We start from the raw sequence: 57,316 nt of genomic DNA on the forward strand, positions 1-57,316 counted from the left end.
AGGTGATCTTGGTGCCCGCCGCCGCGTCGAGTGCCTTGTAGTACGCGCAATCGGGCTTCGGCGGGGTGCCCCAGAGCGGGGACAGGATAGTGAAGGGGGCGCCGGTGCCGAGCTTGTCCGGGACCGACGTGGCGAGGGACGCGAGATCGATCTTGCTGGTGAAACCGGCGGCCGACCCGTACTTCGACGGAATGTCCGGCTTGGCGACCGTGCTGGCGACATACGTCGGGAGCAGCTTGTCCGCGGCCTTGCCCGACGTGGTGCCCTCACGCGAGCCGCTGTCCGAACCGCCGCAGGCGGCGAGCAGTGGCATACCCCCGGCCACTGCTGCGGTGGCGACCGCCGTGGAGGCGAGGAAGCTTCTCCGGCTGGGCCCGGAAGAGGCGGAAGCGGAGTTCGGCGTCATTGCGTCAACCCTTCATGGCGCACCAGGACACCCGGCGGAAGGAGCCGTCGGCTGCGGTGTCTCGAGTGGAACTTGGCTGAGCTGAAGCGGCGGTGACATCGGAGGGAATGGGGACCACACTGAGCGGGCCCTCCGCCGTCGAAGCGCTTCGATGTTGCTGCGAGGTTAAGTGAACACCTGGGGGCGCACAAGGGTCGCTTCCAAGATTCCTCGCGGGCGGGGAGGCACCGGCTGAACGGATGAGAGGGCTAGGAATCACAGTGAGAGAACGGAGAGGTTGCGTCTGGGTGTCTTGACACGCACCCCGAAGTCGAATGAGCATCGAAGCGCTTCGAAAGCGCCCGCCGCTCGATCTCCGAAGGATCACCACGTGACTGCACAGACGCCGCCCGCGCACCCTTTCCGTGATCCGCAGCTGCCGTTCGCGAAGCGCATCGACGACTTGATGGCGCGGCTGACGCTCGATGAGAAGATCTCGTTCCTGCACCAGTTCGCACCCGCCGTCGAGCGCCTCGGCATCGCCGCGTTCCGCACCGGCCAGGAGGCCCTGCACGGAGTGGCGTGGATGGGCCCCGCAACGGTGTTCCCGCAGGCCGTCGGGCTCGGCGCGACCTGGAACGAGGACCTGGTGCGCCGCGTCGGCGAGGCGGTCTCCAAGGAGGTCCGCGCGATGCGCGCCCGCGACGAACGCGTCGGTCTCAACGTCTGGGCGCCCACGGTCAACCTGCTGCGCCACCCGCTGTGGGGCCGCAACGAGGAGGGCTACTCGGAGGACCCGCGGCTGACCTCGGCGATCGCGACGGCGTACACGCGCGGTCTGCGCGGCGACCATCCGACGTACTGGCGGACCGCCCCGGTCCTCAAGCACTGGCTCGCCCACAACAACGAGACGAACCGCGACACGACCTCCTCCTCGGTCCGTCCGCGCGTGCTGCACGAGTACGACCTGCGGGCGTTCCGTGAGGCCGTTCAAGCGGGCTCGGTGGCCGGGGTGATGCCCGCCTACAACCTGGTCAACGGCCGCCCCAACCATGTCTCGCCGTATCTGCGCGAGCACCTGCGCCGCTGGAGCGACCAGGAGTTGATGGTCTGCTCGGACGCGGGCGCGCCGTCCAACCTGGTCGACTCCGAGCACTACTTCGACACGCACGAGGAGGCGACGGCCGCGGCGGTCCAGGCCGGCGTCGACAGCTTCACCGACCACGGCACGGACAGCTCGACGATCGTCGCGCGGATCAAGGGCGCGCTGGCGAAGGGGCTGCTGAACGAGGAGGACATCGACCAGGCGGTGCGCCGGCAGCTCTCGGTGCGGTTCCGGCTCGGCGAGTTCGACCCGCGCCTCGACCCGCACGCGGGCACCCGGGACTTCGACACCCCGGCCCATCGGGCGCTCGCCCTGGAGGCCGCGGAACAGGCGGTCGTGCTGCTGAAGAACGACGGCCTGCTGCCGCTCGCCGACGGTGCGCGCGTCGCGGCGGTCGGGCTGCTGGCCGACGAGAGCAAGCTCGACTGGTACAGCGGCACGCTGATCCACCGGTCCACACCGCTGGAGGGCCTGTACGAGCGCTTCGGTGCCGAGCGTGTGGACTTCGCGGAGGGTGTGGACCGGGTACGTCTGAAGACCACCGCCGGTGCCTATCTGCGGGTGCCCGCGGCCGACGCCGACGACGAGGTGCGCGGCGCCGAGGGCGCCCTGGACCCGGCGCTGCTCCAGGGCCGCACGGACCTGCCGCCGCTCACCGTCGACGAGCACGGCAGCGAACTCGCGCTGATCGACTGGGGCGAGGGCCTGCTGACCTTCCGCGCCCCCGACGGGCGGTACCTCTCGGTCGCCGACGACGGGTACGTCCGCGCCTCCGCGGACCAGCCCGGCGGCTGGGTCGTCCAGGAGACGTTCCGCCTGGAACCCCATGGCAGCGGCCACCTCCTGAAGCACGTCGGCACGGGCGGGTACGTGTCGGTCGCCGCCGACGGCGTGAAGGTTGCCGAGGACCAGAGGGAAGTCTTCGAACTGGAGGTCATCGAGCGCGGCGAGGACGCGGTCACCCGGGCGGCGGCCGGAGCGGACGTGGTGCTCGTGTTCGCGGGCAACGACCCGCACCTGAACGGCCGCGAGACCGAGGACCGTACGACGCTGCGCCTGCCCGGTCACCAGGAGCGCCTGCTGCGCGCGGCCCGCGCCGCGAACCCGCGCACCGCGCTGCTGCTGGTGTCCGCATACCCGTACGCGGTCGACTGCGCGGATCTCCCGGCCGTGCTGTGGACCGCGCACGGCGGCCAGGCGGCGGGCACCGCGCTGGCCCGGGTGCTGTCCGGCGACGTCTCCCCCGCGGGCCGGCTGCCGCAGACCTGGTACGCGGACGACGCGGACCTGCCCGATCTGCTCGACTACGACGTGATCGGCAGCCGACAGACGTATCTGTACTTCGAGGGAACGCCGCTGTTCCCGTTCGGGCACGGGCTGTCGTACGCGTCCTTCGCCTACGGCGACCTCACGGCACGGGTGGAGGACGGGCGGGTGGCGGTCTCCTTCACCGTGACCAACACGAGCACGCGGGCCGCCGACGAGGTCGCCCAGGTGTACACCCGGGCCGTCGAACCGTCGGTCCCGCGTCCGCGCCGCGAGCTGGTCGCCCACCGGCGCGTGCACCTGGCGCCCGGCGCCTCGGCCGAGCTGGCCTTCGAGGTGCCGCTCGGCGCCCTGGAGTTCTGGGACGTGTCGCACGGGCGGTGGCGGATCGAGCCCGGCCCGTACGAGATCCTGGTGGGCTCGTCGAGCGAGGACATCCGGCTGCGGACGACGATCACACCGCCCGGTGAGCCGGCCGGACCGCGCCCGGTGCGTGAACGGGGCCTGGAGGCCGCCGACTTCGACGAGCAGCGGGGCACGGTGATCGTCGACCGCACGAAGGTGTCGGGGGACGCCGTGACGCCCGTCGACGGGGGGACGGGTGAACTGCTCTTCCGGCACTGCGACTTCGCGCACGGGGTGACGAGCGTGACGGTGCGCGTCGCCGGCGAGGGCACCGTCGAGCTGTCCCTTGACGGGAGCGGGCCCTCGGCCGTGCTCACGCTCGCCGCGCCCACCGGCCTGTACGACTACACCACCGTGGACGCCGCGTTCACCGCCTCCGGTGTGCACGACGTCCGCATCGGACTGCGCGGCCCGCTGCGGCTCGCGCACGTCGGCTTCTCCGGTTGAGGGTCCGGACCAGGCCGACGGGAGGAAGGGGCCCGGCACCGGAAGGCAGCGGTGCCGGGCCCCTTCATGCACGTTCGCTCAGAGGGCGAGGCCGGTCAGGACCAGCACCCGCTCGTAGGTGTAGTCCTCCATCGCGAACCTCACGCCCTCACGCCCGACACCGGACAGCTTGGCACCGCCGTACGGCATCTGGTCGGCGCGGTAGGACGGCACGTCGCCGATGACCACGCCACCGACCTCGAGGGCCCGGTGGGCGCGGAAGGCGACCTGGAGGTCGTGGGTGAACACGCCCGCCTGAAGACCGTACTTGGAGTCGTTGACCGCGTCGAACGCCTCGGCCTCGCCATCCACCTTCTGCACGGTGAGAACCGGCCCGAAGACCTCCTCGCAGGAGATGGTCACACCGGCGGGGACGTCGGTGAGGACGGTCGGCGCGTAGGAGGCGCCGTCCCGCTTGCCCCCGGTGAGCAGCGTGGCGCCCGCGTTCACCGCCTCGTCGACCCAGGACTCCACGCGCTTCGCGGCGTCCTCGCTGATCAGCGGGCCGACATCGGTCGCACCGTCGGACGGGTCGCCGGTGACCTGGGCCTCGACGGCGGCGACGATGCGCGGCAGCAGCCGGTCGTACACCGAGGCGTCGGCGATCACGCGCTGCACGGAGATGCAGGACTGGCCGCCCTGGTAGTTGGAGAAGGTGGCGATGCGGTTCGCGGCCCAGTCCAGGTCCTCGTCGCTCGCGTAGTCGGCGAGCACGACGGCCGCACCGTTGCCGCCCAGTTCCAGCGTGCAGTGCTTGCGCGGGACCGAGTCCATGATCGCGTAGCCGACCTTCTCGGAACCGGTGAAGGAGATGACCGGCAGGCGCTCGTCCTGGACGAGGGCGGGCATGCGGTCGTTGGGGACCGGCAGGATCGACCAGGAGCCGGCGGGCAGCTCGGTCTCGGCGAGCAGCTCGCCGATGATCAGACCGGACAGCGGGGTGGCCGGGGCGGGCTTGAGGATGATGGGGGCGCCGGCGGCGATGGCCGGGGCGACCTTGTGGGCGCACAGGTTCAGCGGGAAGTTGAACGGCGCGATGCCGAGGACGACGCCCTTGGGGAAGCGGCGGGTCAGCGCGAGGCGGCCCTGGCCGCCGGCGTCGGTGTCGAGGCGCTGGGCCTCGCCGCCGTTGAAGCGGCGGGCCTCCTCGGCGGCGAAGCGGAACACGGAGACGGCACGGCCGACCTCACCGCGCGCCCACTTGATGGGCTTGCCGTTCTCGGCGGAGATCAGTTGCGCGATCTCCTCGGTGCGCTCCGCGAGCCGCCTCGAGACGTGGTCGAGGGCGGCGGCGCGGACGTGGGCCGGGGTGGCGGCGAACTCGTCGCGCACGGCGTGCGCGGCGGCCACGGCCTCCTCGACCTGCGCCTCGGTCGGGACACTGACCTTTCCGACGAGCCCGCCGTCCCACGGGGAGGTGACGTCGAAGGTGGTCTCACCGGTGACCTGGCGGCCGGCGAGCCAGAAGGCGTGGGTGGAAGTCATAGCGTTCAGTCCCGGCCCTTCCGAGGTTGGCTGGTGCTTGGGGTTGCGTGGTCCACCGTAGGGCGGGGACGCCCAGGGGTCGTTTGTCCGGGGAGTAGCACTGCCCGGGCGGGCTTCTACGGGATGTACAGCGGGCGGCACGCAGAGCCGTACGGCGGTGGTGCCGCACCGCGGAGTCATACGGCGGTGGTGACGCCGTGCGGTGGCCGCGTCACTCCCCCGCCGCAGCCGTGGCCTTGAGCGCGAGCCACAGTTCCATCCGGACGTCCGGGTCGTCCAGGGAGCGGCCCAGGATCTCCTCGACCCGGCGCATCCGGTAGCGCAGCGTGTGGCGGTGGACGCCGAGGTCGGCGGCCGCCGCGTCCCACTGGCCGTGGTGGGACAGCCAGGCCCGCAGCGAGGCGACCAGGTCGCCGCGGCCCGTCGCGTCGTGTTCGCGCAGGGCGCGCAGCAGTCCGTCCGCGAAGGCGCGTACGGCGTCGTCCTGGAGCAGCGGCAGCACCGACCCGGTCGCCAGTTCCTCGTGCTCGACCAGCGCCCGGCCGCGCCGCCGGGCCACCGAGAGCGCCTGTTCGGCCTGCTTGTAGGCGGCGGCCGCGGCGATCGGCCCGGCGGGCGCCGACATCCCGACCACCAGTTCGTCCTCGTCGGTGGCCGACTGCTCGCGGGCGGCGGCCCGGGCCGCCTGGACCGCCGGCGCGTACTCCAGGCAGGCGGCGACGGCAGCGCCCCCGTCGGCGGCGAGGATCACGATCCGGGCCTCCCCCTCGGGCACGACGAGGACGGCCTCGCCGGAGCGGGCGGCGGCGGACTCCACGGTCTCCACGAGCCCCTCCAGGGGGTCGCCGTCCGTGTCGACCGCCGCCGCGAGCGCTGCGGCGGTCGGCTGCGCGGTCACCACGCGCGCGTGCCCGTCCGCGTGCGCCCGGGCGGCCGACGCGGACGCCGACTCGGCGACGATCACCCGGAAAGGCGCGTCCAGGAGGTGGCCGTACAGGTCCCCGGCCACGGCGCGGGCGTGGTCCGGCTGCCCGGCCAGCAGCATGCGCAGCACGGCCGCGCCGATCCGCTGCTCGGCGGCGTGCAGGGACCGGGAGCGTTCGGTGGTGAGGGTGAGCAGGGCGATGGCGGAGTGCACGGCGTACCGCTCGGCCGTACCCAGCGGGGCGGCCGTGCCCACGGCGAGCGCGGCGCGCGGACGCCGTCCGGTGCCGAGGGAGTGCAGCTCGACCCGGTCCTCTCCCTTCCCCTCTCCGTTCGACCCGCCGACCACGGAGGTGGCCGGCGCGGGCCGCCCCCGCAGGCGCTCGACGTCGGCGGTGAGCCGTGCCGCACGCCGTCCCGCCCACTCGGGCGCGGCGGCGACGACGGCTCCGGAGGCGTCGTACAGGGCGGCCCAGCCGTCGACCTGGGCGGCGAGCGCGGCGAGCAGCCCCTCCGGGCCGGCGCTGAGGGCCTGCCTGGTCAGCTCGCGCTGCGCGGCGAACCCCGCGGTCACGGCCCGGTACTGGTCGGCGGCGATGGCGGCGGAGACGGCCTTGCTGATGGCGAGGAACGGGGTGCGGCGCGGCACCTCGAGCAGCGGAAGCCCCTCCTCGCGGGCCGCGTCCACGAGGGCCTTGGGGACCTCGTCGTAGTTGACGCCGACGGCGAAGCCGAGGCCGACCACGCCCGCGCCCACCAGCCGCTTCACATAGCGGCGCATGACCTCCGGGTCCTCCGCGTCCAGCTTGAGCGCGGTGATCAGGAGCAGCTCGCCGCCCTCCATGTAGGGCACGGGGTCGGCGAGTTCGCTGACGTGTGCCCAGCGGACCGGGACGTCCAGGCGGTCCTCGCCCGCGCGCACGGTCAGCTTGAGCGCGGAGTGGTGCACGAGCGAGGCGAGGGTGAGGGGCATGGGGCCTTCGGATCCTGTGTTCTCTGCGACCGTTGCGATCATCGTGTGATCGTCGTGATCCTTTGGCCGCCGCGTATGAACGACCTACGCCGATTCTGCCTCACCGTACGGTCGGCGCGTGCCCTGATCCTCGTCAGTTCCGTAGATCCACCAGCAGCGGCGGGGCGTGCTCACCCTTCACATTCGTCACGGAGAGCACCGCGTGCCCCGGCGGCACGGCGTGCGCCAGTTCGGACGCGGACCACCGCTCGCGCTCGACCTGGCGGACGGTGACCGCGCGCGCGGTCGGCGCGTGGCCGGTGATCACCCGGCGCAGCATGTGCAGGGCCTTGCCCGCCGGGGTCTCGGCGATGATCTGCCGGTCGGTGACGTCCCGGGTCTCGGTCCACTCCTTGCCCCACACCTCGGCGAAGTCCTGGCCGTCCCAGGGGGTGAGGCCGGACAGCGCCATCCGGCACCCGGCGGCGCCGAGCAGGGGCCCGCGCAGCGGCCGGGGCACGTCGTCCAGGGTGCGCAGGGTGAGCACGACACCGGCGTTCGCGGACCTGAGCCGCTGGATGCCGCGGACGGCCTCGGGCGTGACGGCCCCGCTCGCGTCGTCGAGGAGCAGGCAGGCGAAGAGGGACCTGTCCTCTCGGGCGGCGACACTGGCCGTGAACTGGGCGAGCACCAGGCGCGCGAGAATCCTCGAGGCGTCGGCGTGACCGCGCTCGGGCAGGTCGATGCGGACCCGCACCGGGTGGTCGAGGGCACGCAGCGAGAACGGCCGGGTCTGGCCGGAAGTGTCGAAGAACTGTGCGAACGCGGGCCGGTCGAGCAGCGCGACCCGGTCGGCGAGCACGCCGCCGACGTCGCCGGGGTGCCGGGACTGCCGCTCCCGGGCGTCCAGTTCGCGCAGCAGGGCGTCTTGTCCGGTGTCCTTCAGGGCCTTGCGCAGGGCGGCGAGGGGCCCGGGCGCGCCGTCGAGGAGCTGGCGCAGCTCCGGTACGGACGGGAAGCGGCCGTGGACGGCCCGGTAGGGCCCGAGGAGCTGGGCGAGGACGGTGGCGGAGCGGCGGCTGTCCCCGCCGGGGTGCGGGTCGGCGAGGTCGCCGACGAGCGCCTCGGCGAGCACGGACGCCGCCTCGTCCGGGTCGGTGGTCCCGCCGTACAGGTCCAGGACGTAGACGGATTCGGGGTGTCCGACGCGTACGACGACGTCGTAGGCGTCCGCGGGTCCGAGCCCGGCGCCGGCCGCCCCGACCACGACGACGGCGGCCCGCCCGGTGAGCGCGTGCAGGCACAGCGACTCGGCGAGCGGCCACACCAGCGAGCTGGTCTTGCCGGACCCGGCGGGCCCCACGGCGACGAGGGAGGTGGCGAGCAGGTCGAGGCCGAGGGCGAGTCCGCTGCCGCGGTAGGCGTAGGGATTGCGGGGGTCGTCGACGGCGGTGCCGAGCCTGACCTGGCCGGTGAACAGGTCGTGGCGGGCGAGCCGGGCCGGCAGGTCCCGCTCCCCTGAGGGGTGCGGGCAGGCGGCGGCGCCGTCCTTGAGGACCGCGCCGGTGAACGTGGTCAGGTCGTGCCGCCCGCTGAGCACGCCCTGCCAGGCGCGGGTGATGCGGGCGTGGTCGACGTCGCGCATCAGCCCGGCGTGCGCGTCGGCGGCGAGCCGGTCGGCGGCCTCGTGCGCCCCGGCGGCGCGGATCTGGTTGAACCGGGCGGGGTCGTCCTCGGGCGCCGGGGGCTTCTCGGCCACGGGGGCGGCGGCGCGCCAGGCGGGCGGTCCGAAGCGGCGCCATACCTCGCCCCAGCGGCCGAGCTTGCCGACCGTGAGCATGATCGCGAGGGCGATCACCGTGTAGTAGCCGTACCAGAGGAAGGCGTTGCCGACGCGGTCGTTGCTGTGCCGCCAGGAGTCGGGGGTGAACAGCTCCAGCGGTACCACCCACCAGCCGCCGAGGTAGCCGTTCCACAGCAGCGACCAGATCAGCCAGCCGACCAGGAAGGCGATGAGCGCCCCGCTGAGCAGCTGCCGTGTCGGGGTCCGCTCCGGTTCCTGCTGCGGCCGTGGCCGGTGCCCGAAGCGCCACACGCCGGGCAGCGCGGGCGGCCGCGGCGCCCGCAGCCAGGCCAGGAACGCCGAGCCGTCCGGCCGCGGCGGCAGCCCGGGGGCGTGCGCCGGGCGGGGCGGCACCGGGAGCGGTCCCGCCGGACGCGGCACGGGATTGGCCCGTGTGCTCCGTGCGTCCTGCGTTCCGTCGCTGTCCATCGCCGTTGCCCCCTGACCAGCCGCTCCGTCCACCATCAGCGAGTCAATCTAACCGTCCCGGCAAGGGGAGTTCACCGCATACGCGACCGGGTGTCCGGTGAGGCGTCCCCTTCCGTGGCGTCCGCCGCTATGTCCACGGCGGACAAGCGGGCGCGCGCAAGGCGCCCACATGGAGCATGCCCACCCTCCGCGGCCCGTCTTAGCCTGCGAGAAAAGAAGGCAAGCGTCCGAAAAACACCTTCGTCGACACGACCGTCGACATGCCGAACGCAAGATCATCAGGGAGCCCCCATGACCGCACTTCCGCAGGAGCGCCGCGTCGTCACCGCCATCCCCGGCCCGAAGTCGCTCGAGCTGCAGGCCCGTCGCACCGCCGCGGTCGCGCAGGGCGTGGGCTCCGTGCTGCCGGTCTTCACCACGCGCGCGGGCGGCGGGATCATCGAGGACGTCGACGGCAACCGGCTGATCGACTTCGGTTCCGGCATCGCCGTGACGTCCGTGGGGGCCTCCGCCGAGGCCGTCGTACGCCGGGCGTCCGCCCAGCTGCAGGACTTCACGCACACCTGTTTCATGGTCACGCCGTACGAGGGCTATGTGGCCGTCGCCGAGGCGCTGGCCGAGCTCACGCCGGGTGACCACGCCAAGAAGTCCGCGCTGTTCAACTCGGGCGCCGAGGCCGTCGAGAACGCGGTCAAGATCGCCCGCGCGTACACCAAGCGCCAGGCGGTCGTCGTCTTCGACCACGGCTACCACGGCCGTACGAACCTCACGATGGCCCTGACGGCGAAGAACATGCCGTACAAGCACGGCTTCGGGCCGTTCGCGCCCGAGGTCTACCGCATGCCGATGGCGTACGCCTACCGCTGGCCGACCGGTCCGGACAACTGCGGCCCCGAGGCCGCCGCGCAGGCCATCGACCAGATCACCAAGCAGGTCGGTCCGGACAACGTGGCCGCGATCATCATCGAGCCGGTGCTCGGCGAGGGCGGCTTCATCGAGCCGGCGAAGGGCTTCCTGCCGGCGCTGCGGAAGTTCGCCACGGACAACGGCATCGTCTTCGTCGCCGACGAGATCCAGTCGGGCTTCTGCCGCACCGGCCAGTGGTTCGCGTGCGAGGACGAGGGCATCGTCCCGGATCTGATCACCACCGCCAAGGGCATCGCGGGCGGTCTGCCGCTCGCGGCGGTCACCGGCCGCGCCGAGATCATGGACGCCGCGCACGCGGGCGGCCTCGGCGGCACCTACGGCGGCAACCCGGTCGCCTGCGCGGGCGCGCTCGGCGCGATCGAGACGATGAGGGAACTCGACCTCAACGCCCGGGCGAAGGAGATCGAGGAGACCATGAAGGCCCGCCTCACGGCGATGGCCGAGAAGTTCGACGTGATCGGCGACGTGCGCGGGCGCGGCGCGATGATCGCGATCGAGCTGGTGAAGGACCGTACGACGAAGGAGCCGAACCCGGAGGCGACCTCCGCGCTCGCCAAGGCCTGCCACCAGGAGGGCCTGCTGGTCCTGACCTGTGGCACCTACGGCAACGTGCTGCGCTTCCTGCCGCCGCTGGTGATCGGCCAGGACCTGCTGAACGAGGGACTGGACATCATCGAGCAGGCGTTCGCGCGCATCTGACCACCAACGTCAGAGGGTGTGAAGAAGGTGTGCGAGGTGGATGGCGGGACGCGATTCCGGCTGTCGGAGCGGTTTTCCCTGCCGTAGGTTCTACCCAGATGAGAGATACACCCGCTCACAGGGGACTGTGGGCGGCACTGGGCCGGGGCCTCCCCAGCTTCGACCTGGTCGTGCCCTCGCGCACACAAGGAGCCTTCGGCTCCGGATCTCCTCATGATCGGACGGCCGCACGCCCCAAACCCCCCGGGGCGGGCGGCAACCCGGTCACTACGGCCGCCCCGGAACCACCCCCCCTGTTCCGGGGCGGCCGTCCCGCGTCCCGCCTCACCCGTTCAGGGGCCATGTCTCCCAGATCAGGTCCAGGCGGTGGTACGCGTCGTCGAACCACTCGTCCTTCAGAGGGACCGTCGCGGTCGCCGTCGAGGACGTCGAGGCGTCCTCGACGGTGACGCGGCACCGTTCGCCGTCCTCGTCGCGTTCGACGAACAGCCGGGGGCCCCGTGTGCCCGCACGCCAGGCGATGTGCCGACCGGCGTCCAGCGCGTCCAGGACCTGCTGCCACTGCCGCAGGTCCTCGGGCAGGAGCCAGGCAGGGACGCTGCCCCGCACGAACGGTGTGTCCACGAGGAACTCCCCGGTCAGTACCGGCATCGCGTCCGGATCCCTCCGCGGCTCCATGCCCGTGATCCTGAGCACGACGCTGTTGCCCTCGCCTTCCAGGCGCATCAGGTCGATCGGCGCATCGGCCATTCCAGCCCCTCCCCCACTCAAGTGCTGCCCCACACTAACCGCCGCCACCGACACCGGGCGGGACCCGACCACGGCGGCCCGGCCGACGGGTGTGAAGCTGTCCGACGTGTCGTCGTCCCGAGAACCCGCCCCCCACCGCCGGTGGCCGGCCTGTGTCCTCGCCACCGCCGTCCTCCTCTTCCTCCTCCTCACCTGGCAGGTCGTCGCCCAGGGGCCGCTCGCGCGGGCGGACCGGAGGCTGAGCGGGGACCTGGTCCGTCCCGACCGGGTCTCCGGGGTTCTCGCCGACCTGGGGAACGTCTCCGTCGCCGTGCCGGTCCTCGCCGTGGTGCTCGTGTGCGCCGCCTGGCGTGCCCGGCGCGCCGGTACGCGGCGGTGGTGGCTGCCGTCCGTCGCCGCGGCCGCCCTGATGGCCGTCGTCCCGGCGGTCGTCGTCCCGCTCAAGGACCTCGTCGCCCGGCCGGGCCCACCCGTGATGGGCCCGGCCACCGGCTTCTTCCCCTCCGGCCACACGGCCACCGCCGCCATCGCCTACGGTTCTGCGGCCCTCGTCCTGTGGCCCTGGCTGCGCACGTCCTGCGCCCGCCGCGGCGTGCTCCTCGCCTGCCTCGCCCTCAACCTCGGTGTGGCCTTCGGCCTGGTCCGCCACGGCTATCACTGGCCCCTGGACGTCGTGGCGAGTTGGTGCCTGTGCGCCGTGCTGCTGACCGGACTCGCGGTGTTCCTCGCCCGACACGACAGGCCCTAGCGGTCGGCGGCAGGCCCTCAGCTGTCGAAGCCCAGGCCCAGTCTGTCCATGGTCCTCAGCCACAGGTTGCGCCGCCCCGCGTGCGCGTCCGCCCGCGCCAGCGACCACTTCGTCAGCGCGATGCCCGTCCAGGCGAACGGCTCCGGCGGGAACGGCAGTGGCTTCCTGCGGACCATCTCCAGTTCCGTCCGCTCCGTGCGCTCCCCCGCCAGCAGGTCCAGCATCACCTCCGCGCCGAAACGGGTCGCACCGACGCCGAGGCCCGTGTAACCGGCCGCGTACGCCACCCGCCCCTGGTGGGCCGTGCCGAAGAACGCCGAGAAGCGCGAGCAGGTGTCGATCGCCCCGCCCCACGCGTGGGTGAAGCGAACGCCCTCGAGCTGCGGGAAGCAGGTGAAGAAGTGGCCGGCGAGCTTGGCGTACGTCTCCGGGCGGTCGTCGTACTCGGCGCGCACCCGGCCGCCGTACGGGTAGATCGCGTCGTAGCCGCCCCACAGGATGCGGTTGTCGGCCGAGAGCCGAAAGTAGTGGAACTGGTTCGCCGAGTCCCCGAGGCCCTGGCGGTTCTTCCAGCCGACCGAGGCCAGCTGGTCGGCGGTGAGCGGCTCGGTCATCAGCGCGTAGTCGTAGACCGGGATCGTGTACGAGCGGACGCGCCGCACCAGGTTGGGGAAGACGTTCGTGCCGAGCGCGACGCGCCGCGCGCGCACCTCGCCGTACGGGGTGCGGACGGCCATGCCGGCGCCGTACGGCTTCAGAGTGAGGGCGGGCGTGTGCTCGTGGATGCGGACGCCGAGCCGCAGGCAGGCCCGCTTGAGGCCCCAGGCGAGCTTCGCCGGGTGCACCATGGCCACGCCCCGGCGGTCGTACAGGCCCGCCAGGAAGGTCGGCGAGTCGACCTGTTCCCGTACCGCGTCGGCGTCCAGGTACTCGACGCCGTCGGCGAGGCCCCGGCGTTCCATCTCCTCGTGCCAGTCCTTCAGTTCCCACGCCTGGTACGTCTCCCTCGCCACGTCGATCTCGCCGGTGCGCTCGAAGTCGCAGTCCAGCGAGTGCCGGGCGACCGCCTTCTCGATCTCGTCGAGGTTGCGGGCGCCCAGCTCCTGAAGCTTGTGGATCTCGGCCGGCCAGCGGGCAAGCCCGTTGGCCAGGCCGTGGGTGAGGGAGGCGGCGCAGAAGCCTCCGTTGCGGCCGGAGGCGGCCCAGCCCACCTCACGGCCCTCCACCAGCACCACGTCCCGCCCGGGGTCGCGCTCCTTGGCGATCAGCGCGGTCCACAGTCCGCTGTAGCCGCCGCCCACGACCAGCAGGTCGCAGGTCTCGGCGCCGGTGAGCGCGGGTTCGGGGCGCGGCCTTTCGGGGTCGTCCAGCCAGTACGGGACCGGCCGGGCTTCGGAGAGGGATCTCGTCCAACGGGTCATGGCGCTCGGGGCCATGATGTCAACTCCCCACGGAATTCGAAGGAACGACAGGACTATGCCTTCTTGCGCTTTCTGCGGTTGCCGACGGCCATGGACGCCAGCACGAACAGGACCGCGACGATGAACATCGTCGTACCGATGACATTGATCTGGACGGGCGTTCCGCGCTGCGCCGAACCCCACACGAACATGGGGAAGGTGACGGTGGACCCCGCGTTGAAGTTGGTGATGATGAAGTCGTCGAAGGACAGCGCGAAGGCGAGCAGCGCGCCGGCGGCGATCCCTGGGGCGGCGATGGGGAGCGTGACCCTCAGGAACGTCTGCGCCGGGCCCGCGTACAGGTCCTGCGCCGCCTGTTCCAGCCTCGGGTCCATCGACATCACGCGCGCCTTGACCGCGGTGACGACGAAGCTGAGGCAGAACATGATGTGCGCGATCAGGATGGTCCAGAATCCCAGCTGGGCGCCCATGTTGAGGAACAGGGTGAGCAGCGAGGCCGCCATGACGACCTCAGGCATCGCCATCGGCAGGAAGATCAGCGAGTTCACCGCGCCGCGGGCGCGGAAGCGGTAGCGGACCAGCGCGAAGGCGATCATCGTGCCGAGGACGGTGGCGCCGAGCGTCGCCCACACGGCGATCTGGAGGCTGACCGCCAGCGAGCCGCACATTCCGGCGACGCCGCACGGGTCCTTCCAGGCGTCCATGGAGAACTGCTGCCACTCGTAATTGAAGCGGCCCGTCGGCTTGTTGAAGGAGAAGACCGTGACGACGACGTTCGGGAGCAGGAGATATCCGAGCGTCAGCAGTCCCGCTATGACGACGAGATGGCGCTTGAGCCAGTTGAGGAAGGTCATCTTTAAACCAGATCCTCCGTGCCGGACCTGCGGATGTAGACCGTGACCATGACGAGGATCGCGGCCATCAGGATGAACGAGAGTGCGGCGGCCTTCGGATAGTCGAGGACGGTCAGGAACTGTGTCTGGATGACGTTGCCGACCATGCGCGTGTCCGTCGAGCCGAGCAGATCGGCGTTCACGTAGTCGCCGGCCGCCGGGATGAAGGTCAGCAGGGTGCCGGAGACCACGCCCGGCATCGACAGCGGGAAGGTGACCTTCCTGAAGGTGGTGAAGGGCTGGGCGTACAGGTCGCCGGCCGCCTCGTGCAGGCGCGGGTCGATGCGCTCCAGCGAGGTGTACAACGGCAGGATCATGAACGGCAGGAAGTTGTACGTCAGTCCGCACACCACCGCGAGCGGAGTGGCGAGCACGCGGTCGCCGGAGGTCCAGCCGAGCCAGTTGGTGACGTCCAGGACGTGCAGCGTGTTGAGGGCGCCGACGACCGGGCCGCCGTCCGCGAGGATCGTCTTCCAGGCGAGCGTACGGATCAGGAAACTGGTGAAGAACGGCGCGATCACCAGGATCATGATCAGGTTCCGCCAGCGTCCCGCGCGGAAGGCGATGAGGTACGCGAGCGGGTAGCCGAGGAGCAGACACAGCAGTGTCGCGGCGGCCGCGTAGAGGACGGACCGCACGAACTGCGGCCAGTACGCGGACAGCGCGTCCCAGTAGGTGGCGAAGTGCCAGGTGACCTTGTAGCCCTGCTCCAGGGAGCCGGTCTGCACCGACGTGGACGCCTGGTAGATCATCGGCAGCGCGAAGAAGACCAGCAGCCACAGGATGCCGGGCAGCAGCAGCCAGTACGGCGTGAGGCGGCCCCGTCTGCGCGGGGGCTTCTGCTTCTGGGGAGCGGTGGGCGCGAGGGGCGGGGGCGCCTCGGTGACGGCGGCCATCAGGCGGCCTCCTCCTCGACCTCGGTGACACCGGCGTCGATGTCCTGGGCCGCGTCGAGGCCGAAGGTGTGGGCCGGGCTCCAGTGCAGGACGACCTCGGCGCCGGGCACCAGCCGGGCGTCGCGGTCGATGTTCTGCGCGTAGACCTCGAACTCGGGGCAGACGGGACTGTCGATGACGTACTGCGTGGAGACGCCGATGAAGGAGGAGTCGGCGATCCTCCCGGTGATGCGGTTGCGGCCCTCGGGGATCTCGCCCGCGTCGTCGGCGTGGGTGAGGGAGATCTTCTCGGGGCGCACGCCGACCAGGACCTTGCCGCCGGTCGTCGTGGACGCGCTGCAGCGGGCCTCGGGCAGCACGAGCTTGCCGCCGCCCGCCCTGAGCACGATGTCGTCGCCGTTCTTGGAGTCGACCTCGGCCTCGATCAGGTTGGAGGTGCCGAGGAAGTTGGCGACGAACGTCGTCCGCGGGTTCTCGTACAAGTCGGTGGGCGAGCCGAGTTGCTCGACCCGGCCCGCGTTCATCACGGCGACCGTGTCGGCCATCGTCATGGCCTCCTCCTGGTCGTGCGTGACGTGGATGAAGGTGATGCCGACCTCGGTCTGGATGCGCTTGAGCTCCAGCTGCATCTGGCGGCGCAGCTTGAGGTCCAGGGCGCCGAGCGGCTCGTCGAGGAGGAGCACCTTGGGGTGGTTGATGAGGGCGCGGGCCACGGCCACGCGCTGCTGCTGGCCGCCGGAGAGCTGGTGCGGCTTCTTGCGCGCCTGCTCGCCGAGCTGCACGAGCTCGAGCATGTCCTCGACCTGCTTCTTCACCGACTTGATACCGCGCCGGCGCAGGCCGAAGGCGACGTTCTCGAAGATGTCGAGGTGCGGGAAGAGGGCGTAGGACTGGAAGACCGTGTTCACCGGCCGCTTGTACGGCGGCAGGGCGGTGACCTCCTGGTCGCCGAGGTGGACGGTGCCGCCGGTGGGCTCCTCCAGGCCGGCGATCATGCGCAGGGTGGTGGTCTTGCCGCAGCCGGATGCGCCGAGCAGGGCGAAGAAGGAGCCCTGCGGCACGGTCAGGTCGAGCGGGTGCACGGCGGTGAAGGAGCCGTAGGTCTTGCTGATGCCCGTCAGGCGGACGTCGGCGCCGGTGTCTGTCGTGGTGGTCATCGTCGTCACGCCCCTGTGAGCTTCGCGAACTTCTCTTCGTAGGCCGTCTCTTCCTTCTGCGTCAGCGAACGGAAGGCGTGGGACTTTGCGGCCATGGCCTTGTCGGGAATGATCAGCGGGTTGTCCGCCGCCGACTTGTCGATCTTGGCGAGCTGGTCCTTCACGCCGTCGACAGGGGACACGTAGTTGATGTAGGCGGCGAGCGCGGCGGCCTGTTCGGGCTCGTAGTAGAAGTCGATGAGCCTCTCGGCGTTGGTCTTGTGGCGCGCCTTGTTGGGGATCAGCAGGTTGTCGGTCGACGTCATGTAGCCGCTGTCCGGGATGACGTAGTCGACGTCCGGGCTGTCCGCCTTGAGCTGGACGACGTCGCCGCCCCAGGCCACGCAGGCGGCCAGGTCGCCCTTGGTGAGGTCGGACGTGTAGTCGTTGCCGGTGAAGCGGCGGATCTGGCCCTTGTCGACGGCCTTCTGCAGGCGGGCGATCACCGCGTCGAAGTCGTCGCCGGTGAACTTCGCGGGGTCCTTGCCCATGTCGAGCATCGTCATGCCGACGCTGTCGCGCATCTCCGACAGGAAGCCGACTCGGCCCTTGAGCTTGGGGTTGTCGAGCAGGTCGGAGACCGACCTGACCTCGATGCCGTCGAGGGCCTTCTTGTTGAACGCGATGACCGTGTCGATGCCCTGCCAGGGGTAGGAGTAGGCGCGGCCGGGGTCCCAGTCGGGGCTGCGGAACTGGGCCGACAGGTTGGCGAAGGCGTGCGGCAGGTTGGACGGGTCCAGTTTCTGCACCCAGCCGAGGCGGATCAGCCGGGCGGCCAGCCAGTCGGTGAGGACGATGAGATCGCGGCCGGTGTCCTGGCCGGCGGCGAGCTGCGGTTTGATCTTGCCGAAGAACTCGTTGTTGTCGTTGATGTCCTCGGTGTACTTGACCGTGATCCCGGTCCGCCCGCGGAACGTGTCCAGCGTCGGGTGGTGCTTGCCGCTGTCGTCCACGTCGATGTACTCGGGCCAGTTGGAGAAGTTGACGACCTTCTCCTTCGCCGAGAAGTCCTGGGTGGACGTGCCGCCCTGTGTCTTGCCGGCCGGCGGGATGCCGCAGGCGCTCAGCGCCCCCAGGCCGCCCACGGCGAGCACACCGCCCGCGGAGGCGCGCAGCAGCGAACGGCGGGTCAGGGCGGCCCTGCCGCTGCGGAAACTGCGCCGCATGGCGGCCACTTGGGCCGGGGTCAGGCGGTCGGGCTCGTACTGCTCCATGCGCGTGGTGCCCTTTCGGAGATGGTGCCCTTTCGGGAGGGTGTGCGGCCGCGGGTCGGGCGGCCCGTCCGCCAGTGCGCCGACAGGCGCTAGCGGTCCCCGAAGATCGTGCGGTGCCAGTCCTTGCGGGCCACCGCCGTGTTGTCGAACATGACGTGCTTGATCTGGGTGTATTCCTCGAACGAATAGGTGGACATGTCTTTGCCGAAGCCGGACGCCTGGAAGCCGCCGTGGGGCATCTCGCTGATGATCGGGATGTGGTCGTTGACCCAGACGCAGCCGGACCTGATCTCGCGGGTCGCGCGGTTCGCCCGGTAGACGTCCCGGGTCCAGGCGGAGGCGGCGAGGCCGTAAGGGGTGTCGTTGGCGAGCCGGATGCCGTCGTCGTCGCTGTCGAAGGGCAGGACGACCAGCACGGGCCCGAAGATCTCGGACTGGACGATCTCGCTGTCCTGTGGTGCGTCGGCGATCAGGGTGGGCCGGTAGTACGCGCCGTCCTTGAGGTCGCCCTCGGGGGCCTCCCCGCCGGCCACCACCCGCGCGTAGGCACGCGCCCGGTCGACGAAGCCGGCCACACGGTCCCGCTGGACATGCGAGATCAGCGGGCCCAGGTCGGTGCCGGGAGTGAACGGGTCGCCGAGCCGGACGGTCTCCATGAGGGCGGCGGTCCGCGCGACGAACTCCTCGTACAAAGGCCGCTGCACGTACGCGCGCGTGGCCGCCGTGCAGTCCTGGCCGGTGTTGATGAGGGCGCCCGCGACCGCGCCCTGCACGGCGGCCTCCAGGTCCGCGTCGTCGAACACGACGAAGGGGGCCTTGCCGCCGAGTTCCAGGTGGAGGCGCTTGACGGTCGCGGTGGCGATCTCGGCGACGCGCCTGCCGACCGTGGTCGAACCGGTGAAGGAGGTCATGGCCACGTCGGGGTGACCGACGAGATGCTCACCGGCCTCCTTGCCGGTACCGGTCACGATGTTGATGACACCGTCCGGGATGCCGGCGTACGTGGCGGCCCGCGCGAAGAGCAGGGAGGTCAGCGGGGTCAGCTCCGCGGGCTTCAGGACGATCGTGTTGCCCGCGGCGATCGCCGGGAGGATCTTCCAGGCGGCCATCTGGAGGGGGTAGTTCCAGGGCGCGACGGAGCCGATGACTCCGATGGGTTCGCGGCGGACGTAGGAGGTGTGGTCGCCGGAGTACTCACCGGCGGACTGCCCCTGGAGGTGGCGGGCGGCACCGGCGAAGAAGGCGGTGTTGTCGATCGTGCCGGGTACGTCGAACTCACGCGTGAGCTTGAGCGGTTTGCCGCACTGGAGCGACTCGACGCGGGCGAGCTCCTCGGCGCGGTCGGCGAGGACGGCGGCGAAACGGTGCAGCGCGTCGGAGCGTTCGCCGGGGGTCGCCGCGGACCACTCGGGGAAGGCGGCGCGGGCGGCGGCCACGGCACGGTCGACGTCGTCGGTGCCGGCCAGTTCGTAGGTGTACACCTCGATGCCGGTCGACGGGTCGATCACCGAGTGCGTACGGCCCGAGGTGCCCTTGGCGGGTCGGCCCGCGATGTACTGCGCACCGTCCGCGAAACGTTCCTGTACGTCGTCCCGCGTCGTCGGGCGGGTGGCGGCGTCGCCGGCGTTGCCGGGGTTCTGCATGTCGCTCTCCTCCGCCGCCGGCCCCGCGTGCGCTGCGGGTGCCGGCGTAGCTTCGGCTCGATGTGAGTGCCGATCCTGACAGAGGGAGGGGAGGCCAACAAGTGATTCCGTTGTTGCCTTTTGGTTACGCGACGGAATCTGTCGACCAGGTGTCGAGTGCAACCCGTAAAGCGGGGACGGAATGTCAGTGGTGCGTGCCAGACTCGGCGGCATGGGGAAGATCGATTCGTGGGACGCCCTGATCAGGGAGGTCCACTCGGGGGCGAGGATCAAGTACCTCCACTTCTGGGGGCACCGGCCGCGCGGGGACGGGCGGATCGGCGCGAGCTGCCTCAGCCAGTGGTGGCCGTCGCCGTTCACCGTGGACGGCGTGGAGTACCCGACGGCGGAGCACTGGATGATGGCGTCGAAGGCGCGGCTCTTCGACGACGCGGAGGCGGAGCGGAAGGTGCTCCAGTCGCCGGAGCCCGCGGTCGCGAAGAAGGCCGGGCGGCTGGTGCGCGGCTTCGACGAGGCGATATGGGAGCGCGAGCGGTTCGGCATCGTCGTCGAGGGCAGCGTCCACAAGTTCGCCGCGCATGAGGAGCTGCGGGACTTCCTGCTGGGCACCGGGAAGCGTGTGCTCGTCGAGGCGAGCCCGCTGGACCGGGTGTGGGGCATCGGGCTCGCGGCGGACGACGAACGGGCGACGGATCCCGAGCGGTGGCGAGGGCCGAACCTGCTGGGGTTCGCGCTGATGGAGGCGCGGGAGCGGCTGGCCGCGGGTCAGAGGCGTCCGGTGGATCAGCCGACGGCGCCCGTCACCAGTGAGGCCGAGTAGCCGTCGTCGGTGCCCGTCCCCGGGTCGTCGCTGCTCTCGTCCGGGATGGCGAGGAGGACGATGAGCAGGACGGCGCTCAGGACGAAGCCGACCGCTCCGCAGATCAGGCCGGCCAGGGCCATGCCTCCGTTCGTCGCCTCCCCCCGGCGCGCCTTGCGGCGGCCGAGGATGCCCAAGATCACGGCGAGCACACCGCCGATCATGGCCACCGGCCCGAGGCAGAACAGGACGAGGGAGATGACGCCGAGCACGAGTGAGGCGATCCCCATGCCGTTGCTCGGCGGGAGGGGCATACCGGGCCAGCCGTAGCCGGCGCCCTGGGAGCCGTAGGCCGCTCCGTACCCCGGATATCCGGGGTACGGGGGATAGCCGTACGGCACCTGCCCGGGGCCCTCGGGCCCGATGGGGGGCGGCGGCACGGGCCCGCCCTGGACGGCGGGCGAAGGAGCGAAGGGGGTGCCGGGGGGCTGCGATGCCGGGGCCCGAAGCGGCGTACGGGCCGGCCCAGGGCCCCTGCGGCGGGGTGCCCGGCAGGGCGGGACCCGCGGGCGGGACGGCCGTGGGGCGGCCGGGCACGGAAGGGCTGCCGCCGCCGGAGGCGACGGTTTCCCGGGGGTCGGCGGGGGGCGCCCACGGGTCGGGGGCGGGCTTGTCGAGCCGCACTCCGGAGGCCCGTTCGGCGGGCGCACCCGGTATCCCGCCGCCCGCACCGTCCGGGGCGCCCGGCGCCTGTCCGCCCGCCGTCCCGTCGGTCCCGCCCGTCCCGTGGCCCGGGAAGGCCCACCCGTCCGGTGCCGCGTCCTGAGGTGTTCCCGGGCGCTGGGCGTCGTCGGACATGCGTGGGCCCCCCTTTGTCGAATGTCCCGTCATGCTACGGCCGCGTCTCCCCGACGCGGCCCGCGCCCTACGATGATCCCGCACGTCACCGATCAGCCGATCACCCGCGTCCCGCCCGCGCCCTGTCCCGGCGCCGGGACGCCGTTCCCGGGGAGGAACCTTGACCGACCACCGCGACGCTCCCGCCGTGAGCGACCTGCACGCCTTCATCGCCGGACTGCCCAAGGCCGAACTGCACGTCCACCACGTCGGCTCCGCCTCCCCCCGCATCGTCTCGGAACTGGCCGCCCGCCACCCCGACTCCAAGGTGCCCACCGACCCCGAGGCTCTGGCCGACTACTTCACGTTCACCGACTTCGCCCACTTCATCGAGGTGTACCTGTCGGTCGTCGACCTGATCCGGACCCCCGAGGACGTCCGCCTGCTGACGTACGAGGTCGCCCGCGACATGGCCCGCCAGCAGGTCCGCTACGCGGAGCTGACCATCACCCCGTACTCGTCCACCCGCCGCGGCATCGACGAGCGCGCGTTCATGGACGCCATCGAGGACGCCCGCAAGGCCGCGGAGGCCGAGTTCGGGACCGTGCTGCGCTGGTGCTTCGACATCCCGGGCGAGGCCGGGCTCGTCTCGGCCGAGGAGACGGTCCGGCTCGCCACCGACGACCGGCTGCGTCCCGTGGGGCTCGTCTCGTTCGGGCTCGGCGGTCCCGAGGTCGGCGTACCGCGGCCGCAGTTCAAGCCCTACTTCGACCGCGCCATAGCGGCCGGCCTGCGCTCCGTTCCGCACGCGGGCGAGACGACCGGGCCGGAGACGGTCTGGGACGCGCTGAACGAGCTGCGGGCCGAGCGCATCGGGCACGGCACCAGTTCCGCCCGCGACCCGAAGCTGCTGGCCCACCTCGCCGAGCACCGCATCCCACTGGAGGTGTGCCCGACCTCCAACATCGCCACGCGCGCGGTCCGCTCGTTCGACGAGCACCCCATCAAGGAGTTCATGCGCGCCGGGGTCCTCGTCACCGTCAACTCCGACGACCCGCCGATGTTCGGCACCGACCTCAACAGCGAGTACGCGGTCGCCGCGCGGCTCCTCGACCTCGACGAGCGGGGGCTGGCCGCTCTCGCCAGGAACGCGGTCGAGGCGTCGTTCCTCGACGACGCCGGCAAGGCGGCACTGTCGGCCGAGATCGACGCGTACACCACCGCCTGGCTGGCGCCCTGACGCCCCGCGCATCGCCCGGCCATCGCCCCCGGCGGGCCACTGCGCGGCTGACCACCGTCACAATGAGCCCCATGCGTACCGTGACCGCCGTGGCCCATCGCGGCGACCCCTACCACCACCGTGAGAACACGATCGACTCGCTGCGTTCCGCGCTCCGGCGTGGCGCGGACGCGGTGGAGATCGACGTACGGCTCACCCGGGACGGTGTGCCCGTGCTGCTGCACGACGGGACGCTGAAGCGTCTGTGGGAGCAGGACCGCCCGCTCGCGGCGCTCTCCTCGGACGAGGTGCGGGGCCTGACGGCGGGCGGCGTGCCCACGCTGACGGACGCGCTCGCGGCGACCGACGGCAGCCGGGTGATGATCGACCTGCCGGGCGGCCCCTCGTTCCGCGCGGTACGCCGGATCGTCGACATCGTCCGGGACTGCGGGGCCGCCGAGCGCGTGTACTACTGCGCGGGCGCCGAGACCATGCTGGCGGTGCGCGCCGCCGACCCCGCGGCGGAGATCGCCCTGACCTGGACGACCCTCGCCCCGCCGCGGCCCGCGCTGCTCGACGCGGTGCGCCCGCGCTGGCTCAACTACCGCTTCGGCCTGGTCGACCAGGACCTGGCGGCCCGGGTGCACCGGGGCGGTCATCTGCTGTCCGTGTGGACGCCGGACACCCGCCGCTCCATGCGGCGCCTGCTCGAGGCGGGCGTGGACTCCATCACCACCAACCGCATCGACGCGCTGTGCGCGCTGCAGGGACCGGTGGGCGACTACACGCGGGAACGCTGAGGGACGGTCGCCGGATCGGCCGGGGTTGCTCGGGTGACGTACTGCGGAACCGGCGCGGTGTCCTTGCCGTTGTCGCGGACCATGCCGTAGCGGATCGCGCCCTGGGCGGGGCCCGTCCGGATGTCCTTGTTCACCGCGTCCCAGCTCGACGGGAAGACGGTGACGCCGTAGTCGCAGCCGTGCTCGTTGAGGGTGAGGGTGACGGAACCGTCGAGGTAGAAGTACTCGTTCTGCCACATCTGCTGGGTGCCGGCCGGCAGGACGGCGTACCCGATGGCAGGTCCGCCCATGCCGGTGGCGTAGCCGCCGGGGCTGCCGACGAGAGGGTCGTCCATCCGGCGGCCGCCGCCGGACGCCACGTGGAACAGCTTTCCCTTCAGGCCGGTCCAGGCCGGCATGACCAGGTTGCCCGGCCGGTTCTTCGGCGCGATGTACCAGCGCACCAGGACGTAGCCCTGGCCCGTGAGGGTGACGCTCTCCCCGCGGTGCTGCATGACGGTCCTCGGGCCGCCGCTGCTGGTGATCCCGGACTCGGGGCGGTGCGGCAGCGGCCCCGGCGGGACGTTCGCGGCGGGGGCGTTGTCGACAGCGTCGACGACCGTGCCGTACAGGTCCGCCGTCTTCGACGGTGTGGGGCTGGCCGTGGACGGGGAGGGCGCAACGCTCGGCGGGGTGTGCGTGGGCGGGCGGGCCGTGCTCGCCGCCGTGGGCGTGATCTCCGGGGCGGGCGGCGCCTGGGGTGGCCGGGTCACGACGTACGCGCCGCCCGCGACGATCGTCACGCCCGCCGTGACGACGACGGCGGGCTTGGCGAGCGCGCCGAGCACCTTGGCGGACCAGCCGACGGAGACGGCCGCCGCGGACGTCTTGCCGCCCAGCGCCAGCGACAGGGCGAAGCCGGCCGGGACGGGGACGAGCGCGATCCCGGCGAGCAGCCGTTCGGCGGGCACGACGGCCCTCTCGGCCCCGGCGCAGACCGGGCAGTCGCGGATGTGCCGCGCCAGCCGTTTGCGCCACAGGGAGCGGGGCCGGCCGTCCCAGCGGGCGGTGACGGAGGCCAGCTCGGGGCAGGCACCCTCCAGCGCCCGGACGATGCCGCGGGCCGCCTCCAGGCGCGCCTTCATCCGCTGCACCCGGACGGCGGCGTGCTGGCGGCTGATGCCGACGGCGGCGGCCAGCTCCCGGCGGGTGAGCTCGCCCGCGACCTCCAGCCACCACAGCGACAGCAGCTGCCGGTCCTCGTCGTCGAGCCAGCGCACCGCCTCCGCGACCTCGCGCCGCTGGCCCTCCAACTGCAGCCGCAACACCGTGAGTTCGGCGAAGTCGGCGGCCCGGTCCCCGGCGTCCCCGGCCAGCGGCTCGGACGTCCGGCGGCGCGCGCGGTCCCGTATCTGCCGCATGGCGATGGCCACCAGCCAGGAGCGGAAGCTGTCCGGATCGCGCAGGGCGCCGAGGTTGCCGACCGCACGCAGCATCGTCTCCTGCACGACGTCGTCGACGTCGGCATGGCCGTTGAGCGCGCGGCCGACGATGTTGTAGACGAGCGGTAGCCAGCCCGCGACCAGCTCGTCCAGCGCGTGCCGGTCACCGGCCTGCGCCGCCGCGATGGTGGAACGCCACTGCCGGGTGTCCACGTGCGTCCTCTCCCTGGTCGTCGTACCGCCCTGCGGACGTACAGTCTCAGCCACGGCCGGGATCCACGGGGCGGGCGGTCCACGACGGCTCGCGGCGGAAGGCCGGACATCCGTCGATACCGGGACGGATCCTCCGTCGTGGCCGGCTGTGGGGGCGGGTGCGGTCGGGGTGCCCGTGCCTCACGCGGTTCGCTCCTGGGCGTCGGGATCTGGGGGCGCTGAGGGAGACGGAGGGGCGGGGGCCGGGATAACAGTTTTTCGGCGCGACCCGGAACACACGCCTCCGCGGCTCGACCGGCTCCGTTCCCCTAGGGGCGACCCTCGGTCCCATGCCGGGGCCGCGCCCTACTCCGAGGGGATCCCCCGACACCGGAACGGCCCGCAGGATGATCACCGACATCCCGTCGATCAGGGAGCATCCCATGCAGTTACGTCCGGCCGCCGTCGCGCTCGCCACCGCCCTCACCCTGAGCCTGACCGCCCTCCCCCTGGCCCAGGTCGCCTCCGCGCACTCCGCGGCTCCGTCGTCCGCGGCACGGATGACCCCGGCGTCCGCGACGGGGGGACCCGACACCGAGGCCCTGCGCGCCGCGATCGCCGGGCTGCCCGACCATGACGCCACCGCCGCGCTCATCCGCGTGGGGGGCCAGGGAAGTTGGCGCGGCGTCGCGGGGGTGCGCGACGTCCGGACGGGGGCGCCGGCGTTGGCCAACGCCCGTTTCCGGGCCGGTTCGGTGACCAAGGTGGTGACCGCGGCGATCGTGCTGCAGCTCGCCGCCGAGGGGCGGATCAGCCTGGACGGCACCGTGCAGCAGTATCTGCCGGGGCTGCTGACCAAGGACTTCGGGCCCGTCACCGTACGGCAGTTGCTCAACTACACGAGCGGACTGCGGCCGGGGGCGTCCCTCGGGGAGACGGTCGAGGAGGGATACGCGCACCGCTTCGAGACGCTGACGCCACGTCAGGTCGTGGCGGCCTCGGTCGCCAAGGGCCCGGGGTTCGCGCCCGGCACGCGGCAGGACTACGCCAACATCCACTACACCGTCCTCGGCATGCTGATCGAGAGGATCACCGGTGACTCGTACGCGCACCAGGCGGCCGTACGGATCTTCCGGCCGCTCGGCATGCGGGACACCTCGTTCCCGAAGGGGTCCGATCCGCGTATCCACGGTCCGCACAACCGCGGATACGACTGGATCGACGGCAGGCTGGTCGACGTGACCGACTGGAACATGTCCGACCGGTGGGCGGCCGGTGACATGATCTCGACGACCGCGGACCTGGAACGGCTGCTGGTGGCGCTGTTCCGCGGCCGGGTCGTGCCCGGGCCGCAGCTGGAGGAGATGTTCACGCTCCCCGACGTGCCGGGGGCGCGGTACGGGGCGGCGCTGGAGCGGCTGGAGCTGAACGGCAGGGTGATCTGGGGCAAGACGGGCTCCCGCCCGGGCTATGCCACGGTGATCGCCGCCACCCGCGACCTGTCCCGGACCCTCGTGTACTCCGTCGACGCCACCGACGCGAAGGGCGACGGCGCGGCCGTCGCGCAGCGGTTCGGGTTCCCCGCGTTCAACCGCTGACATCCGGCTCGCGCCCGGGGCCGGGCGACGGGCCGCCGGCCACTGCCCGCACCCCGGGCACACCGCGGCCCCGGGCGGAACGACTCCCGCCCGGGGCCGCGTTGCTCGCGCCGGCCCCGCAGGGCTACGCGTCGAGCCGCGTCGGCTACGCGTCGAGCGACGTCATCACGTGCTTGATGCGCGTGTAGTCGTCGAAGCCGTACGCCGACAGGTCCTTGCCGTAGCCGGACTTCTTGAAGCCGCCGTGCGGCATCTCCGCGACCAGCGGGATGTGCGTGTTGATCCACACACAGCCGAAGTCGAGAGCCTTGGACATGCGCATCGCGCGGGCGTGGTCCTTGGTCCACACCGAGGAGGCGAGGGCGTAGTCGACGCCGTTCGCGTACTGGACGGCCTGATCCTCGTCGGAGAACGACTGCACGGTGATGACCGGGCCGAAGACCTCGTTCTGGATGATCTCGTCGTCCTGCTTGAGGCCCGAGACGACCGTCGGGGCGTAGAAGTAGCCCTTGTCGCCGACCGGGTGGCCGCCGGCCTCGACCTTGGCGTGTGCGGGCAGGCGCTCGATGAAGCCGGAGACCTGCTTCAGCTGGTTGGGGTTGTTCAGCGGGCCGAAGAGCACGTCCTCGTCGTCCGGCTGTCCCGTCTTCGTCTCGGAGGCGGCTTTGGCGAGCGCGGCCACGAACTCGTCGTGGATCGACTCGTGGACGAGGACGCGCGTGGCGGCCGTGCAGTCCTGGCCGGCGTTGAAGAAGCCCGCCACCGAGATGTCCTCGACGGCCTTCGCGATGTCGGTGTCCTCGAAGACGACGACCGGCGCCTTGCCGCCCAGCTCCAGGTGGACGCGCTTGAGGTCCTTGGACGCGGACTCGGCGACCGACATGCCGGCGCGGACGGAACCGGTGATGGAGGCCATCGCCGGGGTCGGGTGCTCCACCATCATGCGGCCGGTCTCGCGGTCGCCGCAGATGACGTTGAAGACGCCCTTGGGCAGGATCGAGCCGATGATGTCGGCGATCAGGACCGTGGACGCAGGGGTGGTGTCCGACGGCTTCAGCACGACCGTGTTGCCCGCCGCGATCGCCGGGGCGAACTTCCACACGGCCATCATCATCGGGTAGTTCCACGGCGCGACCTGAGCGCAGACGCCGACCGGCTCGCGGCGGATGATCGAGGTCATCCCCTCCATGTACTCGCCGGCCGAGCGCCCCTCGAGCATCCGGGCCGCGCCCGCGAAGAAGCGGATCTGGTCGATCATCGGCGGGATCTCCTCCGACCGGGTCAGCCCGATCGGCTTGCCCGTGTTCTCGACCTCGGCCGCGATCAGTTCCTCGGCGCGCTCCTCGAACGCGTCAGCGATCTTCAGCAGGGCCTTCTGGCGTTCCGCGGGCGTGGTGTCGCGCCAGCCGGGGAAGGCCGCCGCGGCGGCCGCCATCGCGGCGTCGACGTCCGCCTGCCCGGACAGCGGGGCGGTCGCGTACGCCTCACCGGTCGCGGGGTTGACCACCTGGGTGGTCCGTCCGTCGGCGGCGTCACGGTATTCGCCGTCGATGTAGTTGCGCAGACGACGCAGCTCGGTGCTCACTGCGGGCCCTCCAAGTTCGGGTGTCCAATCGCTGAGACACCCACCCTAGTCCGAAGGTCGACGTTTTCAACACCCTCGATTGCGCCAGTACTGCGAAATCCGCAGAGTTGAATCACAGAAACAACGAATTTCATCGATCCCGCCTTGCGGAACTGTCGATACGTCGTGCACAGTGAGGTCGTGGCCAGTCGAAGCGCAGACCAGAGGGACTCCCGCGAGTCCAAGAACGGCACACCCCAGCTGGACGCCGTCTCCCTCGCCATCATCGAACAGCTCCAGGAGGACGGCCGTCGGCCGTACGCCGCGATCGGCAAGGCCGTCGGCCTGTCCGAGGCGGCGGTGCGCCAGCGCGTCCAGAAGCTGCTCGACCAGGGCGTGATGCAGATCGTCGCCGTCACGGACCCGCTCACCGTGGGGTTCCGCCGGCAGGCGATGGTCGGGGTGAACGTCGAGGGCGACGTGGAGTCCGCGGCGGACGCGCTGGCCGCGATGGACGAATGCGAGTACGTCGTGATGACCGCGGGCTCCTTCGACCTCCTGGTGGAGATCGTCTGCGAGGACGACGACCACCTGCTGGAAGTCATCAACAAACGCATCCGGGCCGTCCCCGGAGTGCGCTCCACCGAGAGCTTCGTCTACCTCAAGCTGAAGAAGCAGACCTACATGTGGGGAACCCGATAACCGTGAGGACCCGATAGCCGTGAGTACCAAGGACCTCAGCAAGACCGCGTACGACCACCTGTGGATGCACTTCACCCGCATGTCCTCGTACGAGAACGCGCCCGTCCCCACGATCGTCCGGGGCGAGGGCGCCTACATCTACGACGACAAGGGCAAGCGCTACCTCGACGGTCTCGCCGGTCTCTTCGTGGTCCAGGCGGGCCACGGACGCACGGAGCTGGCGGAGACGGCGTTCAAGCAGGCGCAGGAACTGGCGTTCTTCCCGGTGTGGTCCTACGCCCACCCCAAGGCCGTCGAGCTCGCGGAGCGGCTCGCCGACTACGCCCCGGGCGACCTGAACAAGGTCTTCTTCACCACGGGCGGCGGCGAGGCGGTGGAGACCGCCTGGAAGCTCGCCAAGCAGTACTTCAAGCTGGTCGGCAAGCCCACCAAGCATAAGGTCATATCCCGTGCGGTCGCCTACCACGGAACCCCGCAGGGCGCCCTGTCCATCACCGGCCTGCCGGGCCTGAAGGCGCCGTTCGAGCCCCTGGTGCCGGGCGCGCACAAGGTCCCCAACACGAACATCTACCGGGCCCCGATCTTCGGCGACGACCCGGAGGCCTTCGGCCGCTGGGCCGCCGACCAGATCGAGCAGCAGATCCTCTTCGAGGGCCCCGACACGGTCGCCGCGGTCTTCCTGGAGCCGGTGCAGAACGCCGGCGGCTGCTTCCCGCCGCCGCCCGGATACTTCCAGCGGGTGCGCGAGATCTGCGACCAGTACGACGTGCTGCTGGTCTCGGACGAGGTCATCTGCGCCTTCGGCCGCCTCGGCACGATGTTCGCGTGCGACAAGTTCGGCTACGTCCCGGACATGATCACCTGCGCCAAGGGCATGACCTCGGGCTACTCCCCGATCGGCGCGTGCATCGTCTCCGACCGCCTCGCCGAGCCCTTCTACAAGGGCGACAACACCTTCCTGCACGGCTACACCTTCGGCGGCCACCCGGTCTCCGCCGCGGTGGGCCTGGCCAACCTCGACCTGTTCGAACGCGAGGGCCTGAACCAGCACGTGCTGGACAACGAGAGCGCGTTCCTCTCCACCCTGCAGAAGCTGCACGACCTGCCGATCGTCGGTGACGTCCGCGGCAACGGCTTCTTCTACGGCATCGAGCTCGTCAAGGACAAGGCGACCAAGGAGTCCTTCGACGAGGAGGAGACCGAGCGCGTCCTGTACGGCTTCCTGTCCAAGGCGCTGTTCGACAACGGCCTGTACTGCCGCGCCGACGACCGCGGCGACCCGGTCGTCCAGCTCGCCCCGCCGCTGATCTCGAACCAGGAGACCTTCGACGAGATCGAGCAGATCCTGCGCGCCACCCTCACGGAGGCATGGACGAAGCTGTGACCCGTCGGTGCGGGGTTCGTCCTCCCGGATGACCGGCAGCGGCCCCGGGCCACCCGTTCGAGTGAGAAACGGGGGTCCGGGGCCGTTCGCTGTCCGGGCTCACGGGTGCCGCCTGCTTAGCGTGCGAGGTGACCGATCGCCCTTGCCATCGTTCGCCCGAACGGGTCCCCCGGACGGGGATCGGCACGGGAAAACGGATCAGAACCGAGGTGTACGCGATGGTGGCCCCGCCGGACAACGACGTGCTCTGGGCACGCGCCCTGCACTTCCAGCACAACGGCTCACCCGCGCTGCGCGGGGTCTCCCTGGGGGTGCGCGAGGGTGAGATCCTGGCCGTCACCGGCCCGCGCGGCAGCGGCAAGACGACCCTGCTGCAGTGTCTGGCGGGGCTGCTCCCCGCCCAGCGGGGCGAGGTCTGGTTCAACAGCACGCCCGTGCACACCATGGGCCCCCTCACCCGCGAGAAGCTGCGGCGCGACCGGTTCGGCTGGATCGATCCGGTGCCGATGCTGGTCCCCGAACTGAACGCCTGGGAGAACGCGGCGCTGCCGCTCCTGCTGCGCGGCACGAGCCGCCGCCGCGCCAAGACCGCCGCACTGGAGTGGCTGGAACGCCTCGACGTCGGCGACAGCGCCCGCAGGCGCCCCCATGAGCTGACCCAGGCGCATCGGCAGCGGATCGCCGTCGCCCGGGCCCTCGCCACCTGCCCGACCGTGCTCTTCGCGGACGAGCCCACCGCCTCCCTGCACCGTGCCGACGGCGCCCAGGTGCTGCGCACGCTCAGCACGGCGGCCCGCTCGCACGGCATCACCGTCGTCATCGCCACCCACCCGGCCCAGACAGCCGGTCTGGCCGACCGGACGGTGTCCCTGCTGGACGGGCGGCGCGTGAACACCGTCCACCTGCCGCCGGTTTCCGAGACGGAAGGCCGTCAGACGTGCTCGCTCTCCGCCTAGCCCGCGGGGCGCGCCCCCTGATCCAGCTGCGCCGGCTCCTGGTCGTCGCGGCCTCGGCCGGCACGGGCTTCCTGCTGCTGTTCACGCTGGGGTACGCGCTGGGGCACCCGGAGGCGGCGGACGGCTCGACGCTGCGGCTGGCCTGGTGCCTGGCGCCGATCGCGGCCACCGTGTACCTCGCGGTCGCCGTCGCCCGCACCGACCCGGGCACCCGTCCACGGTCCGGTCTGGCGGCGATCGGCCTCGGCCCGGCCCGGCTGATGGCCCTTTCGGCGGCCACCACGGCCTTCACGACCTCGCTCGGCTCGCTGCTGGCGCTGCTGGGCTTCCTGCACCTGCGCGGCGACCCGACCGGCATGCCGTTCGACGGTGCGGCGGCGGACCTCCTCGCCGCCGACCAGCCTCTGCCCGTCCCCGCGGCGCTCACGCTGCTGGCCCTGGTGCCGTTCACGGCGTCCGTGGCGTCCGCTGTGGCGCTGCGCCCGCGGGGCGAACGGCCACTGCACGGCGGCGGCGCGGACGCCGACGCCGACGACTCGCCCGAGGTGCCGGCCGAGAGTCCGGCACCGGAGCCTCCCGGCGCCCCGCAGCCCGCCCCCGGCGGACTTCCCTGGGGGGTGGCCGCGCTCGCCGCGGGCTTCGCCGTCGAGGCGCACGCGAGCCGGCCGGGCCCGGCACCGAGTGCTCCACTGCCCGGCGGCCTCACGGGCGGGCCCGTGGCGGTGCTCGCGGGCTGGGCGCTGACCGCGCTGGGACTCGCGCTGGCCGGGCCCGCGCTGACGCATCTGTGCGGGTGGCTGCTGCAGGCGGTGCGCCCGGGTGCCGTGCGGCTGCTGGCCGGGCGCGGCCTGCAGGAGGAGGCGCGGCGGATCGGCCGGCCGCTCGGGGTGGTGTGTGCGGTGGCGTCGGGCTTCTACGCCATGGCGGCGCTGTACGCCGACACGCGTCCGTCGCCGGGACCGCTGACGACGCTGGGCGCGGCGGTGGTCGGGGGCTGCGCGGTCGCGGCACTGGCGACGGCCGCGGTCGAGGCGAGGCAGGCGCGTACCGACACGGTCGCCGCGCTGGTGCGGCTCGGCGCCCCGGCCACCGTGCTGCGCACCGCGGCACTGCTGCGCGCGGGCGCTCTGGCGGTGGTGTTCACGCCGCTGACCTGGGTCGTCGCGGAGCTGGCGGCGATGCCGCTGACGAGCTGAGGACTTCCCGGAAGGTTTTTTAGCGACCGGCGATGAGTTTCGCGTCGGCCCGCGGTCCATCTCTGCGTACGGCTCATCCGCCACATCGTAAAGAGAGGCCGCCCATGTACCAGCAGATGATCTTCGTGAACCTGCCCGTCGCCGACGTCGAGACGTCGAAGAAGTTCTTCACGGAGCTGGGCTACACGATCAACCCGCAGTTCACGACGGACGACTGTGCCTGCGTCGTGATCAGCGACACCATCATCGCGATGATGCTGAGCCACCAGCACTACGCCAACTTCACCAAGAAGGAGATCGCGGACGCCACCAGCACCAGCGAGGTGCTGCTGTGCCTGAGTGCCGAAAGCCGCGAGAAGGTCGACGAGTTGGTCGACCGGGCGGTCGCCGCGGGTGGCACGGTGTCCGGCGAGGCGCAGGACTACGGCCACATGTACGGCCGTGCCTTCGACGACCCGGACGGCCACACCTGGGAGGTCATGTGGATGGACCCGGCGGCGGTGCAGGGCTGAGCACGCGCAGGTGAACGGGGGCGCCACCGCGGAGAGTTGAGAACGGTCCTTCGGATTTCAAACGCCTGGGCGGTTAATGGGCAGGCAAAGACGACCGTCATGCCGGACATCGGCGTTGACAGCACTTAGCTGACGCTTATAAACCTGTGAGCCTCTCGGGGATGTTGTGATTGCAGCGCAACATCCCCTGAACCCCCCGCAGTTGCGCATCCCGTGAAGGGCAATCGTGTCCATATCCTCCCGCACCGCTCGAACGGTGCGCATCCTCGGCGTCGCCTCGGCCTCCGCCGCGCTCGCGCTCGGCGTCGCCGGCAACGCGCTCGCCTGCAACATCCGTGACTTCTCGGCCGTCGCCTCCTGCGACAACGGGAAGGGCAGCATCACCGTCACCGACAAGGACGCCTCCCGCAAGGAGGCGACCGTCAGCGTCTACCTGGAAGAGAACGGCGCGGACGCGAAGAAGGTCGGTGAGAAGACGGTCACCGGCTCCAAGGACGGCGCGATCGTCACGTTCTCCGAGGACTGGGCGGCGAACGCCAAGTACCGCGTCCACATCGACGTGGACGGCATCCTCAACCAGGATCTCGACATCCTGACCGCCCCGTCGAAGGCCTGCGCCACCTCGGAGACGACCCCGCCGGCCTCCGAGTCCACCCCGCCGGCCTCGGCCACCCCGACCCCGTCGGCCACCCCGTCCCCGTCCGCCACGCCGTCGCAGGCGGAGAGCACGGCCCCCGCCACGGCCGGGGACAACTCCCCCTCGCCCGCGGCGGGCAGCTCCAACCTCGCCGAGACCGGCGCCAGCTCCAACACGCCCGTGATCGCCGGTATCGCCGGCGGCCTGGTCGTCATCGGTGGCGGCGCGGTGTTCTTCGGCATGCGCCGCCGCGGCAGCGCGTCGAAGAGCAACTGACGCCTCCGCGTCCGTACGAACCGACGGCCTGCCCCTTCACCGGGGCGGGCCGTCGTGCGTTCCGCACATCAGGCCGGCTTGCGAACCATGAACACGTCCACCGCGTCCTCGCTCTCCACTGTGAAACCGTGCCGCTCGTAGAGCCGTCGGGCGGGACTGCCCTGCAGCACGTTCAACCGGACGAGGACACCGCGGCGGTCACACCGCTCCAGCAGTTCGCGCAGCACGCCCGAACCGACACCGCCGCCCTGAAGACGCGGAGCCAGGTAGAAGTGCTCCAGCCAGTGGGCGTCCTCGGCCGGTCGCAGCGCCACGCAGCCGGCGAACGCGCCATCCACCGCGATCACCCATGTGTGGGCCGGGTCGAATCCGTCCCGCAGCCGCTGCCGCACCCGCTGCTCGTCGTACCGCCCGAGCCGTTCCAGATCCGCCCGCAGCACTACGGCACGCAACTCGGCCACTGCCTCGACATCCGACACCGACGCCGGGCGAATACCCCAGTCCGCCATGATCGCCACCCTAGGTGGCGGACGCGCCGCCGAGCACCACGATTTCCGCTGCATCGAAGACGACCCCGACCTCGTCCCCGGGCTCCGGGGCCGACCGCAGCGGGCAGGCCGCCTCCAGTGCGGGGGCGGCCTCCGGTTGCAGGCGTACGGCGACATGGGTGCCGCGGAAGGTGCGCGCGGTCACGGTGCAGCTCAGGCCCACGGTGGCCGCCGTCAACCGTACGCCCGCGGGGCGCACCAGCAATGTGCCGGACCCCTGCGGGCAGCCTTCCGGGACCGGGAGCTTGCCCCACGGGGTGTCCGCGGCCTCGCCGGCGACGGTAGCCTCCACCACGTTGTCGAAGCCGAGGAAGCGCGCCACGAACTCGTTCGCCGGCCGCTGCCACACCTCGAGCGGCGTACCCGACTGGGCGATCCGCCCGTCGCGCATCACCACGACACGGTCGGCGAGCGCGAAGGCCTCGCCCTGGTCGTGGGTGACGGCGAGCACGGTCGTGCCCAAGCGGCGGAACAGGTCCCGCAGTTCGACGACGAGCCGCTCGCGCAGCGACCGGTCGAGCTGGCCCAGCGGCTCGTCCAGCATCAGCAGTCGTGGCCTGGGCGCGAGGGCGCGGGCGAGCGCGACCCGCTGCTGTTCGCCGCCGGAGAGCTCCGACACCGCCCTGCGCCCGGCCCCCGGAAGGCCGACCAGGTCGAGCAACTGCGCTACGCGTGCATCCCGTTCGGCGCGCGCGGTTTTGTGCATGCGCAGCCCGAAGGCGACGTTCCCGCCGACGTCCCGCTGCGGGAACAGCTGGTGGTCCTGGAACATCAGACCCACCCCGCGCCGGTGCGGGGGCACCCCGTCCAGGTCACTGCCGTCGAGGAACAGCCGCCCCGCGTCGAGGGGTTGCAGCCCGGCCACCGTCCGCAGAAGCGTCGACTTGCCGCTGCCGCTCGGCCCGAGCACGCACACGATCTCCTGCTCGGCGACCTCGAGGTCCACTCGGTCGAGCGCGGCCCACCCGTCGAAGCGCACGGTCGCGCCTTGCAGCGTGAGCATCGTCAGAACTCCCCCGTCCGATCGGTCCGCAGCCTCTCCAGGACTCCCAGCGCCACCGCGCACACCACCATCAGAATCGTCGACAGGGCCATCGCCTGCCCGTAGTTGAGGTCGCCGGGCCGCGCGAGCAGGCGCGCCACGGCCACCGGCAGCGTCGGGTTGTCGGGCCGCGCGATGAACACGGTCGCCCCGAACTCGCCCAGCGACACGGCGAACGCGAAGCCGGCCGCGATCAGCAACGCCCGCCGTACGATCGGCAGATCGACCTCGCGCCACACCCGCCACGGCGACGCCCCGAGCACGGCGGCCGCCTCCCGTAGCCGTTCGTCCACGGCCCGCAGCACCGGCAGCATGGTGCGGACGACGAAGGGGGCGCCCACCAGCGCCTGCGCGAGAGGCACCAGGATCCAGGAGCCGCGCAGGTCCAGCGGCGGCTTGTCGAGCGCGATGAGGAAGCCGAAGCCGACGGTCACCGCGGACACGCCGAGCGGCAGCATCAGCAGCGCGTCGAAGCCCCGTACGAGCCGGCCGGCGTCCCTGCGGGCGAGGGCCGCGGCGGCGAGCGACCCGATCAGTACGGCGATGAGGGTGGCCGCGACCGCGTACTGGAGGGAGTTCACGACGGCGTCGACGGGCGGGACGAGGAAGGTGCTGTCGTCGGTGCGGGTGAGCGCCTTGTAGTACGCGAATCCGGGTGCGTCGAGCGAGCGCTGGACGAGGACGGCGAGCGGCAGGACGAGCAGAAGGGCGACGGTCGCGAGGACCGAGCCGAGCAGCGCCCACTGTGCGGCCCCGTGCGGCCTGCGCGCCGTGCGCGAGGGGTCGACCAGCTTCAGCGCGCTCTCCCGGCGGCGCACCGTCCAGGCGTGCACCCCGAGGATCGCGCCCACCGCGGCGAACTGGACCATCGTCAGCACGGCGGCGGTGGACAGGTCGAAGATCTCCGAGGTCTGCCGGTAGATCTCCACCTCGAGGGTGGAGAAGGTGGGGCCGCCGAGGATCTGCACCACGCCGAAGGAGGTGAAGGTGAACAGGAACACCATCAGCGCGGCGGCGGCCAGCGCCGGTGCGAGCGCGGGCAGCGTCACCGTCCGCCAGGCCGTGAGCCGGGAGGCGCCGAGCACGCGCGCGGCCTCCTCCTGGCGGGGGTCGAGCTGCGCCCACAGCCCGCCGACCGTGCGGACGACGACGGCGTAGTTGAAGAAGACGTGGGCGAGCAGGATGGCCCACACGGTGGTGTCGAGCCGTATGCCCCACAGGTCGTCGAGAAGTCCACCGCGACCCACCAGCGCCAGGAAGGCGGTGCCGACGACGACCGTGGGCAGCACGAACGGGACGGTGACGACGGCGCGCAGCACCTGCCTGCCCGGGAAGTCGTAGCGGGCCAAGACATACGCGCCGGGCAGCGCGATCAGCAGCGTCAGGGCGGTGGAGACCAGCGCCTGCCAGGTGGTGAACCACAGCACGTGCCGCACGTCCGGCTCGGCGAGCACGGCCACGACCCGCCCGAACCGCCACACCCCGTCCGCCTTCAGACCGCGTGCGACGATCGCGGCGACGGGGTAGGCGAAGAAGATGGCGAAGAACGCGACGGGCAGGGCCATCAGCCCGAGCCGCGCCGCGTTCCCCCGTCTGCGTGGGGTCACTTCAGTACGAGCGACGTCCACGTCTTGACCCACTGGTCACGGTTGGCGGCGATCTTCGTGGGCGCCATGGTCTCGGGGTCCTTGGCCGCGGGCCCGTACGCGGTGAACTCGGCGGGCACCTTCGCTCCCTCGACCACCGGGTAGACGAACATGTTGAGCGGCATGTCCTCCTGGAACCTCTTGCTGATCAGGAAGTCGAGGAACGCCTTGCCGCCCTTGGTGTTGTGCGCGTTGCTCAGCAGGCCGGCGAACTCGATCTGGCGGAAGCAGGTGCCGGTGGCGACACCGGTCGGCGCGGTCTTGGGCCGGGGGTCGGCGTAGACGACCTCGGCGGGAGGCGAGGAGGCGTAGGAGACGACGAGCGGCCGGTCGCCCTTGGCCTTCTTGCCGCCGGCGGAGCCGGAGAACTCCTCGTTGTAGGCCTGCTCCCAGCCGTCGACCACCTTCACGCCGTTGGCCTTGAGCTTCTTCCAGTAGTCCTGCCAGCCGTTGTCCCCGTACTTCGCGGCGGTGCCGAGCAGGAAGCCGAGGCCGGGCGAGGACGTGGAGGCGTTCTCGGTGACGAGGAGGTTCTTGTACTCGGGCTTGACGAGGTCGTCGAAGGACGCCGGCGGGGTCAGCTTGTGGTCGGCGAAGTACTTCTTGTCGTAGTTGACGCAGATGTCGCCGTAATCGATGGGCGTGACCCGGTGCTTGCCGGCGTCCAGCTGGTACGGGGCGCCGACCTGGTCGAGGCCCTTGGCCCGGTACGGCTGGAAGAGGCCGTTGTCCAGCGCCCTGGACAGCAGGGTGTTGTCGACGCCGAAGAAGACATCGCCCTGCGGGTTGTCCTTGGTGAGGATCGCCTTGTTGACGGCCTGGCCCGCGTCGCCGTCCTTGAGGACCTTGACGGTGTAGCCGGACTCCTTCTCGAACGCCGCGATGACGCTCTTGGAGGCGGCCCACGAGTCATGGCTGACGAGGGTCACCGTCGTGGAGTCGCCGCTGCCGTTCCCGCTTGCGGAACCGGACGACCCGCACGCGGACAGGGTGACCATGCCCAGCCCGACGGCCACGGCCGCCCACTGCTTACCGGTGATGCTCAACTGGATTCCTCCTGGGGTGACCAGGAAGAGACGCGGCCCTGCCCGGACCTCGGAGGGTCCCCGGGCAGGGCGCAACAGCTCGAGTGAAGACCGAACTCCCTACCCAGAATGACCTGGGCGAGGTTCAGAGGGTCTGCGGTCGCTACCGCACTCTCAGCGCTGTGGCGCTCCCCTGTCGGAATATGAAGATGTACGTACTGACTGACGGCCCTCAGACTACCGCTCGGTGGCGGCGAGCTGACCGCACGCCCCGTCGATCTCCTGACCCCGGGTGTCCCGGACCGTCACCGGCACACCGTGGGCGGCGATCGCCTCGACGAACGCCTTCTCGTCCTCGGGGCGGGAGGCGGTCCACTTGGAGCCGGGCGTCGGGTTCAGCGGGATCAGGTTGACGTGCACGGGCTTGCCCTTGAGCAGCCGGCCCAGCAGGTCACCGCGCCACGCCTGGTCGTTGATGTCACGGATGAGGGCGTACTCGATGGACAGCCGGCGTCCGGACTTCTCCACGTAGTCGAACCCGGCGTCGAGGACCTCGCGCACCTTCCACCGCGTGTTGACGGGGACGAGGGTGTCGCGCAGCTCGTCGTCCGGGGCATGCAGGGAGATGGCGAGACGGCACTTGAATCCCTCGTCGGCGAACCGGTGGATGGCCGGCACCAGTCCGACGGTGGAGACGGTGATGCCGCGCTGCGAGAGGCCCAGCCCGTCCGGTGCGGGGTCGGTGAGGGCGCGGATGGCGCCGACGACCCGCTTGTAGTTCGCGAGGGGCTCGCCCATGCCCATGAAGACGATGTTGGACAGCCGCGCCGGGCCGCCGGGGATCTCGCCGTCGCGCAGCGCCCGCATGCCGTCCACGATCTGGTGCACGATCTCGGCGGTGGACAGGTTGCGGTCCAGGCCCGCCTGGCCGGTGGCGCAGAACGGGCAGTTCATGCCGCAGCCCGCCTGCGAGCTGATGCACATGGTGACCCGGTCGGGGTAGCGCATCAGCACGGACTCGACGAGCGTGCCGTCGAACAGCCGCCACAGCGTCTTGCGGGTGGTGCCCTGGTCCGTCGCCAGATGCCGGACCACCGTCATCAGCTCCGGGAGCAGCGCCTCCTGGAGCTTGCCACGGGAGGGCGCGGGGATGTCGGTCCACTGCTCCGGGTCGTGCGCGAACCGCGCGAAGTAGTGCTGCGAGAGCTGCTTGGCGCGGAACGGCTTCTCACCGATCGCGGCGACCGCCTCCTTGCGCTCGGCGGGCGAGAGGTCAGCGAGATGCCGCGGCGGCGTCTTGGCTCCGCGCGGCGCGACGAAAGTGAGTTCTCCGGGCTTGGGCATGGTTCAACCAGTGTCGCAGATCCAATCGGGTGACCTGCGGGTGTCGCTCGCTACGACTGTCGTCAGTAGTCGCGACCGGTCGTCCCCGGTCGCCACCGAGCGGCCTCGGGCGGCCCGAGACGGCCCAGGGGTGATCACTCGTGGGCTGCCCGCCACTGGTCGAGGCCGACCCTGACCTGGTGACTGTGAGTGTGCCGGAGGACCTCACCGAACTCACCCGGGCGCGGTGGCGGTGCACCGCGACCGCGGGTCCCTCGGCCGTGGCGGGGCCGCAGGCCGTTGTGGCTGCGGCCCCGCTCCGGCGTCGGGGTCAGGACGGGTCGCCGTACTGGAGGCCGCGTCCGTTGGTGCCGATGTAGACGCGGCCGTAGGTGTCGGGGTCGCCGGTGATGATGCCGAGGCTGCCGATGGTGCCCCACTGGTGGGCGTCGTCGTTGATGCGCAGCCAGGTGGCGCCCTTGTCGGTGGAGCGGAAGACCCCGGTGACGTCCTTGACGGTGCCGATCAGGTACAGGGCCTGGTACTTGGCGCCCGGCGCGGCCTTGCCGAAGCCGAGGGCGGACGCAGACTGCACCGCTTTGAGCGTGGTGAAGGTGCGGCCGCCGTCGGTGGAGTGCAGCAGCCCCTTGGCGCCACCGGCGATCCACAGGTCCCCGGCGATCCCGGGGACGGCCGAGAGCCGGCCGGCGGGCAGGTCGGTGGCGCGGGCGGTGAAGGTCGCGCCGCCGTCGGTGCTGGCGTAGAGCGTGCCGCCGGAAAGTGAGTAGAAGGTCCTGGCCGAGGAGCGGTCGGCGACGACCACGGCGTCGGGGCCCAGTCCGCCGACCTTCGACCAGCTCGCCCCCTTGTCGGTCGAGCGGTACGGGGCCTGGCCGGCCTCGGTCCAGACGATGGTGGTGCCGTCCGCCGCGAGCGCGACGTGGCCGCTGTCGGCGCTGCCCACCGGTTCTGCCTTGAAGCCGTTCCAGCTGCGGCCGCCGTCGGTGGAGTAGGCGCCGTCCTGCGCGCCGCCACGGCCGACGCGGACCATCATCGAGGGGTCGGACTGGGCGAAATCGATGCCGGTGCTGGTGGTCATCAGCGGGTTCTTCAGCCGCCCGGCGGGCACCTTGGTCAGGGAGTCGTAGCGGAAACCGCCCTGGTCGCCCATGGCGGTGACGAGGGTGGCGCCGCCGGGCGGGGCGATCGCGTCCGTCAGCGCGGTCTCCTCCAGCCCGCGGGCGCCCACGGTCCAGTGGCTGGTGCCGCCGCTGTCGGCGGCGGTGACGTCCTTGCTGCGCCAGATGCCGTTGCCGGTGCCGTACAGCACATGCCCGGAGTCGAAGGGGTCGATGGCCAGGGCGGTCATCCAGTGCCCGATGCCGGTACCGACGTACGGAGCGGCGGAGGCGTCCCGGACCGACTTGCCGGCCAGTGCCTTCCAGGTCGTACCGCCGTCGGTGGTGCGGTAGAGCTCGTCCTCGGGCCACCAGCGGTCCAGGGTGGTGACCATCACCGTGGACGGCTTGCGCGGGTCGACGGCCAGGCCGGAGAACCCGTAGCTGCCGCTGGACGGGGAGACGTTCTTCCACGCCCCGCGGGCCGGCGTGTACTTCCACACGGAGCCCGCCGTCACGCCGTTGGGTCCGAGGGCGTTGGTGTACGTCAGGTACAGCGAGCCGTCACCGGAGAGGACGCCGTGCTGCGGCATCTGGCCGGTGGGCTGCCCGGAGACGGCCTGCCAGGTGCTGCCGCCGTCGGTCGAGCGGTACAGGGAGGTGGACCTGTCGGCGACGCCGACGTAGATCGTCTTGCTTCCGGCCGGACCGTACGTCACGAAGGAGATGCCCGCGCCGCTGCTCGCCCCGTCCATGACGGGGAACGAGGACACCTGCCTCCATGTCACGCCGTGGTCCGTACTGCGCCACAGACCGTTCTTGCGGGTGCCCAGCAGCAGGGTGCCGTCGTCCGCGGGGTTGATCGCGAGCCGTTCGCCCGCCCCGCGGCCGTCCTCGTTGGCGCCCAGCTTGAAGGGCAGATCGGTGCGCTTGAAGGTGCGGCCCCGGTCGGTGGAGCGCAGGATCGCGCCGTTGCCCGCCCAGCTGTTGGTGTAGGTGCCCGCCGCGAGGTAGAGCCGGGCGGGGTCGACGGGGTCGGTGGCCAGCGCATCGATGCCCAGCAGGTTCCAGTCCTTCTCCCCGACCCAGTCGGTCAGCGGAATCCACTGCTCTGCCCCGGTGTCCCAGCGGTAGGCGCCGCCCATGTCGGTACGCGCGTACAGCAGGCCCTTCTCTCGCGGGTTGAACACCAGCCCGGTGACGTAACCGCCGCCCACCACCTGGGCGTTCTTCCACGCATACGGTCCGGCCGCGGCCGTGGTCCGCGTCCCGCCGGTCCCGGCCGCCCGGCTCTCGGCCGTCTTCACCAGCTTCCACTGCTGGTTGGTGCTGCCCCTGCTGGGATACTGGACGATTGCCGCTCCCTGGGCCGTGGAGCCTCCGAGGACGTCCAGGACCTGGCCGCTCCTGCGGGAGATGAAGGTGACGGCGTCGGAACCGCTCACATCCTCGATCTTCCACTCCTGGGAGGCGGAGGAGCTGTCGGTCTGCTGCTCGGCGACGGCTCCCTGGGCGGTCGAATTGCCTGCTATGCCCAGCACTTTGCCGCTGTTGCGGTTCACCAGCTCGTAGTAGCCGTCCCCGGTGGGCCTCAGCCTCCACTGCTGGTTGGCGGTGTTCTGGTCGGTCCACTGCTGGACACGGGTGCCGTCGGCGGTGGAGAAGCCGTTGACGTCCAGCACCTTGCCGCTGCGCACGGAGACCAGGCGGTAGTAGGCACTGCCGTCGACCGTTGCGGCCTGCGAGCCCTCCTGAGCGAACAGGAGGTACGGCACGACGATGGCGGGCACGCCGAGCAGCAGACCGGTGGCGGTCCAGCGACGGCGGTGACGCCCGCGGTGCCCGCCGTTCGTGGGGTTCCCGCGATGCCCGCCGTTCGTGGGGTTGTTCATGGGAGAGACGTTCTCCTTGCAAGCTGCTGACCAGAGGAAGGCGGACCCAAGCACTGCAGTGGCCGGATCCGACTCCTTGTGGTCACAGGCTCCCCAAAGGGTTGCCTTGCGCCAGGAACTTTTTCTCTGCCCGTTCCCGGGGCGCGCCGGCCCCGGGTTGACGCTGCGGGCGTACGCGCACCTGATGCCGTCGGGCCAGGAGCCGTACGAGGAAGGCTGTGGATCGGGTGCTCTGCGGCCCCGGTACGTACCTGACGGCCCCGAGCAGCCCAGTGGCCCACACCAGGCGCCCTGTCCGCGCCGAACGCGCTGCTGGAGGTCTCCTGCGGGCGCGGCCCGCGTGTCCCGTCAGGCGGTGGCGGTGGCGCGGATGGCCGCGATGTCGAACTGGAGGCGGACCTTGTCGCTCACCATGGCGCCGCCCTCGGCCAGCCTGGCGTTGTAGGTCAGGCCCCAGTCGGAACGGTTGATCGTGGTGGTGCCGTCGAAGCCGACGCGCTCGTAACCGAACGGGTCCGTCACATGACCGATGTAGGTGAGTTCCAGGTCGACGGGACGGGTGGTGCCCTTGATGGTGAGGTCACCGGTCATGCGGTAGACGTCCTCGCCCGCGAGGTGCACAGCGGTGCTGGTGAAGGTCATCCGCGGGTAGGTCGCGGAGTCCAGGAAGTCGCGGCCGACCAGGTGCGCGTCGCGCTGCTCGACACCGGTCTCGACGCTGGCGGTGAACAGCGCGATGTCGGCACGGGAGCGGGCCGGGTCGCGACCGTCGAAGTAGAGGCGGCTGTCGTACTGCGCGAAGGCGCCGCGCACCGTCGTCACCATGGCGTGCCGCACGGAGAACCCGATCCTGCTGTGCGCGGGGTCGATCATCCACTCGCCGGTGAGAGCCTGCAGGTCGGGATCAGGCAGAACGCCGACACCGGTGTGCGCCGGGGCGGCGGGGCTCAGCGGGGCGCCGGAGGCGACGGGTGCGGCGGGAGCCGCCGCGCGTCGGAGTGGAGAGCTGCGGCCGAAAAGGTTCATGACGCATGTAGGTATGTCAGGGCCACCGGCGCCCGCAAGGCCTGGTCAGGAAACCCGACCCTTCATCGGCAGACCTTCACAGGCGGGCGTATCGGCTGGCTCTCGACACGACGAAGGGGCCCGCCGCCCTGTGGACGGCGAGCCCCTCTGCCCGGACGACACAGGTCAGGCCGACCCCACGAAGATCACCATCAGCAGCCACACCACCGGCGCCGTCGGCAGCAAGGAGTCGAGGCGGTCCATGATCCCGCCGTGGCCCGGCAGCAGCGTGCCCATGTCCTTGATGCCGAGGTCTCGTTTGATCATGGACTCGCCGAGGTCGCCGAGGGTGGCGCTGGCCGCGACCGCGAGCCCCAGCAGCAGGCCCTGCCACCAGGAACCGCCGTCGATCAGGAACTGCATGCACAGGGCCCCCGCGCCCATCGCGAAGGTGACCGCCCCTATGAGACCCTCTCGGGTCTTGCCGGGACTGATGCGCGGGGCCAGCTTGTGCCGGCCGAAGCGCCACCCGATCGCGTACGCGCCCGTGTCGCTGACGACCGTCAGGAGCAGGAAGGTCAGCACGCGCTGCGGGCCGTCGTCGGCCGTGAGCATCATGGCGACGAACGTGGCCAGGAACGGCACGTAGAAGGCTGCGAAGACGCCTGCCGTGACGTCCCGCAGGTAGCCGTCCGGCGGCTCCGTCATGCGCCACACCAGGACCGCGAGCGCGGTCAGCGCCATCGCCACCCAGGCTCCCTCGGCGCCCCGCACATAGCCGGCGACGATCATCGCCGCGCCGCCGACCGCGAGCGGCACCAGCGGCGCATTGATGCCCTTGCGTTCCTCCAGCCGCTTCGTCAGCTCCCACAGGCCCACCACGACGGCGACCGCTATGACGCCGACGAACACGGCCTTGACGATGAACAACGAGGCGACGATCACGACGCCGAGCCCGACGCCGACCCCTATGGCCGCGCCCAGGTCACGGCCCGCACTCTTCTTCTGAGGTGCGGGTGCCGGCTGCGGGGCGTCGGGCATGGGCTCCGTATTCTGCGGCGCCGCCCACGGGGACGGCACCTGCGGCGTCTCGTCGCGGAACAAGGGGCCGCGTCGACGGGCGGCGACCCCCCGGTCGTCATCCTGGTCTCCGCCGGGCGCGGGTACCTCGGGCACGATGGGCATGGGGCGAGTCTGCTGGGCGTCATGCGCATCGTACGCGGGACCCGCCGGGCCGACGCGCTGGCCAGGCCCCTGCTCAGTGGGCCCCCAGTACCCGGCCTGTGGCGGCGCCCCCCAGGAAGAGTCGTTCATCAGACCTCGAGGAGCTCCGCTTCCTTGTGCTTGAGCAGCTCGTCCACCTGTGCGACGTACTTCGCGGTGGTGTCGTCGAGCTCCTTCTCCGCACGGCGGCCCTCGTCCTCGCCGACCTCGCCGTCCTTGACGAGCTTGTCGATGGCGTCCTTCGCCTTGCGGCGCACGGAACGGATCGAGACCTTGGCGTCCTCGCCCTTGCCCTTGGCGACCTTGATGTACTCGCGGCGCCGCTCCTCGGTGAGCTCGGGGAACACCACACGGATGATGTTGCCGTCATTGCTCGGGTTGACGCCCAGGTCGGAGTCGCGGATCGCCTGCTCGATGTTGCGCAGCGCGCTCTTGTCGAACGGCGTCACCACGGCCATACGCGGTTCCGGCACCGAGAACGAGGCCAGCTGGTTGATCGGCGTCGGTGCGCCGTAGTAGTCGGCCACGATCTTGTTGAACATCGCCGGGTGCGCACGACCGGTGCGGATCGCGGCGAAGTCCTCCTTGGCGACCACGACGGCCTTCTCCATCTTCTCCTCGGCCTCGAGGAGGGTCTCTTCGATCACCACTTGCTCCTGCGTGTCTTGAGTAGGCCCGGCAACGGTCCTCATCGGTCTGCGGCCGGCTGCGTCGCGTCTTCTTCCTGCACGGTTCCCGACCGGCAGGACATTGTCCATCCCCCGGTCAGGGTCCCTCGCCCGGACGGGGTTCACCCCCGACGGGTCTGCCTCCGGTCACTCCCGGCCGCCTTGGTCACCCACGAGTGTGCCGATCTTCTCACCCTTGACGGCCCGGGCGATATTGCCCTCCGCCAGCAGCTCGAAGACGAGGATGGGCAGCTTGTTGTCCCGGCACAGCGTGATCGCGGTCATGTCGGCGACCTTCAGGTCCCGGGTGATGACCTCGCCGTAGCTGAGCGAGTCGAACTTGACGGCCTCGGGGTTGGTCTTCGGGTCGGAGTCGTAGACCCCGTCCACACCGTTCTTACCCATCAGCAGCGCCTCGGCGTCGATCTCGAGGGCACGCTGGGCGGCGGTCGTGTCGGTGGAGAAGTACGGCATGCCCATACCGGCACCGAAGATGACCACGCGGCCCTTCTCCAGGTGGCGCACGGCGCGCAGCGGGATGTACGGCTCGGCGACCTGGCCCATGGTGATGGCGGTCTGCACGCGCGAGTCGATGCCCTCCTTCTCCAGGAAGTCCTGGAGGGCGAGGCAGTTCATGACCGTGCCCAGCATGCCCATGTAGTCGGAGCGGGCCCGGTCCATGCCGCGCTGCTGGAGTTCCGCGCCGCGGAAGAAGTTGCCGCCGCCGATGACGACGGCGATCTGGGATCCGTCGCGCACCACGGCCGCGATCTCCCGGGCGATGGCGTGCACCACGTCCGGGTCGACGCCCAGTCCGGTGCCGCCGGAGAACGCCTCTCCGGACAGCTTCAGCAGGAACCGGCCGCGAACTTTGCCGTCGTCGCTCTTCTCGGCCTTGGTGGTCATGGAGATCTCCTCGTGGTGCGCATACGAAGAAGGCCATTGCCGGTGGGGCGTGTTTCGCATCCCATGCGCGGCAATGGCCTCCTCGTCAGATCTGCTGTCGTCCGCCACACGCGTGTGCGGGTCGGCCTACGCCAGTGCGCAGACGACTGCTTTCGACCCTACCGGGGTCGCGCGTCGATCGCGGTCCGGACTCAGATGCCGACCTTGATGCGCGTGAAGCGCTTCAGGGTGACACCGGCCTCTTCGAGGACCTTCTGGACGGACTTCTTGTTGTCCAGCGCGTAGGGCTGGCCGAGCAGCGTGGCGTCCTTGAAGAAGCCGTTGAGGCGACCCTCGACGATCTTCGGCAGGGCGGCCTCGGGCTTGCCCTCGGCGCGGGTGGTCTCCTCGGCGATGCGGCGCTCGGACTCGACGACCTCGGCCGGGACGTCCTCCTTGGAGAGGTACTTCGGCGCGAAGGCGGCGATGTGCTGGGCGACGCCCTTGGCGACCTCGGCGTTCGGCTTGTCGAGTTCGACGAGCACACCGATCTGGAACGGCAGGTCGGGCATCGTGCGGTGCATGTACGCCGACACGTAGCCGTCGGCGAACTGCGCGAAGCGGTCGAGGACGATCTTCTCGCCGAGGTTGGCGTTGGCCTCGTCGACGAACGCCTGCACGGTCTTGCCGGGCTCGATCTCGGAGGCGAGCAGGGCCTCGAGGTCGGCCGGGGAGGTCTTGGCGACGTGCTCGGCGATCGCCTGGGCGACGGCCTGGAACTTCTCGCCCTTGGCGACGAAGTCGGTCTCGCACTTCAGCTCGACGAGGACACCGGAGGAGTTGTCGTCGGCGATGATGGAGACCACGGCGCCGTTCTCGGCGGAGCGGCCCTCGCGCTTGGCGACGCCCTTCTGGCCCTTGATGCGGAGCGCCTCGACGGCCTTGTCGACGTTGCCCTCGGCCTCGTCCAGCGCCTTCTTGCAGTCCATCATGCCGGCGCCGGTGAGCTCACGGAGCTTCTTGACGTCGGCGGCGGTGTAGTTCGCCATGATTTTCGTGAATCTCTTCTCGGAGTTCGAAGTCTCGAAGCGGCGGCCGCCGACCCGGAGGCGGGCGCCCGCCGAAGATCTACGGGCTACGAAGATCTGCTGCCGGTGAAGATCCGCCGACGCGGATCCGCCGGCCTGATGCAGATCCAAGGGCTGCGGGTGAACGGCGGGTGGCGCTCACGGCGCCGCCCGCCCTCACATCAGCCGAACGGCCCTGAAGGTCAGGCCTGCTCGCCCTCGGCCGCCGGAGCCTCGGCGGCCGGAGCCTCGGCGGCCGGAGCCTCGGCGGCCGGAGCCTCGGCCGGCTTCTCGGCCTCGGCGGCGGGGGCCTCCTCGGCCTTCTTCTCGCCCTCGAGCAGGTCACGCTCCCACTCGGCGAGCGGCTCGCCGGCGGCCTTCTCGCCCTTGCCCTCGGCGGCCACGCCGGAACGGGCGATGAGGCCCTCGGCGACCGCGTCGGCGATCACACGGGTGAGCAGGGTGACGGAGCGGATCGCGTCGTCGTTGCCCGGGATCTTGTAGTCGACCTCGTCGGGGTCGCAGTTGGTGTCGAGGATGGCGACGACCGGGATGTTGAGCTTCCGGGCCTCGCCGACCGCGATGTGCTCCTTCTTGGTGTCCACGATCCAGACGGCGCTCGGCACCTTCTGCATCTCGCGGATACCGCCGAGGGTCTTCTCCAGCTTGGCCTTCTCGCGGGAGAGGACCAGCAGCTCCTTCTTCGTCAGACCGGAGGACGCGACGTCCTCGAAGTCGATCTGCTCGAGCTCCTTCAGGCGCTGCAGACGCTTGTAGACGGTCGAGAAGTTGGTGAGCATGCCGCCCAGCCAGCGCTGGTTGACGTACGGCATGCCGACGCGGGTGGCCTGCTCGGCGATGGCCTCCTGCGCCTGCTTCTTCGTGCCGACGAACATGACCGTGCCGCCGTGGGCAACGGTCTCCTTGACGAACTCGTAGGCGCGGTCGATGTACGACAGCGACTGGAGCAGGTCGATGATGTAGATGCCGTTGCGCTCGGTGAAGATGAAGCGCTTCATCTTCGGGTTCCAGCGACGGGTCTGGTGACCGAAGTGGACGCCGCTCTCCAGCAGCTCCCGCATCGTGACGACGGCCATGGCCGTTCTCCTTGTGTTTTCTCGGTTGTCCCTGACGCCCGCGTGCGCCGTGCCGCGAAGGACCGAGGAGGCGCTGACACCGGCCCGTGAGGGGACCGTTGTCGGGGCGTGCGAAGTCGACCCGGTGACCCGGATCGCCACAAGAAGTGTACGGGACCGCCGGGGCAGCGGGTGACGCCGCTGTCCACAACCGGGCAGTTGTCCACAGGTTCCGGCGGGCCAGCCCGTCGTCCGGCACGGTACTCCCATGCGAACGAAACGATGTCTGCGGACATGGCCGACGGCACTCCTGCTGGTCATGGCGGGGGTCCCGGCGTCGGCGGAGTGGGCGGGCGGCCGGCCTTCGACGGCGGTGCCGATGGCGGCCCGTGGGCCGTCGACAGCGGTACCTGCGGCGGCCCGGGGGCCTTCGCCGGGGGCGCCCGCGCCGGACCCTGGCGGTTCGGTGCCCGCCGTGGGCCGTCTGTGGCCGGTGGGGGTGCGCCCCACGGTGGTACGGGGCTGGGAACCCCCGGCGACTCCGTACGGCCCGGGCCACCGCGGCGTGGACCTGGCGGCAGCCGCCGGCGATCCGGTACGGGCGGTCGCCGCCGGGCGGGTGACGTTCGCGGGCCGGGTGGCGGGACGGGGCGTGGTCTCGGTCGACCTGACGGGCACCGGCGACCCGCCGTTGCGTACGACGTACGAGCCGGTACGCGCGTCGGTACGGGAAGGGGACGAGGTGGAACCGGGCGACGTCCTGGGCGTGCTGGAACCGTCGACGGCCCACTGCCCGGGCCCCTGCCTGCACTGGGGCCTGCGCCGAGGGGACGCATACCTGGACCCGCTGTCACTCCTGCCACCATGGCTGCTGCGTGCGGGGCCGTCTCGGCTGCTGGCCGTGGAGGGGGTGCCGGTGCCGGAATCGGTGTCTGTGTCGGTGCCGTAGGCGGGGGTTGCTTGGGCTTGAGTCGGGGTGGGCGGGGAGGGGGAGGGGGGAGGGCCCCCGGAGAGTGAATTCAGCCCCGGACGCCGCGCAGCGCCATCGCCACCGCCACTTCCGTGATGGCCGCGGGATCTTCCGCCGCGCCCAGTTCGATCCGCCGTACCGCCGCGTCGACCACGCCCTGGAGCAGCATCGCGGCGAGTCGGGGTTCGCGGTGGCCCATGTCACGCAGGGCTTCGACGATCATCGCCACGAGCCCGCCGTGCGCCGCCCTGATCTTCTCGCGGGCCCCGGCGTCGAGTTCGCTGGCCGAGATGGCCACCACGGCCCGGTGCCGCCGGTCCCCTACGAGGGCGAGCTGCCGTCGTACATACGCCTCGATCTTGGCCTCGGGGCCTTCCGCCGCCGCCATGGCGGCCTCGACCTCCGCCGCCCAGACGGGGAAGTCGACCGCGCAGAGTTCCTCCACGACGGCCGCGCGGGAGCGGAAGTACTCGTAGACGGAGGAGCGGGCGAGGCCCGTGCGCTCGGCGAGGGCCGGGAAGGTCAACGCCTCCGTGCCTCCCTCGGACAGCAGGGACCGTGCCGCGTCCAGCAGGGCGGCTCGCTGCATCGACCGGTGCTCGGCCACGGAGGCCGCTCGAATCCTTGGCACGTCCACCACTGTACGGACGGACCGCCCACGACGGCAGTCACTCGGGCCACACGCGCCGGTGACGGGATTGCGCCTCAGCGGCCGAAGGCGGCCAGCTTGGCCCGCAGCTGCAGAACCGACTTCGTGTGGATCTGGCTCACCCGGCTCTCGGTCACGCCGAGCACGTTGCCGATCTCAGCGAGCGTGAGCCCCTCGTAGTAGTAGAGCGTGACCACGGTCTTCTCCCGCTCGGGCAGCGTGTTGATGGCTCGTGCCAGGAACCTTCGCAGCTCGCGGTCCTCGGCCACCTCGACCGGGTTGTCGGCGGCGGTGTCCTCCAGCGTGTCCAGGAAGCTCAGCCCGTCGCCGTCCTCACCGCCCACGTGCAGCAGTTCCTCGAGAGCCACGACGTTCGCGAGTGACAACTGGCTGAAGACGGCATGGAGCTCGTCCACGCCGATGCCCATTTCCGCGGCCACCTCCGCCTCGGTCGGGGTCCGCCTCAGGCGCGCCTCCAGGGTCGCGTACGCCCGCTCCACGCTGCGTGCCTTCTGCCGTACCGAGCGTGGGATCCAGTCCAGCGCACGCAGTTCGTCGATCATGGCGCCCCGGATCCGGGTGATCGCGTACGTCTCGAACTTGATCTCCCGGTCGATGTCGAACTTCTCGATCGCGTCGATCAGCCCGAAGACCCCCGATGACACGAAGTCGGCCTGGTCCACGTTGGCCGGCAGGCCGACGCTCACCCGGCCGGCCACGTACTTCACCAACGGTGAGTAGTGCAGGATCAGCTGCTCCCGCAGCCGCTCGTCCCCCGTCTCCTTGTACGACCGCCACAACTCGTCGAGCGTCGAGGGAGCGGGCGGGCGCACGCTGCCGCCGTCACGGGCGGCTGGGGGAAGCGCCGCCCGGTCGGACCCGGAGGTGTGCTGGGGCATTCGTCGCCTTGTGCCGTTCTGCTGTGAACTGGTGGTGCCTGGGTGAGCTGTCGGCCCGGTGCCGAGATGGCCTGTCTGAGTCGGAACCTCGTGAGCGTAGCGTGACTGTGGTGTCGCAGTGTGCGAAGGGCGGCGGATCACCCGTGCGCGAACGGGCCATGTGGGGCGGTTGCCGCGGGTGCGGTGGTAGCCGTCCGTGATCGCCGGAAAGGGTCAACTGCGGGAAACACCAAGGCTGTCGGGGGTCGCCCGGACGGCCGACACACGCTCGGTCAGCACGGTAGGTGATCTTGTCGCCCGGCTGTGACGGCCTGGCGTGTCAACTTCCAGCCATCGCCGTGTCGTTCGACGAATCCAAGTGATCGGAGTTCGTACAGTCTCCCGACCGCGTCGTCCTGGGTCGTCTGCGCGCCGCGGGCGATCTCGGCCGCGGGTGCGGTGCCGCGTGCGGGCAGGGCGGCCAGGATCCGTCGGGCGGCGGGTTCCAGCAGGTCGCGGGGCAGGACGGGACCGCGTCGGTCCGGGGCCAGTTCGCCCATGTCGCCGACCAGCTCCACGACGTCCGCTGCGTCGGTGACGAGTACGGCTTCGCCGCGCAGCAGTTCGTGCACGCCGGCCGAGAGTCCGCTGCTGACGGGGCCGGGGACGCCCATGACGAAGCGGCCGAGCCGCCCGGCGGCACGCGCGGTGACCAGGGAGCCGCTGCGGTGGGCGGCCTCGACGACGACGGTGCCGCGGGTGAGTGCGGCGATGACCCTGTTGCGGACGATGAACCGGCTGGGTGTCGGGTGTTCCCCGGGTGGCAGTTCGCCCACGACCAGTCCCTGTTCCGCGATCCTGCCGATCAGTCGGGTGTGGCCGCGCGGGTAGGGCCGGTCGACGCCGCAGGCGAGGACGGCGACGGTGGCACCACCCGCGCCGAGGGCGCCTCGGTGGGCGGCGCCGTCGACCCCGTAGGCGCCCCCCGACACGATGACCCAGCCGCGTTCGGCGAGGTCGGCGGCGAGGGTGGCCGCGATGTGTGCGCCGTACTCGGTGCAGGCCCGTGCGCCGACGAGTGCGACGGACTTCAGGGCCCACATCCGCAGACTGGGGCGCCCTCGCACCCACAGGCCGACAGGGCGTGCGTCACCGAGGTCGTCGAGCTGGGCCGGCCAATCGGTCGTCCCCGGGCACACGAACCTCATGCCGGCATCCCGGGCGGCGGCCCAATCCCGCTCCGGCTCGGCTCGTGCGGCCCGCGCGAGCAGCCCTGCCCACCGTTTGTCCGTCACCCCCGGCAGCCGCCTGCCGCCTTCGCGGAGTCGTCGGGCCAGCTCTTCGGGGCCGTGGTCCCGCAGCCAGCGACCGGCCACCTCGTCTCCGGGCTCGATGACCCGGGTGAGGAAGATCCGGGCGAGGGATGCGGTGTCGAGGGTGCCGTCCTCGCTCATGCCGATGCTCCGATCGTCATCGACACGCCCCGTGGAATGCCGGTGCGCAGTTGCAGTGCCAGGGCGACGTCCGTCGCGTTGGGCCGGTCGTGGCCCACGAGGTCGGCGACCGTCCAGGCCACGCGCAGGACGCGGTCGAGTCCCCGGGCGGTGAGCACGCCCCGTTCCAGGTTGCGCTCGGCCTCGTCCATGGCGCCGGGCGCGGCGTGCCAGCGGCTGCGCAGTTCGCGTCCCGGTACTTCGCTGTTGGTCCGCCAGGGGGTGTCCGCCAGGCGTGCCGCCGCTCGCTGCCTGGCGGCGCGGACCCGGTCGGCGACGGTCGCGGTGGTCTCGCCTCGGGTGCCGCGGCCGGTGAGTTCGGCCCGGGTGACGGGGTCGACCTCGACGCGCAGGTCGACCCGGTCGAGGAGGGGGCCGGAGAGCCGGGCCTGGTAGCGGCGGATCGCCGAGGGCGGGCATTCGCAGTGGGCGTCGCGCTGGGAGAAGCGTCCGCAGGGGCAGGGGTTGGCGGCGAGCACCATGAGGAACTTCGCGGGGAACCGCACGACGCCGGCGCTGCGGGCGATCACGACGTGCCCGGATTCGAGGGGCTGTCGCAGGGCGTCCAGGGCGTGGCTGCTGAACTCGGGGGTTTCGTCCAGGAAGAGGACCCCTCGGTGGGCGAGTGACACGGCGCCGGGCCGGGCGACGCCGGGGCCGCCTCCGACGAGGGCCTGCATGGTGGCGGAGTGGTGCGGGGCGCAGTAGGGGGCGATGTCGATCAGGGGTTTGCCGGGTGGGAGCAGGCCGGCCACCGAGTGCACCGCTGTGACTTCCAGCGATTCCTGCCTGCTGAGCCTGGGCAGGATGGCGGGCAGCCGTTCGGCGAGCATGGTCTTGCCGGCGCCGGGCGGGCCTTCGAGGAAGAGGTGGTGGCCGCCGGCAGCGGCCACCTCGACCGCGGTGCGCGCCGTGTTCTGTCCCACGACGTCGGCGAGGTCGTGGCCGGTGTCGTGGTGTGCGGCGCCCATGCTGTGCATCCCGGTGGCGGCTCCGGTGCCCGGCACGCGCAGGCCGGCGAGGAGGGGATCGGGGCGGCCCTGCTCGTCCGGCTCCTCGTCGGGTACGGGCTCGTCGGCGAGGACGGCGATGAGTTGCCGCAGGCTGCGGACTCCGAGTACGGACACGCCGGGTACCAGGGAGGCCTCGGCGGCGGCGCATTCCGGGACGACCACCTGTTCGTAGCCCGCGTCCGCGGCGGCCAGGACCGCGGGCAGGATGCCGCGGACCGGCCGGACTCGTCCGTCCAGGCCGAGTTCGCCGATCATGACGATGTCGGCGAGCACCCTGGGGTCGATGCGTTCGGCGGCGCCGAGTACCGCGCAGGCGACGGCGAGGTCGAACCCGCTGCCGGCCTTGGGCACGGAGGCGGGGCTGAGTCCGACGGTGAGCTTCTTCTGGGGCCATTCGCCGCCCGAGTTGACCACGGCGGCCCGGACCCGGTCCCGGCTCTCCGTCAGGCTCTTGTCGGGCAGGCCCACGAGGGTGAATGCCGCGACGCCGGGTTCGAGGTCGGCCTGGACCTCGACGACCACGCCTTCGACTCCGACCAGTGCCACGGAGCATGTGCGTGCGAAGCCCATGTCAGGCCACCCCCCGCGCGTGCTGGACGGCGGGTGCGCCGCGCTGCGGGAGCAGGACGCCGATCAGGTCGATGCGGACGCCTCCCGGTGGGGCGCCGCCGTGGGCCTGGATCCAGCGTTCGGCGAGGTCGCGCAGCCGCGCGGCCTTCTGAGGGGTCACGGCGGCCATCGGGTGCTCGAATGCACCGCCCCTGCGGGTCTTCACCTCGCAGACGACCAGGACGTCGCCGTCCCTGGCGACGATGTCGATCTCGCCGCTTCTGCCGTCGCGCCAGTTGCGCTCCAGGATGGTCATCCCGGTGGCGGTGAGGCGTCGGGCGGCTAGGTTCTCTCCGTACCTGCCGAGTGCGTTGCGTGCCTGGTGTGTGGTCATGTCGGCACCACCTCCGGCGCCAACGGTCACGCATCGGGCTCCACCGCATGGATCTTGGTGGATTACTCGGCGGTTGTGGAAAAGTCCGTCACCCATACGGGTGCGGTCACAGGCGCGGTGCTCAGCCGCCCGGCAGCTCCAGGTCGCTCTTGTTCAGCTCCTCGATGTTCACGTCCTTGAATGTGAGGACGCGTACCTGCTTCACGAAACGGGCGGGGCGGTACATGTCCCACACCCAGGCGTCCGCCATGGACACCTCGAAGAACACCTCGCCCTGGACCGAGTGCACCTGCATCTCGTAGTCGTTGGTGAGGTAGAAGCGCCGCTCGGTCTCGATCACGTATTTGAACAGACCGACGACATCGCGGTACTCCCGGTAGAGCTTGAGCTCCATCTCGGTCTCGTACTTCTCGAGGTCCTCGGCGCTCATGGCATGTTCCCCTTCAGCCGTGCGATCCCCCCATTGTGCGCCACTCCTGTGGGGCCCTAGACGATTTCCGTGTCCAGCGTCACAGGTTCGGCGGGGGGACCTTCGTCGAGCAGTGTGCGCAGCAGCTCGGCGAGTCTCTTCGGATACACCGTCTCACGTGCCTCGGCCAGTTCTCCGCACGTCCACCACCGTGCTCCCGCGACACTGCGCTTTTCCAGTTCGGTGAGGTTCGGCGCGGCCGTGGCCGTCTGGGCCGTGCGGGCCAGGTAGTACCACTCGTCCTGGTCCCAGCGTCGGCCCGCGAACGGGAACGAGCACCTGCGCCGCCACAGCACGGGGCCCAGGTCGACCTGGGTGATACCGGTTTCCTCGGCCACTTCGCGCAGCGCGGCCTGCTCGCGCGTCTCGTCGCCCTCGACGCCGCCGCCGGGGGTGAACCACCAGTCGTCCGCCGGGTCCTCCGGCTCGTGGCCGTGCAGCAGCAGGATGCGGTCGTCGGGGTCCAGCAGCACCACCCGGGCGACCTTGCGCGGCGCGGCGCCCGGCTCTTCCGGCGACGCGGGGGCGGGCGAGGATGCCTCAGCGTGCACGGGCCGGCTCCGTCCGCACCGCGGTGCCGCGCCCCCGTCGCGCGAGCCCCGCGATCGGCCCGTAGGCCGCGCCTCCGAGCACCAGCGCCGCGCCCACCACGATCACGCCGAGGATCAGCCGCAGCGGCCCGGGCGACGAGAGGGGGCCCAGCGTCTCGAAGCCCGTCGGGCGGGCCAGCATGCCGTGCATGGGCCACACCACGGCGTCCACACGGGCGTCCACCGCGTTGCGGGGCACCGTGCCGTTGAAGGCCTCCGTGAGGTGCGCGGAGGAGTCCAGGGAGCCGCTGCGCTCGTCGCCGAGCACGAACAGCCGGTCCTTGGGGACCGTGATCGTGGGGATGGTCTTGAACTCGGCGGGCTCGCCCTTGGCGAGGTAGGACTCGTCGATCTTCTTGCCGTTGACGGTCAGCTTGCCGTCGGTGCAGCAGCCGACGGTGTCGCCGCCGACCGCCACGACCCGCTTGACCAGCGGCATGTTGCCCCAGGTCGTCTGGCGGAAGACGATGACGTCGCCGCGCTCGACGTCGGCGCCGTCGACGCGCTGTGCGAGGACCCGGTCACCGGCGGCGATGGTGGGCGACATGGAGTTGGTGGGCACGGTGTAGGGCTGGTAGACGATCGCGCCCCAGACGAACCCGCCGAGGAAGAGCACACAGCCGAGGGCCACGGCCAGCCCCGACAGCCTGCTGCCGAGCCGTCCGCGGCCCTTGTCCGCACGACCAGTCCCGCTCATTCCCACAGCTCCCAGGTCGGAGAATCGATCCCGCGGCCATTGCCGGGCCGCAGAAGATCGGCGATCTGGGACGGCACCCTACCCGGCGGTACCGCTGCCGGAAACCCGCGGGTTTCCGTCGGTAAGGCGCGCGGTCAGGCGGCGCCTGCGCCAGAGCACCAGCGGCGCGGCGCCGATCAGGCCGAGGGCCGAGGGGGCCACCGTGTTGAGGCCCTGGTCGAAGGTGTCCGGGATGGGCAGCGTGTCCCAGCGGGTGGGCGGCCAGGCGATCACGATCGCGCGGCCCACGACGTTCCCCACGGGCACGAAGCCCCGGAACTTGTCCTGCTGGTGGTAGCGGGAGTCGAGCGAGTTCTGCCGGTGGTCGCCCATGACCCAGATTTTGCCCGGGGGAACCGTGACCTTGAACTGGCCGCCCTGGTCGTCGACGCTGCACGGGGTGTTGCCCGGGTACACGTACGGCTCGTTGAGCGGCTTGCCGTTGACCAGCAGCGGGCCGGTGTTCTTGCACTCGATGGTGTCGCCGGCGACACCGACGACCCGCTTGATGAGGTCCTTCTCCTCGGCGGACGGCATCAGGCCGATCCAGCTCAGCGCCGTCTGCAGCGCGTTCGGAGTGCTGGTGGGCTCGCCCGCCAGCCAGTTGTCCGGGTCGTGGAAGACCACGACCTCGCCGCGCGAGGGCTTGGAGCCGAACCACGGGGTCAGCTTGTCGACGAGGACCCGGTCACCCTGCTGGAGGGTGTTCTGCATCGAGTCCGAGGGGATCGAGAACGCCTGCACCAGGAACGTCTTGATCAGCAGCGCGAGCACCAGCGCGATGCCGATGAGGAGCGGAAGTTCCTTCCAGAAGGAGCGCTGCTTCTTGGGGCCGCCGCCCTGGCCGCCGCTGTCCTGCGCGCCGTGCGCCGGGGAGTCACTCCCGGTGCCGACGTGCTCTTCCGCGGCCGGGGCAGCCGCCTCGTCGGGTCGCTCCGGCCTCTCCTCGGGACCCTCGTGTCCGGACCGTGCGCCGACCGCCAAATCCCCCACATCCACTCCTCACTCCGTACCGCCGCCGGCGCCCCTGTCGACGCAGGCCCACCACTCCCATAACGAGCGGGAGTTCCGCAGGGCTCGGGAGGGGGATCAATCCGTATCGATCCGCGGAGGCCACCCTATGCGACGGACCGAGTGCGCTGGCCGCACCGCCCGGCACCGACGCGTAAGTGTCCGGCTCCTTCAGTCGGGTCCAGTGCCCAATGGGCCAGGCGATAACCATGGCGCGGCCCACGACGGACTCCTCCGAGACAGTACCGCCGTACGGCTCGTTGCGGTGGTAGCGGGAGTCGGCCG

General features: G+C 71.3%; 50 protein-coding genes and 1 riboswitch (1 of these 51 cut by a window edge). Of the genes, 14 read left to right on the plus strand and 36 right to left on the minus strand.

What is annotated here, in order from left to right:
• A partial coding sequence (locus C3488_RS15060; protein ID WP_146067865.1) for a twin-arginine translocation signal domain-containing protein occupies positions 1-406 on the minus strand: 406 nt, incomplete at its 3' end.
• A 370-nt stretch (positions 407-776) separates the two neighbouring features.
• Between C3488_RS15060 and C3488_RS15065 the strand changes: the two genes are divergently transcribed.
• A complete protein-coding gene (locus tag C3488_RS15065; protein WP_103839922.1) occupies positions 777-3,608 on the plus strand; it encodes a glycoside hydrolase family 3 C-terminal domain-containing protein in 2,832 nt (943 codons plus the stop codon).
• 78 nt (positions 3,609-3,686) lie between these two features.
• On the opposite strand, the gene C3488_RS15070 is transcribed toward C3488_RS15065, so the two are convergent.
• The 3 genes from C3488_RS15070 to C3488_RS15080 all read right to left on the minus strand — a co-directional run bounded on the left by C3488_RS15070 (position 3,687) and on the right by C3488_RS15080 (position 9,280).
• The gene (locus C3488_RS15070; protein WP_103839923.1) at positions 3,687-5,132 is read right to left on the minus strand and encodes an aldehyde dehydrogenase family protein; all 1,446 of its coding nucleotides are present in this window, start codon (positions 5,130-5,132) and stop codon (positions 3,687-3,689) included.
• A gap of 211 nt (positions 5,133-5,343) precedes the next feature.
• Complete coding sequence (locus C3488_RS15075; protein WP_103839924.1) at positions 5,344-7,029, minus strand: PucR family transcriptional regulator; 1,686 nt, start codon at positions 7,027-7,029, stop codon at positions 5,344-5,346.
• Between the two features lie 133 nt (positions 7,030-7,162).
• Positions 7,163-9,280 (minus strand): ATP-binding protein, encoded by a 2,118-nt coding sequence (locus tag C3488_RS15080; protein WP_103839925.1) that lies wholly within the window; start codon positions 9,278-9,280, stop codon positions 7,163-7,165.
• Between the two features lie 291 nt (positions 9,281-9,571).
• On the opposite strand from C3488_RS15080, the gene gabT reads away from it, so the two are divergent.
• Positions 9,572-10,906 carry a 4-aminobutyrate--2-oxoglutarate transaminase gene (gene gabT / locus C3488_RS15085; RefSeq protein ID WP_103839926.1) on the plus strand — a complete coding sequence of 445 codons (1,335 nt, stop codon included), beginning with the start codon at positions 9,572-9,574 and terminating at the stop codon, positions 10,904-10,906.
• Between the two features lie 324 nt (positions 10,907-11,230).
• On the opposite strand, the gene C3488_RS15095 is transcribed toward gabT, so the two are convergent.
• The gene (locus tag C3488_RS15095; RefSeq protein WP_103839978.1) at positions 11,231-11,656 is read right to left on the minus strand and encodes a DUF5959 family protein; all 426 of its coding nucleotides are present in this window, start codon (positions 11,654-11,656) and stop codon (positions 11,231-11,233) included.
• Positions 11,657-11,762: 106 nt separating this feature from the next.
• Between C3488_RS15095 and C3488_RS15100 the strand changes: the two genes are divergently transcribed.
• The gene (locus C3488_RS15100) at positions 11,763-12,404 is read left to right on the plus strand and encodes a phosphatase PAP2 family protein (protein ID WP_308460670.1); all 642 of its coding nucleotides are present in this window, start codon (positions 11,763-11,765) and stop codon (positions 12,402-12,404) included.
• 17 nt (positions 12,405-12,421) lie between these two features.
• Here C3488_RS15100 and C3488_RS15105 read toward each other — a convergent pair whose 3' ends face one another.
• The 6 genes from C3488_RS15105 to C3488_RS15130 all read right to left on the minus strand — a co-directional run bounded on the left by C3488_RS15105 (position 12,422) and on the right by C3488_RS15130 (position 19,667).
• The gene (locus C3488_RS15105) at positions 12,422-13,840 is read right to left on the minus strand and encodes an FAD-binding oxidoreductase (protein WP_103839927.1); all 1,419 of its coding nucleotides are present in this window, start codon (positions 13,838-13,840) and stop codon (positions 12,422-12,424) included.
• A gap of 38 nt (positions 13,841-13,878) precedes the next feature.
• Positions 13,879-14,679 (minus strand): ABC transporter permease, encoded by an 801-nt coding sequence (locus C3488_RS15110; RefSeq protein WP_103839928.1) that lies wholly within the window; start codon positions 14,677-14,679, stop codon positions 13,879-13,881.
• Positions 14,680-14,681: 2 nt separating this feature from the next.
• Positions 14,682-15,614: an ABC transporter permease gene (locus C3488_RS15115; protein ID WP_103839929.1), complete on the minus strand. Its 933-nt coding sequence runs from the start codon at positions 15,612-15,614 to the stop codon at positions 14,682-14,684.
• Positions 15,614-16,780 (minus strand): ABC transporter ATP-binding protein, encoded by a 1,167-nt coding sequence (locus tag C3488_RS15120; protein WP_103839930.1) that lies wholly within the window; start codon positions 16,778-16,780, stop codon positions 15,614-15,616. The genes C3488_RS15115 and C3488_RS15120 overlap by 1 nt, the downstream gene beginning before the upstream one ends.
• Positions 16,777-18,024, minus strand: a complete 1,248-nt coding sequence (locus C3488_RS15125) for a spermidine/putrescine ABC transporter substrate-binding protein (RefSeq protein ID WP_103839931.1) — start codon at positions 18,022-18,024, stop codon at positions 16,777-16,779. The genes C3488_RS15120 and C3488_RS15125 overlap by 4 nt, the downstream gene beginning before the upstream one ends.
• A gap of 89 nt (positions 18,025-18,113) precedes the next feature.
• Positions 18,114-19,667 (minus strand): gamma-aminobutyraldehyde dehydrogenase, encoded by a 1,554-nt coding sequence (locus C3488_RS15130; RefSeq protein WP_103839932.1) that lies wholly within the window; start codon positions 19,665-19,667, stop codon positions 18,114-18,116.
• A 181-nt stretch (positions 19,668-19,848) separates the two neighbouring features.
• Between C3488_RS15130 and C3488_RS15135 the strand changes: the two genes are divergently transcribed.
• Entirely contained in the window at positions 19,849-20,487 is a 639-nt protein-coding gene (locus tag C3488_RS15135; RefSeq protein ID WP_103839933.1) for an NADAR family protein, read from the plus strand.
• Here C3488_RS15135 and C3488_RS15140 read toward each other — a convergent pair.
• Positions 20,451-20,906, minus strand: a complete 456-nt coding sequence (locus C3488_RS15140) for a DUF4190 domain-containing protein (protein ID WP_103839934.1) — start codon at positions 20,904-20,906, stop codon at positions 20,451-20,453. The genes C3488_RS15135 and C3488_RS15140 overlap by 37 nt on opposite strands.
• 578 nt (positions 20,907-21,484) lie before the next feature.
• On the opposite strand from C3488_RS15140, the gene C3488_RS15145 reads away from it, so the two are divergent.
• The gene (locus tag C3488_RS15145; RefSeq protein WP_103839935.1) at positions 21,485-22,543 is read left to right on the plus strand and encodes an adenosine deaminase; all 1,059 of its coding nucleotides are present in this window, start codon (positions 21,485-21,487) and stop codon (positions 22,541-22,543) included.
• A gap of 71 nt (positions 22,544-22,614) precedes the next feature.
• Positions 22,615-23,322: a glycerophosphodiester phosphodiesterase gene (locus tag C3488_RS15150; RefSeq protein WP_103839936.1), complete on the plus strand. Its 708-nt coding sequence runs from the start codon at positions 22,615-22,617 to the stop codon at positions 23,320-23,322.
• On the opposite strand, the gene C3488_RS15155 is transcribed toward C3488_RS15150, so the two are convergent.
• A complete protein-coding gene (locus C3488_RS15155; RefSeq protein WP_103839937.1) occupies positions 23,304-24,956 on the minus strand; it encodes an RNA polymerase sigma factor in 1,653 nt (550 codons plus the stop codon). The genes C3488_RS15150 and C3488_RS15155 overlap by 19 nt on opposite strands.
• Positions 24,957-25,378: 422 nt before the next feature.
• Here C3488_RS15155 and C3488_RS15160 point away from each other — a divergent pair, with 422 nt between their 5' ends.
• Complete coding sequence (locus C3488_RS15160; RefSeq protein WP_103839980.1) at positions 25,379-26,533, plus strand: serine hydrolase; 1,155 nt, start codon at positions 25,379-25,381, stop codon at positions 26,531-26,533.
• Positions 26,534-26,678: 145 nt separating this feature from the next.
• On the opposite strand, the gene C3488_RS15165 is transcribed toward C3488_RS15160, so the two are convergent.
• The gene (locus C3488_RS15165; RefSeq protein WP_103839938.1) at positions 26,679-28,118 is read right to left on the minus strand and encodes a gamma-aminobutyraldehyde dehydrogenase; all 1,440 of its coding nucleotides are present in this window, start codon (positions 28,116-28,118) and stop codon (positions 26,679-26,681) included.
• A 165-nt stretch (positions 28,119-28,283) separates the two neighbouring features.
• Here C3488_RS15165 and C3488_RS15170 point away from each other — a divergent pair, with 165 nt between their 5' ends.
• The 6 genes from C3488_RS15170 (at position 28,284) to C3488_RS15195 (ending at position 33,760) form a co-directional block, all read left to right on the plus strand.
• Complete coding sequence (locus C3488_RS15170) at positions 28,284-28,799, plus strand: Lrp/AsnC family transcriptional regulator (RefSeq protein ID WP_103839939.1); 516 nt, start codon at positions 28,284-28,286, stop codon at positions 28,797-28,799.
• A gap of 19 nt (positions 28,800-28,818) precedes the next feature.
• On the plus strand, positions 28,819-30,183 hold the full coding sequence (locus C3488_RS15175) for an aspartate aminotransferase family protein (RefSeq protein WP_103839940.1): 1,365 nt from the start codon (positions 28,819-28,821) through the stop codon (positions 30,181-30,183).
• A 218-nt stretch (positions 30,184-30,401) separates the two neighbouring features.
• Entirely contained in the window at positions 30,402-31,139 is a 738-nt protein-coding gene (locus C3488_RS15180; protein ID WP_103839981.1) for an ABC transporter ATP-binding protein, read from the plus strand.
• Complete coding sequence (locus C3488_RS15185) at positions 31,121-32,335, plus strand: hypothetical protein (protein WP_103839941.1); 1,215 nt, start codon at positions 31,121-31,123, stop codon at positions 32,333-32,335. The genes C3488_RS15180 and C3488_RS15185 overlap by 19 nt, the downstream gene beginning before the upstream one ends.
• A gap of 104 nt (positions 32,336-32,439) precedes the next feature.
• On the plus strand, positions 32,440-32,847 hold the full coding sequence (locus C3488_RS15190; RefSeq protein WP_103839942.1) for a VOC family protein: 408 nt from the start codon (positions 32,440-32,442) through the stop codon (positions 32,845-32,847).
• 226 nt (positions 32,848-33,073) lie between these two features.
• On the plus strand, positions 33,074-33,760 hold the full coding sequence (locus tag C3488_RS15195) for an LAETG motif-containing sortase-dependent surface protein (RefSeq protein ID WP_103839943.1): 687 nt from the start codon (positions 33,074-33,076) through the stop codon (positions 33,758-33,760).
• A gap of 68 nt (positions 33,761-33,828) precedes the next feature.
• Here C3488_RS15195 and C3488_RS15200 read toward each other — a convergent pair whose 3' ends face one another.
• The 12 genes from C3488_RS15200 to rpsB form a co-directional block, all read right to left on the minus strand.
• The gene (locus C3488_RS15200; RefSeq protein ID WP_103839982.1) at positions 33,829-34,269 is read right to left on the minus strand and encodes a GNAT family N-acetyltransferase; all 441 of its coding nucleotides are present in this window, start codon (positions 34,267-34,269) and stop codon (positions 33,829-33,831) included.
• A gap of 10 nt (positions 34,270-34,279) precedes the next feature.
• Complete coding sequence (locus C3488_RS15205; RefSeq protein WP_103839944.1) at positions 34,280-35,311, minus strand: ABC transporter ATP-binding protein; 1,032 nt, start codon at positions 35,309-35,311, stop codon at positions 34,280-34,282.
• A 2-nt stretch (positions 35,312-35,313) separates the two neighbouring features.
• Positions 35,314-36,978 carry an iron ABC transporter permease gene (locus tag C3488_RS15210; protein ID WP_103839945.1) on the minus strand — a complete coding sequence of 555 codons (1,665 nt, stop codon included), beginning with the start codon at positions 36,976-36,978 and terminating at the stop codon, positions 35,314-35,316.
• Entirely contained in the window at positions 36,954-37,994 is a 1,041-nt protein-coding gene (locus C3488_RS15215) for a thiamine ABC transporter substrate binding subunit (protein ID WP_374955420.1), read from the minus strand. Before C3488_RS15215 ends, C3488_RS15210 begins: the two co-directional genes overlap by 25 nt.
• Before the next feature lie 126 nt (positions 37,995-38,120).
• A riboswitch (TPP riboswitch) is annotated at positions 38,121-38,226 on the minus strand.
• Between the two features lie 32 nt (positions 38,227-38,258).
• Complete coding sequence (gene rlmN, locus C3488_RS15220; protein ID WP_103839946.1) at positions 38,259-39,365, minus strand: 23S rRNA (adenine(2503)-C(2))-methyltransferase RlmN; 1,107 nt, start codon at positions 39,363-39,365, stop codon at positions 38,259-38,261.
• 310 nt (positions 39,366-39,675) lie between these two features.
• Positions 39,676-42,354 carry an RICIN domain-containing protein gene (locus C3488_RS15225; RefSeq protein ID WP_103839947.1) on the minus strand — a complete coding sequence of 893 codons (2,679 nt, stop codon included), beginning with the start codon at positions 42,352-42,354 and terminating at the stop codon, positions 39,676-39,678.
• A 348-nt stretch (positions 42,355-42,702) separates the two neighbouring features.
• Positions 42,703-43,380: a YceI family protein gene (locus C3488_RS15230; RefSeq protein ID WP_103839948.1), complete on the minus strand. Its 678-nt coding sequence runs from the start codon at positions 43,378-43,380 to the stop codon at positions 42,703-42,705.
• Between the two features lie 165 nt (positions 43,381-43,545).
• Positions 43,546-44,673 carry a phosphatidate cytidylyltransferase gene (locus tag C3488_RS15235; RefSeq protein ID WP_103839949.1) on the minus strand — a complete coding sequence of 376 codons (1,128 nt, stop codon included), beginning with the start codon at positions 44,671-44,673 and terminating at the stop codon, positions 43,546-43,548.
• Entirely contained in the window at positions 44,673-45,230 is a 558-nt protein-coding gene (frr, locus tag C3488_RS15240) for a ribosome recycling factor (protein WP_044388432.1), read from the minus strand. Before frr ends, C3488_RS15235 begins: the two co-directional genes overlap by 1 nt.
• Before the next feature lie 168 nt (positions 45,231-45,398).
• Entirely contained in the window at positions 45,399-46,157 is a 759-nt protein-coding gene (pyrH, locus tag C3488_RS15245) for a UMP kinase (protein ID WP_103839950.1), read from the minus strand.
• A 191-nt stretch (positions 46,158-46,348) separates the two neighbouring features.
• On the minus strand, positions 46,349-47,185 hold the full coding sequence (gene tsf, locus C3488_RS15250; RefSeq protein ID WP_103839951.1) for a translation elongation factor Ts: 837 nt from the start codon (positions 47,183-47,185) through the stop codon (positions 46,349-46,351).
• A gap of 221 nt (positions 47,186-47,406) precedes the next feature.
• A complete protein-coding gene (gene rpsB, locus C3488_RS15255; protein ID WP_103839952.1) occupies positions 47,407-48,300 on the minus strand; it encodes a 30S ribosomal protein S2 in 894 nt (297 codons plus the stop codon).
• Between the two features lie 358 nt (positions 48,301-48,658).
• On the opposite strand from rpsB, the gene C3488_RS15260 reads away from it, so the two are divergent.
• Positions 48,659-49,228 (plus strand): murein hydrolase activator EnvC family protein, encoded by a 570-nt coding sequence (locus C3488_RS15260; protein WP_374955421.1) that lies wholly within the window; start codon positions 48,659-48,661, stop codon positions 49,226-49,228.
• Positions 49,229-49,298: 70 nt separating this feature from the next.
• On the opposite strand, the gene C3488_RS15265 is transcribed toward C3488_RS15260, so the two are convergent.
• The 10 genes from C3488_RS15265 to lepB (C3488_RS15310) all read right to left on the minus strand — a co-directional run.
• On the minus strand, positions 49,299-49,856 hold the full coding sequence (locus C3488_RS15265) for a TetR/AcrR family transcriptional regulator (protein WP_103839954.1): 558 nt from the start codon (positions 49,854-49,856) through the stop codon (positions 49,299-49,301).
• A 98-nt stretch (positions 49,857-49,954) separates the two neighbouring features.
• Positions 49,955-50,797, minus strand: a complete 843-nt coding sequence (whiG, locus tag C3488_RS15270; protein WP_103839955.1) for an RNA polymerase sigma factor WhiG — start codon at positions 50,795-50,797, stop codon at positions 49,955-49,957.
• Positions 50,798-51,069: 272 nt separating this feature from the next.
• Positions 51,070-52,230: a DNA-processing protein DprA gene (gene dprA / locus C3488_RS15275; protein ID WP_103839956.1), complete on the minus strand. Its 1,161-nt coding sequence runs from the start codon at positions 52,228-52,230 to the stop codon at positions 51,070-51,072.
• Positions 52,227-53,852, minus strand: coding sequence for a YifB family Mg chelatase-like AAA ATPase (locus C3488_RS15280; protein WP_103839957.1), 1,626 nt, complete (start codon positions 53,850-53,852; stop codon positions 52,227-52,229). The genes dprA and C3488_RS15280 overlap by 4 nt, the downstream gene beginning before the upstream one ends.
• Position 53,853: 1 nt before the next feature.
• On the minus strand, positions 53,854-54,255 hold the full coding sequence (locus C3488_RS15285) for a YraN family protein (protein WP_103839958.1): 402 nt from the start codon (positions 54,253-54,255) through the stop codon (positions 53,854-53,856).
• Between the two features lie 91 nt (positions 54,256-54,346).
• On the minus strand, positions 54,347-54,655 hold the full coding sequence (locus C3488_RS15290; RefSeq protein WP_003965949.1) for a DUF2469 domain-containing protein: 309 nt from the start codon (positions 54,653-54,655) through the stop codon (positions 54,347-54,349).
• A 56-nt stretch (positions 54,656-54,711) separates the two neighbouring features.
• Positions 54,712-55,245, minus strand: a complete 534-nt coding sequence (locus tag C3488_RS15295; protein WP_103839959.1) for an NUDIX hydrolase — start codon at positions 55,243-55,245, stop codon at positions 54,712-54,714.
• A complete protein-coding gene (gene lepB / locus C3488_RS15300) occupies positions 55,235-55,981 on the minus strand; it encodes a signal peptidase I (protein ID WP_103839960.1) in 747 nt (248 codons plus the stop codon). Before lepB (C3488_RS15300) ends, C3488_RS15295 begins: the two co-directional genes overlap by 11 nt.
• A 78-nt stretch (positions 55,982-56,059) precedes the next feature.
• The gene (gene lepB, locus C3488_RS15305; protein WP_103839961.1) at positions 56,060-57,013 is read right to left on the minus strand and encodes a signal peptidase I; all 954 of its coding nucleotides are present in this window, start codon (positions 57,011-57,013) and stop codon (positions 56,060-56,062) included.
• Positions 56,898-57,316, minus strand: partial view of a signal peptidase I gene (gene lepB, locus C3488_RS15310; RefSeq protein ID WP_146067866.1) — the 3' portion only. The gene runs 670 nt beyond the window's last position; the window shows 419 of its 1,089 coding nt (coding positions 671-1,089); the start codon falls outside the window, past its right edge; its stop codon occupies positions 56,898-56,900. The genes lepB (C3488_RS15305) and lepB (C3488_RS15310) overlap by 116 nt, the downstream gene beginning before the upstream one ends.

This window comes from Streptomyces sp. Ru72 (assembly GCF_002920635.1).
Taxonomy (GTDB): domain Bacteria; phylum Actinomycetota; class Actinomycetes; order Streptomycetales; family Streptomycetaceae; genus Streptomyces.

What these genes read in the sequence shown, in the direction of transcription:
- C3488_RS15070 (WP_103839923.1), bottom strand. Translation starts at nt 5,132, where the DNA reads ATGACTTCCACCCACGCCTTCTGGCTCGCCGGCCGCCAGGTCACCGGT.
- C3488_RS15075 (WP_103839924.1), bottom strand. Translation starts at nt 7,029, where the DNA reads ATGCCCCTCACCCTCGCCTCGCTCGTGCACCACTCCGCGCTCAAGCTG.
- C3488_RS15080 (WP_103839925.1), bottom strand. Translation starts at nt 9,280, where the DNA reads ATGGACAGCGACGGAACGCAGGACGCACGGAGCACACGGGCCAATCCC.
- gabT (WP_103839926.1), top strand. Translation starts at nt 9,572, where the DNA reads ATGACCGCACTTCCGCAGGAGCGCCGCGTCGTCACCGCCATCCCCGGC.
- C3488_RS15095 (WP_103839978.1), bottom strand. Translation starts at nt 11,656, where the DNA reads ATGGCCGATGCGCCGATCGACCTGATGCGCCTGGAAGGCGAGGGCAAC.
- C3488_RS15105 (WP_103839927.1), bottom strand. Translation starts at nt 13,840, where the DNA reads ATGGCCCCGAGCGCCATGACCCGTTGGACGAGATCCCTCTCCGAAGCC.
- C3488_RS15110 (WP_103839928.1), bottom strand. Translation starts at nt 14,679, where the DNA reads ATGACCTTCCTCAACTGGCTCAAGCGCCATCTCGTCGTCATAGCGGGA.
- C3488_RS15115 (WP_103839929.1), bottom strand. Translation starts at nt 15,614, where the DNA reads ATGGCCGCCGTCACCGAGGCGCCCCCGCCCCTCGCGCCCACCGCTCCC.
- C3488_RS15125 (WP_103839931.1), bottom strand. Translation starts at nt 18,024, where the DNA reads ATGGAGCAGTACGAGCCCGACCGCCTGACCCCGGCCCAAGTGGCCGCC.
- C3488_RS15130 (WP_103839932.1), bottom strand. Translation starts at nt 19,667, where the DNA reads ATGCAGAACCCCGGCAACGCCGGCGACGCCGCCACCCGCCCGACGACG.
- C3488_RS15135 (WP_103839933.1), top strand. Translation starts at nt 19,849, where the DNA reads ATGTCAGTGGTGCGTGCCAGACTCGGCGGCATGGGGAAGATCGATTCG.
- C3488_RS15150 (WP_103839936.1), top strand. Translation starts at nt 22,615, where the DNA reads ATGCGTACCGTGACCGCCGTGGCCCATCGCGGCGACCCCTACCACCAC.
- C3488_RS15160 (WP_103839980.1), top strand. Translation starts at nt 25,379, where the DNA reads ATGCAGTTACGTCCGGCCGCCGTCGCGCTCGCCACCGCCCTCACCCTG.
- C3488_RS15180 (WP_103839981.1), top strand. Translation starts at nt 30,402, where the DNA reads ATGGTGGCCCCGCCGGACAACGACGTGCTCTGGGCACGCGCCCTGCAC.
- C3488_RS15190 (WP_103839942.1), top strand. Translation starts at nt 32,440, where the DNA reads ATGTACCAGCAGATGATCTTCGTGAACCTGCCCGTCGCCGACGTCGAG.
- C3488_RS15200 (WP_103839982.1), bottom strand. Translation starts at nt 34,269, where the DNA reads ATGGCGGACTGGGGTATTCGCCCGGCGTCGGTGTCGGATGTCGAGGCA.
- C3488_RS15205 (WP_103839944.1), bottom strand. Translation starts at nt 35,311, where the DNA reads ATGCTCACGCTGCAAGGCGCGACCGTGCGCTTCGACGGGTGGGCCGCG.
- C3488_RS15215 (WP_374955420.1), bottom strand. Translation starts at nt 37,994, where the DNA reads ATGGTCACCCTGTCCGCGTGCGGGTCGTCCGGTTCCGCAAGCGGGAAC.
- rlmN (WP_103839946.1), bottom strand. Translation starts at nt 39,365, where the DNA reads ATGCCCAAGCCCGGAGAACTCACTTTCGTCGCGCCGCGCGGAGCCAAG.
- C3488_RS15225 (WP_103839947.1), bottom strand. Translation starts at nt 42,354, where the DNA reads ATGAACAACCCCACGAACGGCGGGCATCGCGGGAACCCCACGAACGGC.
- C3488_RS15230 (WP_103839948.1), bottom strand. Translation starts at nt 43,380, where the DNA reads ATGAACCTTTTCGGCCGCAGCTCTCCACTCCGACGCGCGGCGGCTCCC.
- C3488_RS15235 (WP_103839949.1), bottom strand. Translation starts at nt 44,673, where the DNA reads ATGAACGACTCTTCCTGGGGGGCGCCGCCACAGGCCGGGTACTGGGGG.
- pyrH (WP_103839950.1), bottom strand. Translation starts at nt 46,157, where the DNA reads ATGACCACCAAGGCCGAGAAGAGCGACGACGGCAAAGTTCGCGGCCGG.
- tsf (WP_103839951.1), bottom strand. Translation starts at nt 47,185, where the DNA reads ATGGCGAACTACACCGCCGCCGACGTCAAGAAGCTCCGTGAGCTCACC.
- rpsB (WP_103839952.1), bottom strand. Translation starts at nt 48,300, where the DNA reads ATGGCCGTCGTCACGATGCGGGAGCTGCTGGAGAGCGGCGTCCACTTC.
- C3488_RS15260 (WP_374955421.1), top strand. Translation starts at nt 48,659, where the DNA reads ATGGCGGCCCGTGGGCCGTCGACAGCGGTACCTGCGGCGGCCCGGGGG.
- whiG (WP_103839955.1), bottom strand. Translation starts at nt 50,797, where the DNA reads ATGCCCCAGCACACCTCCGGGTCCGACCGGGCGGCGCTTCCCCCAGCC.
- dprA (WP_103839956.1), bottom strand. Translation starts at nt 52,230, where the DNA reads ATGAGCGAGGACGGCACCCTCGACACCGCATCCCTCGCCCGGATCTTC.
- C3488_RS15280 (WP_103839957.1), bottom strand. Translation starts at nt 53,852, where the DNA reads ATGGGCTTCGCACGCACATGCTCCGTGGCACTGGTCGGAGTCGAAGGC.
- C3488_RS15290 (WP_003965949.1), bottom strand. Translation starts at nt 54,655, where the DNA reads ATGAGCGCCGAGGACCTCGAGAAGTACGAGACCGAGATGGAGCTCAAG.
- lepB (WP_103839960.1), bottom strand. Translation starts at nt 55,981, where the DNA reads ATGAGCGGGACTGGTCGTGCGGACAAGGGCCGCGGACGGCTCGGCAGC.